The 57,671-nt window shown below is 48.3% G+C and carries 47 protein-coding genes and 1 pseudogene (1 of these 48 running past the window's edge); 17 read left to right on the top strand and 31 right to left on the bottom strand.

All coding sequences use genetic code 11. The features are described from left to right. The 4 genes from B7991_RS12630 to B7991_RS12615 form a co-directional block, all read right to left on the bottom strand. A protein-coding gene (locus B7991_RS12630; protein WP_088631143.1) for an FISUMP domain-containing protein crosses the window boundary here: on the bottom strand, positions 1–304 show its start. 1,487 nt of this gene lie to the left of the window's left edge; 304 of the gene's 1,791 nt are visible here — the first part of the coding sequence; it begins with the start codon at positions 302–304; its stop codon lies beyond the left edge, outside the window. A 9-nt stretch (positions 305–313) separates the two neighbouring features. Then, a complete protein-coding gene (locus B7991_RS12625; RefSeq protein ID WP_088631142.1) occupies positions 314–1,147 on the bottom strand; it encodes a TIGR02147 family protein in 834 nt (277 codons plus the stop codon). A 315-nt stretch (positions 1,148–1,462) separates the two neighbouring features. Then, a complete protein-coding gene (locus tag B7991_RS12620) occupies positions 1,463–3,385 on the bottom strand; it encodes an FISUMP domain-containing protein (protein ID WP_088631141.1) in 1,923 nt (640 codons plus the stop codon). A gap of 9 nt (positions 3,386–3,394) precedes the next feature. Continuing rightward, a complete protein-coding gene (locus B7991_RS12615; RefSeq protein ID WP_088631140.1) occupies positions 3,395–4,225 on the bottom strand; it encodes a TIGR02147 family protein in 831 nt (276 codons plus the stop codon). Positions 4,226–4,428: 203 nt separating this feature from the next. On the opposite strand from B7991_RS12615, the gene B7991_RS12610 reads away from it, so the two are divergent. Further along, positions 4,429–5,478 (top strand): GSCFA domain-containing protein, encoded by a 1,050-nt coding sequence (locus B7991_RS12610; protein WP_088631139.1) that lies wholly within the window; start codon positions 4,429–4,431, stop codon positions 5,476–5,478. A 256-nt stretch (positions 5,479–5,734) separates the two neighbouring features. Here B7991_RS12610 and B7991_RS12605 read toward each other — a convergent pair whose 3' ends face one another. The 11 genes from B7991_RS12605 to B7991_RS12555 form a co-directional block, all read right to left on the bottom strand. Then, positions 5,735–7,657 (bottom strand): FISUMP domain-containing protein, encoded by a 1,923-nt coding sequence (locus B7991_RS12605; RefSeq protein ID WP_088631138.1) that lies wholly within the window; start codon positions 7,655–7,657, stop codon positions 5,735–5,737. Between the two features lie 13 nt (positions 7,658–7,670). Continuing rightward, positions 7,671–8,501 carry a TIGR02147 family protein gene (locus B7991_RS12600; RefSeq protein WP_088631137.1) on the bottom strand — a complete coding sequence of 277 codons (831 nt, stop codon included), beginning with the start codon at positions 8,499–8,501 and terminating at the stop codon, positions 7,671–7,673. 534 nt (positions 8,502–9,035) lie between these two features. Next, positions 9,036–10,571 (bottom strand): DEAD/DEAH box helicase, encoded by a 1,536-nt coding sequence (locus B7991_RS12595; RefSeq protein WP_088631136.1) that lies wholly within the window; start codon positions 10,569–10,571, stop codon positions 9,036–9,038. 44 nt (positions 10,572–10,615) lie between these two features. Further along, on the bottom strand, positions 10,616–11,773 hold the full coding sequence (locus B7991_RS12590; RefSeq protein WP_088631135.1) for a GGDEF domain-containing protein: 1,158 nt from the start codon (positions 11,771–11,773) through the stop codon (positions 10,616–10,618). A gap of 105 nt (positions 11,774–11,878) precedes the next feature. Further along, positions 11,879–12,565, bottom strand: a complete 687-nt coding sequence (locus B7991_RS12585) for a methionine ABC transporter permease (RefSeq protein ID WP_073423734.1) — start codon at positions 12,563–12,565, stop codon at positions 11,879–11,881. Next, entirely contained in the window at positions 12,562–13,371 is an 810-nt protein-coding gene (locus B7991_RS12580; RefSeq protein ID WP_014545774.1) for a methionine ABC transporter ATP-binding protein, read from the bottom strand. The genes B7991_RS12585 and B7991_RS12580 overlap by 4 nt, the downstream gene beginning before the upstream one ends. Positions 13,372–13,380: 9 nt before the next feature. Then, complete coding sequence (locus tag B7991_RS12575) at positions 13,381–14,175, bottom strand: MetQ/NlpA family ABC transporter substrate-binding protein (RefSeq protein WP_088631134.1); 795 nt, start codon at positions 14,173–14,175, stop codon at positions 13,381–13,383. 116 nt (positions 14,176–14,291) lie between these two features. Continuing rightward, a complete protein-coding gene (locus tag B7991_RS12570; RefSeq protein WP_088631133.1) occupies positions 14,292–14,741 on the bottom strand; it encodes a zinc ribbon domain-containing protein in 450 nt (149 codons plus the stop codon). Positions 14,742–14,975: 234 nt separating this feature from the next. Continuing rightward, on the bottom strand, positions 14,976–17,624 hold the full coding sequence (gene alaS / locus B7991_RS12565) for an alanine--tRNA ligase (RefSeq protein WP_088631132.1): 2,649 nt from the start codon (positions 17,622–17,624) through the stop codon (positions 14,976–14,978). Positions 17,625–17,752: 128 nt separating this feature from the next. Next, positions 17,753–18,238 carry a hypothetical protein gene (locus B7991_RS12560; RefSeq protein WP_088631131.1) on the bottom strand — a complete coding sequence of 162 codons (486 nt, stop codon included), beginning with the start codon at positions 18,236–18,238 and terminating at the stop codon, positions 17,753–17,755. Positions 18,239–18,416: 178 nt separating this feature from the next. After that, complete coding sequence (locus B7991_RS12555) at positions 18,417–19,490, bottom strand: family 16 glycosylhydrolase (RefSeq protein ID WP_088631130.1); 1,074 nt, start codon at positions 19,488–19,490, stop codon at positions 18,417–18,419. Between the two features lie 369 nt (positions 19,491–19,859). On the opposite strand from B7991_RS12555, the gene pflB reads away from it, so the two are divergent. Beyond that, positions 19,860–22,115: a formate C-acetyltransferase gene (pflB, locus tag B7991_RS12550; RefSeq protein ID WP_088631129.1), complete on the top strand. Its 2,256-nt coding sequence runs from the start codon at positions 19,860–19,862 to the stop codon at positions 22,113–22,115. 108 nt (positions 22,116–22,223) lie between these two features. Here pflB and B7991_RS12545 read toward each other — a convergent pair whose 3' ends face one another. Together B7991_RS12545 and B7991_RS12540 are read right to left on the bottom strand one after the other, a co-directional pair. Further along, positions 22,224–22,919, bottom strand: a complete 696-nt coding sequence (locus B7991_RS12545; protein WP_217898064.1) for an MBL fold metallo-hydrolase — start codon at positions 22,917–22,919, stop codon at positions 22,224–22,226. Between the two features lie 99 nt (positions 22,920–23,018). Next, positions 23,019–23,894 carry a hypothetical protein gene (locus B7991_RS12540; RefSeq protein ID WP_088631127.1) on the bottom strand — a complete coding sequence of 292 codons (876 nt, stop codon included), beginning with the start codon at positions 23,892–23,894 and terminating at the stop codon, positions 23,019–23,021. A gap of 210 nt (positions 23,895–24,104) precedes the next feature. On the opposite strand from B7991_RS12540, the gene pflA reads away from it, so the two are divergent. Then, on the top strand, positions 24,105–24,884 hold the full coding sequence (gene pflA, locus B7991_RS12535) for a pyruvate formate-lyase-activating protein (protein ID WP_088631126.1): 780 nt from the start codon (positions 24,105–24,107) through the stop codon (positions 24,882–24,884). Between the two features lie 382 nt (positions 24,885–25,266). Here pflA and B7991_RS12530 read toward each other — a convergent pair whose 3' ends face one another. Together B7991_RS12530 and B7991_RS12525 are read right to left on the bottom strand one after the other, a co-directional pair. Further along, complete coding sequence (locus B7991_RS12530) at positions 25,267–26,469, bottom strand: type II secretion system F family protein (RefSeq protein ID WP_088631125.1); 1,203 nt, start codon at positions 26,467–26,469, stop codon at positions 25,267–25,269. A 3-nt stretch (positions 26,470–26,472) separates the two neighbouring features. Next, positions 26,473–27,540, bottom strand: a complete 1,068-nt coding sequence (locus B7991_RS12525; protein ID WP_088631124.1) for a type IV pilus twitching motility protein PilT — start codon at positions 27,538–27,540, stop codon at positions 26,473–26,475. Positions 27,541–27,591: 51 nt separating this feature from the next. Here B7991_RS12525 and B7991_RS12520 point away from each other — a divergent pair, with 51 nt between their 5' ends. Next, positions 27,592–28,110, top strand: coding sequence for a TlpA disulfide reductase family protein (locus B7991_RS12520; protein WP_088631123.1), 519 nt, complete (start codon positions 27,592–27,594; stop codon positions 28,108–28,110). A gap of 111 nt (positions 28,111–28,221) precedes the next feature. On the opposite strand, the gene epmA is transcribed toward B7991_RS12520, so the two are convergent. Together epmA and B7991_RS12510 are read right to left on the bottom strand one after the other, a co-directional pair. Next, the gene (epmA, locus tag B7991_RS12515; RefSeq protein ID WP_085491281.1) at positions 28,222–29,193 is read right to left on the bottom strand and encodes an EF-P lysine aminoacylase EpmA; all 972 of its coding nucleotides are present in this window, start codon (positions 29,191–29,193) and stop codon (positions 28,222–28,224) included. Beyond that, entirely contained in the window at positions 29,193–30,569 is a 1,377-nt protein-coding gene (locus tag B7991_RS12510) for an FISUMP domain-containing protein (RefSeq protein ID WP_088631122.1), read from the bottom strand. Before B7991_RS12510 ends, epmA begins: the two co-directional genes overlap by 1 nt. Positions 30,570–30,808: 239 nt before the next feature. Here B7991_RS12510 and B7991_RS12505 point away from each other — a divergent pair, with 239 nt between their 5' ends. The 3 genes from B7991_RS12505 to B7991_RS12495 are packed head-to-tail and all read left to right on the top strand — an operon-like array spanning position 30,809 to position 34,688. Beyond that, positions 30,809–32,032, top strand: coding sequence for an aminotransferase class V-fold PLP-dependent enzyme (locus B7991_RS12505; protein ID WP_088631121.1), 1,224 nt, complete (start codon positions 30,809–30,811; stop codon positions 32,030–32,032). Positions 32,033–32,057: 25 nt separating this feature from the next. Then, positions 32,058–32,891 (top strand): ThiF family adenylyltransferase, encoded by an 834-nt coding sequence (locus B7991_RS12500; protein ID WP_088631120.1) that lies wholly within the window; start codon positions 32,058–32,060, stop codon positions 32,889–32,891. A 60-nt stretch (positions 32,892–32,951) separates the two neighbouring features. Beyond that, entirely contained in the window at positions 32,952–34,688 is a 1,737-nt protein-coding gene (locus B7991_RS12495; RefSeq protein ID WP_088631119.1) for an AAA family ATPase, read from the top strand. Positions 34,689–34,713: 25 nt separating this feature from the next. Here B7991_RS12495 and B7991_RS12490 read toward each other — a convergent pair whose 3' ends face one another. After that, positions 34,714–35,235: a phospholipase D-like domain-containing protein gene (locus tag B7991_RS12490; RefSeq protein ID WP_088631193.1), complete on the bottom strand. Its 522-nt coding sequence runs from the start codon at positions 35,233–35,235 to the stop codon at positions 34,714–34,716. A 409-nt stretch (positions 35,236–35,644) separates the two neighbouring features. On the opposite strand from B7991_RS12490, the gene B7991_RS12485 reads away from it, so the two are divergent. From B7991_RS12485 to mnmA, 3 genes are all read left to right on the top strand, one after another. Beyond that, entirely contained in the window at positions 35,645–36,931 is a 1,287-nt protein-coding gene (locus B7991_RS12485) for an O-acetylhomoserine aminocarboxypropyltransferase/cysteine synthase family protein (RefSeq protein ID WP_014545806.1), read from the top strand. A gap of 25 nt (positions 36,932–36,956) precedes the next feature. Continuing rightward, positions 36,957–37,889: a cysteine synthase A gene (gene cysK / locus B7991_RS12480; protein ID WP_088631118.1), complete on the top strand. Its 933-nt coding sequence runs from the start codon at positions 36,957–36,959 to the stop codon at positions 37,887–37,889. A gap of 217 nt (positions 37,890–38,106) precedes the next feature. Beyond that, on the top strand, positions 38,107–39,207 hold the full coding sequence (gene mnmA, locus B7991_RS12475; protein WP_073423765.1) for a tRNA 2-thiouridine(34) synthase MnmA: 1,101 nt from the start codon (positions 38,107–38,109) through the stop codon (positions 39,205–39,207). Between the two features lie 19 nt (positions 39,208–39,226). Here the strand turns inward: mnmA and B7991_RS12470 are convergent, their stop codons facing one another. Together B7991_RS12470 and nifH (B7991_RS12465) are read right to left on the bottom strand one after the other, a co-directional pair. Further along, positions 39,227–40,240: an Rpn family recombination-promoting nuclease/putative transposase gene (locus tag B7991_RS12470; RefSeq protein WP_088631117.1), complete on the bottom strand. Its 1,014-nt coding sequence runs from the start codon at positions 40,238–40,240 to the stop codon at positions 39,227–39,229. A 308-nt stretch (positions 40,241–40,548) separates the two neighbouring features. After that, entirely contained in the window at positions 40,549–41,394 is an 846-nt protein-coding gene (nifH, locus tag B7991_RS12465) for a nitrogenase iron protein (RefSeq protein WP_014545810.1), read from the bottom strand. A 411-nt stretch (positions 41,395–41,805) separates the two neighbouring features. Here nifH (B7991_RS12465) and B7991_RS12460 point away from each other — a divergent pair, with 411 nt between their 5' ends. The 7 genes from B7991_RS12460 (at position 41,806) to B7991_RS12430 (ending at position 50,001) form a co-directional block, all read left to right on the top strand. Further along, positions 41,806–42,678, top strand: coding sequence for a radical SAM protein (locus B7991_RS12460; RefSeq protein ID WP_014545811.1), 873 nt, complete (start codon positions 41,806–41,808; stop codon positions 42,676–42,678). Beyond that, positions 42,671–43,981, top strand: a complete 1,311-nt coding sequence (locus B7991_RS12455; RefSeq protein WP_088631116.1) for a nitrogenase component 1 — start codon at positions 42,671–42,673, stop codon at positions 43,979–43,981. The genes B7991_RS12460 and B7991_RS12455 overlap by 8 nt, the downstream gene beginning before the upstream one ends. A 10-nt stretch (positions 43,982–43,991) precedes the next feature. Beyond that, positions 43,992–45,461 carry a nitrogenase component 1 gene (locus B7991_RS12450; protein WP_088631115.1) on the top strand — a complete coding sequence of 490 codons (1,470 nt, stop codon included), beginning with the start codon at positions 43,992–43,994 and terminating at the stop codon, positions 45,459–45,461. Between the two features lie 412 nt (positions 45,462–45,873). Beyond that, entirely contained in the window at positions 45,874–47,031 is a 1,158-nt protein-coding gene (locus tag B7991_RS12445; protein ID WP_085491299.1) for a PLP-dependent aspartate aminotransferase family protein, read from the top strand. Positions 47,032–47,041: 10 nt separating this feature from the next. Further along, complete coding sequence (locus tag B7991_RS12440) at positions 47,042–47,953, top strand: PLP-dependent cysteine synthase family protein (protein WP_088631114.1); 912 nt, start codon at positions 47,042–47,044, stop codon at positions 47,951–47,953. Between the two features lie 36 nt (positions 47,954–47,989). Beyond that, the gene (locus tag B7991_RS12435; RefSeq protein ID WP_088631113.1) at positions 47,990–48,859 is read left to right on the top strand and encodes a class I SAM-dependent methyltransferase; all 870 of its coding nucleotides are present in this window, start codon (positions 47,990–47,992) and stop codon (positions 48,857–48,859) included. 137 nt (positions 48,860–48,996) lie between these two features. Continuing rightward, positions 48,997–50,001, top strand: coding sequence for a DsrE/DsrF/DrsH-like family protein (locus B7991_RS12430; RefSeq protein WP_073423775.1), 1,005 nt, complete (start codon positions 48,997–48,999; stop codon positions 49,999–50,001). A gap of 11 nt (positions 50,002–50,012) precedes the next feature. On the opposite strand, the gene B7991_RS12425 is transcribed toward B7991_RS12430, so the two are convergent. From B7991_RS12425 to nifH (B7991_RS12395), 7 genes and pseudogenes are all read right to left on the bottom strand, one after another. After that, entirely contained in the window at positions 50,013–50,765 is a 753-nt protein-coding gene (locus tag B7991_RS12425) for an ABC transporter permease (RefSeq protein ID WP_244536481.1), read from the bottom strand. Positions 50,766–50,773: 8 nt separating this feature from the next. Further along, entirely contained in the window at positions 50,774–51,589 is an 816-nt protein-coding gene (locus B7991_RS12420) for an ABC transporter ATP-binding protein (RefSeq protein ID WP_088631111.1), read from the bottom strand. Positions 51,590–51,598: 9 nt separating this feature from the next. Then, a complete protein-coding gene (locus B7991_RS12415) occupies positions 51,599–52,627 on the bottom strand; it encodes an ABC transporter substrate-binding protein (RefSeq protein WP_088631110.1) in 1,029 nt (342 codons plus the stop codon). Between the two features lie 17 nt (positions 52,628–52,644). Then, positions 52,645–53,856, bottom strand: a complete 1,212-nt coding sequence (locus B7991_RS12410; RefSeq protein ID WP_088631109.1) for a hypothetical protein — start codon at positions 53,854–53,856, stop codon at positions 52,645–52,647. A 442-nt stretch (positions 53,857–54,298) separates the two neighbouring features. Then, positions 54,299–55,651, bottom strand: a complete 1,353-nt coding sequence (locus tag B7991_RS12405) for a nitrogenase component 1 (protein ID WP_085491306.1) — start codon at positions 55,649–55,651, stop codon at positions 54,299–54,301. 17 nt (positions 55,652–55,668) lie between these two features. After that, positions 55,669–57,273 (bottom strand): nitrogenase component 1, encoded by a 1,605-nt coding sequence (locus B7991_RS12400; RefSeq protein ID WP_073423780.1) that lies wholly within the window; start codon positions 57,271–57,273, stop codon positions 55,669–55,671. 26 nt (positions 57,274–57,299) lie between these two features. After that, a pseudogene (nifH, locus tag B7991_RS12395) lies at positions 57,300–57,671 on the bottom strand (nitrogenase reductase); the annotation flags it as partial.

Here is a 57,671-nt window from a genome sequence, read left to right as displayed (position 1 = left end):
CACTATCATTATCAACGGTATCTACAAAAGAACGGCCCGTTTTTTCAAGCGTCAACGAATCCAATTCATAAACAGAAACAACCGTCCCCTTAGCAGCAAACACAGAACCATCGTTCTTCAAAGAATCCTCCGATCCGTTCTCGTCCGCTGTCGACCTCAGCAACGCAGGATACACATCGCCCACGCGACCAGCCAAGGAGTACACGCACGTTTCTTCTTCAGTACCACCAGCAACATCATTATCAGAGCAAGCCGTCCAAAGGAGCGCCATCAGCGCAGCCGAAGTAATTTTGTTGAAATTCATGATATCCTCCTAACCTTTTTTATTTAAATGTTTATTCGTCATCGGAAAGAACTGCATATTCAAGCGATACACTTCTTCCGTTGCATCATCTTCTCTCGCGATTGCAACGATGCGTTTGCGGCACTCGGCAATTTCCTGAACGATTTTTTCGTAGGCTTTGCGCGTGATGCCAAGTGTAAGGCCCGAAAAATGGCGTTCATCCTGAGATACGCCTTCGATAGCCTCGAGCGCGAATTCGCCCATTTGCCGATGGAGCGAACGAACCGCTACCGGTGTCGCCTGTAGGGGACCCGTCGTCACGGATTTTTCGGTCTGTACATAATTTCCATCCTTGCCCTTTTGCAATAAATTCGCCTTAACCAAAAAGCTTAGCGACTCCGTCACTTCAGCAGCAGTAATTTCTGGACGGCAGGCACGGGCAAGAGCAAGGGGCTTTGCGCCCGGCATCGAAGGTGCCAGTTCACGGAGCACCGGATTTTTCCAGTCTTCGAAAAAGCGGTAAGAATCGGCCTCTATGATTTTCACCTTGTGCGCAGCAGCGATCGCAAGCATCTTGTTGAAGAAAAACTTTTTTTCTTCATCCGTCTTGGCGTGGTCAAAGCGGACCATTTCACAGAAATAATCCCGCTCGTATTCCACAAGGGACATTGCTGAAGCAACGCGGAGCGCAGCTTCTTCGCTCAAGTTGAACCGGCCTTCGCTCACGTACTTCAGGTAAACGGGCGAAGAAAAGCCAGCCTTCTCAGCAAACATCTGCCAGGTAAATGCGGACTTAGCTTTTCTATCGGCGTAATAGTCCACAATATACTGCCGATAGCTAGTGTATTCTAGCACATCTCTCATGTTTCCTCCTAACAAACGGCTTTACGATTCCACACATTGCGAATAAAGCATAAACCGTTTCACAATTCAAATATACATTCAATTTCTAAAAAGTCAATAGTTTTTACAATATAAAATCTAATTTTTTATCAAATTTTAGCGTTTTATAAAAATTTAATTAAAAAATCAATCATTTTTCACAATATAAAACAGTCTAGTAAAAAAACAAGAAGGTGATCCCGGCACAAGGCCGGGATGACACAGCACAAAAAGAAGGCGGGGCGAACCCCGTCTTCCCTTTCCTCCTAACCAATAATTGTATTACGTTTTGACTATTTATTCTTTTATGCAGCGCACAGCACCCATCATATAAGGAGCATAAGGATCGTTCCACAAGAACGGAAGATCCGGGCCTCGCCCTCGATTTTCCGGATGTTCCAGATAATCCTCATAGACATCCAAAGGATATCTCAGATCTCCCATTTCAATGCCCAAGCTTTCGCCCTTCATGAAATACTCGAAGACCTCAAAAACATACATTGGAATATCAGCGACGAGGAAATTGTTATAAAACCCTGAATTCACCCCAACACGGACACGATCTGAGTCATACAATTTAATGGCAACATTATTTTTCAAACCAAAACCAGTCGCCGCCTCGTCATACAGAACAATTGTTCCGACACCATCAAAGCCATACGCTTTACTCATATTTTTCAGCAAAGCTTTCCAATCGTTAAACGTCGGCATTCTCCATCCATCCGGGCAGACTCCTTTATACGCACTTTGATTAATCTGCGTAGCATAATCTGCATAGTTCCATGTCCAATATTTAAAATACGGCAAACTTCCCATATGTTCTTCAGGATAGTACAGCGTATCGCACGCGTTTCTGATACTATCATAAGGATAATTCCAATCATTCAAAAATCCATCGACGCACTTCTTTTCGACATATGTCGTATCTCCCAAAGAATCAACCGTATACGTCCTAGCATCATCATAATTAACATTCATCGCAGCACGCCACTGATACGCAAGCCCGTAAACATCGCAGTTTTCGTTATCACGCGCCGAGCGATAGCACGACACACTTCCTCGCAGATTAGCCTTCAACGCACTATCCGCACTCAACGAAGTCGTATCGGCGTAATTGAGATTTTCCGCCATCCAGGTTTGCGAGCCATCACCCCAATTATACGTTACGGTCTTATAGCTTTTGCCGTCACGATCATCCACCATAGTTCCATTCGTGTGCTCAATCGTTTTAAAACCAATAGTCCAATTACCAGAGCGGCACACCACAGACGCATATTTATGTTCATATGCCCCAGCCTTAACCCTACCTTCAGTATTTTCACGAGATTCATCGCACCTTCCTAAGCCATCTTTTTTAGCCATATAATTCGTCTTATATTGCATCATTTTCATGGAATTCAAATAAAACTGTTCCACGACAGGTTCTCGAATAGAGAAAGCCTTTGGCGATGCAAAATAGAGCATTACATCAGTAAAGAGAAAATCAATACGCAGATCCCAATCATCCAAACGAGCCAATTCATTAACAAAAGGTAATTCGGAACCCTCCTGATCCATAGTTTCAAAAGCCCCAAGATCACTATATATACCGAAGTCCTCAAGAATTTTGCGTTCCGCCATCCGGTTCGCTTCATCAAAAGACTTTCCTTCTGCAATAAATTCACGTAACAACGGAATCTTCACACTTGTCAATGTGCTAACGTTTAATTTTTTCACTTGTCGTAAATCTACAATAGCACTCAACGTGAGCGGATACTTATCCCCTCTTGTACTATCAACGGCCTTTCCTGCACGACGTCCATAGAAAATTCCTCGCTCTCCGCAGTTCTCATAATAACAGGAGTCACGAGTTTCAATCAACACATATGGACTATTCAAAGCAAGATCTTTAAATTCAAAGCGACCATCATCGTTGTCGACAGTATCAACAAAAGAACGACCCGTCGTATCGAAAGTCAAAGAATCCAATTCATAAACAGTGACAACCGTTCCCTTAGCAGCAAATATAGATCCTTCATATTCTAAAGAATCGCTTGATGTTTTTTCCGAATCCGTAACCTTCACCAATTTCGGATAGATGTCGCCAACCATCCCAGCCAAGGCATAGACGCCCTGTTCTTCTTCGGCTCCACCCATCGCGCTAACAGACTTGTTATCATCGGAGCAAGCCACAAAAAGGAGCGCCATCAGCGCAGCCAAAGTAATTTTGTTGAAATTCATAGTTTCCTCCTAGTCCTTTTTAACACTCTTTTTTGTCATCGGGAAGAACTGCACGTTCAGACGGTAGACTTCTTCCGTTGCAGTTTCACTTGTCGCAATCGCAATGATGTCCTTGCGAAATTCGGCAATCCTCTGCACGATTTTTTCGTACGCTTCACGAGTGATACCAAGTGTAAGACCCGAGAAATGGCGTTCATCTTGCGGGACGCCTTCAATTGCGTCGAGTGCAAACTCGCCCATTTGGCGGTGCAATCCGCGAACGGCAAGCGGAGTGAATTCCATCGGACCAGTCGTCACGACTTTGTCGGTTTGGGCGTAGTTCCCGTCTTTGTCTTTTTGAAGCAAATTTGCCTTGACCAAAAAACTCAGCGACTCAGAAATTTCAGCTGCCGAAACTTCAGGGCGGCAAGCATGCGCCATTGCCAAAGGCTTTGCACCCGGCATCGCAGGGGCGAGTTCACGGAGCACCGGATTTTTCCAATCTTCAAAAAAGCGGAAGGATTCTCCATCGACGATTTTCGCCTTGCGGGATTCCGCGATTGAGACCATCTTGCTAAACGCGGCGCGTTTTTCGCTATCGTTCTTCGCATGGTCAAACTTGACCATCTCGACAAAGAACTCGCGTTCGTAATCAGCAAGACACATTGCCTGCGCCGTGCGAGTTGCAGCATCTTCGCTCAAGTTAAAGCGGCCCTCGCTCACATATTTAAGATAGACCGGCGAAGAGAATCCCGCCGTTTTGGCAAACTCCTGCCAAGAAAATGCAGTCTTCGCCTTTCGATCGGCATAGTAATCTGCAATATACTGGCGGTAGTCCGTATATTCAAGTATTTCTTTCATTTTTCCTCCTAACCAACGACCCATTCGCTAACGATCGTTTGTTGTTACTTTAAATATAGCTCATACATTTTCAAAAATCAATAGTTTTACAATATATTTTATTGATTTTTACGATAAATTTAAAGATTTCAATAACAATTATAAAAATTACATAATTTCACAATATAAAGAATATTGTAGTTTTATCCTACTATATTTACTTCATGGACTTTTTTACGAAAATCGATATTCCGGCTGCTGATTGGCAGATTGACTACAATTCTAGGCTCGCATTTTTCGGATCTTGCTTTGCCGACAACATCTCGGCACAGTTTGCATCGCGAAAATTCAACGTTTTAGCAAATCCGTTCGGGACGGTTTACAATCCGCTTTCAGCGGCGATGCAGATTAAAGCGATTGCAAACGGGAAAATTTTTGGAGAGGCGGACGTTTTCCAGGACATGCGATTGGGCGTTTCGGAGAGCCGCAACGAGATTCGCGGCCCTTGGCATTGCTGGAACGCACACGGCTCGCTCTCGGCAGCAACTCGTGAAGAATGTATTGCAAAATTGAACGCAGCCACGCAAGAAGCTCGAGAGTTTTTGCAGAAAGCCGACGTCGTGTTTATCACGCTCGGAACCGCGTTCGTGTACTTTTTGAAGGAGAGCGGCATCGCCGTTTCGAATTGCCACAGGCAAAATCCAAACCTGTTTATTCGCAAGATGATTTCTGTAGACCACGCCACCGAAGCGCTGAAAAGCATCGTGCGGGATTTACTGAAGTTAAAAAATGACCGAATCATTCCGCCTTCGGCTCGCAATGACGAGCAAGGCAAGAATCGCGAATTTCACATTGTCTTTACGGTTTCGCCGTTACGGCATTTAAGCGATGGCGCACACGAGAACACGCTATCGAAAGCGACTTTGCAACTTGCGATAGAGAAGGTCATCAGAGAAATCGTCACAGAGTCTGCGACGACCATCAGTTATTTCCCGAGTTACGAGATCGTGATGGACGAGCTGCGCGACTACCGTTTTTACGATGATGACATGATTCATTTGTCAAAGACGGCGGAAGGCTACATTTTCGAGCGCATGGCAGAAACTTACTGCGACGGGAAAACGCTTGAAGACATCAAGCAGGTCGAAAAGTTCTTGAAAAGCGCGAACCACCGCATACAAGATGTTAATTCGCCCGCCACGGCGGCGTTCTTGCAAAAGATGCACTCCGAAGCCCAAAAACTCGAAAGACAAATCGAAGGGCTGAAATTATAACGCAGAGGAGATTCCGGCTCAAGGCTGGAATGACAAAGGAGCCGAGAGATGCAGGAACACGCTTGCATGTTCCTATATCCGAGGCGAACGAGTCATGCACGAAGTGCAATGACAACGCAAAGCGAGAGTTGACTGGATCCTTCGTCGCTTCGCGACTCTGGATGACGTAAAAAAGAAGGCGGGCCGAAGCCCGCCCTCCTCCTTTCCTCCTAACAAAAAACAGAAAGTGAGAGAGAGAATTTTACAGTGAACTTTATTAGTCCTTGATGCAACGGACAAAATACGGATCAAAGACATAGTAGTAAGAATCCGCAGGCCAATAGCTATAACTCATCCTATCGCCAATTAGGACTCCGCTCGCGCCAGCAAAAGGACCATCCTGAAAATCAGGAGCCACAATATAGGAACGAATCGGAGCCACAATCATCCAATCACCATCTCCATGGTATGGGTGTAAATCGTCCTTCATCCCAAACCCGAAACCGACTTCATCGGCAAGGACCGCGCCCACTCTAGCCGTATCCACTCCATACTGTTCCACTATATACTGACGCAGGGTTTCCCAATCGCTTTTATTCGGAATTCGCCAGCCATCGGGGCAAATTCCCTGATAAGACGAAGAATTAAATTCAGGAATCAGCTCCGCATAGTTCCAGTTCCACGCACCCAAGCCACCATTTTCTTCAAATATGGCAGCGCAGTACCCCGTGCCAGCAGCGTCCCACCACAAATTTCCTAAGCATTCTTCTTCTGGCGAACTACAGGAAATCGCATGCCAAGCGGCTTCGCTGTCGGCCATCACCTTATACGAATACATACACGTATCCGGCATATAGGCCGTATCACTCGAAGAATCGACTGCCAAGAACCGCACCGATTCCTTGTCAAGATTCATCGCGGCTTCCCAACGGTACTCGCGGCTACTAGCTTCGCAGCTCGAATTTCTTTCATATGTCCTGCGTTCCGATTCCTTTTTATCAAAGCAAACCGAGCGTTCAAGCAAATCCGCCTTGAGAGAATCTCCCGATGCAGAAATCGCTCCCGTATAATCCAAATCTTCCGCCATCCACGTTTGCGTTTTTCCATTGATATCGTACGTGACGGTTTTATAAACCTTTCCATCGCGAGCATCGACAAGTTCACCCGTCGTATACTCGATTGACTTATAACCAGGCACCCATTCACCCGAACGGCACACGATCATCGAGGAATTATATTCATATTGGTTCAGTTCAAACATTTCTCCTTCATTTTTCTCTGTACACTGGGCGTGTCCCATTTTCTTCGCCCAATAGCCAAGCTTGTATTTCAGCATCTTTATCGTATTCCAATACATCTGTTCCTTACCTTCAGACGCGTAAACCTTAGGAGGAACATTCCAATATTGTTCAATCAGCATTTCCAGATTATCGTGATTAGGAACCACATTCGTATCTAGCCCTGCATATTCCTGGACCAGTTGTCTTACAAATGCAAGTTCCTCATTTTCTGCACTGTCGAGGCTTTCAAAGCGGCCCAGTTTCTTATATATTCCATAATTTTCAAGAACCAGACGTTCGGCCTCCACATTCGCCTCGTCAAACGAACTTCCCGAAGCGACAAGCCCTCGAACTACAGGACTTTTCATGTGAGTCAAAATATTGATACTGACATTTTCCGATTTACGCAGATCAATAACAGCACTCAACATTCTTGAATACTCAATTTGATCGTAATCATCACTAAAGTAGATATCACTCCGGTAATATTTCAGTTCTTCTCGACCACACTCTATACTACCGCAAGATTCCAGCACGGACACTAACACATACGGACTATGGAAGGCAATGTTTTCAAAAGAGAATTTACCGTCATCGCTCAAAACGGTATCTATAACGTAGTTACCGGTCGTATCAAGCGTTACGGAATCCAGCTCGAACAATGTGACAACAGAGCCCTTCTTTACAGTAACATCGTTTTCGGCACTCCAGGAAATTTCCTGTCCGCTACTAGTCCTCGCCGACAACATACTCGGATAAACATTTCCAATACGGCCCGCCATGGCATAGACGCCAGTCTCTTCGACGGTGCCACCGGCAACATTGTTTCCTGAATCCGTTTCCGAGCACGCTGCAAACATAAAGGCGAGCAGCATCGCCATTTTGCAGACAAACTGTCCGCTAAATTTTGAGTAATTCATGATTCCTCCAACTCTATTTTTTTAATTCTTGTTTTTGCGTCAGCGGGAAAAGCTGCATGTTCAGGCGATAGACTTCGTCTGTAGCGGCGTTTTTCCGAGCAATGGCGATAACTTTTTTACGGCAATCGGCAATTTCTTGCACGATTTCATCGTAGCCTTCTTTAGTGATACCGAATGTAACACCCGAGAAATTTCGCTTGTCCTGAGCGACACCTTCAATCGCCTCAAGCGCGAGTTCGCCCATTTGGCGGTGCATCGTGCGGACAGCCAAAGGCGTTACCCCCATGGGGCCCGTTGTCAAGGACTTTTCCGTTTGTACGTAATTGCCTTCGTCATCTTTTTTCAGGAATCCGCCTTTGACGAGGAAGTTCAGCACATCGCTGACTTCGGCAGCGGTAATTTCTGGGCGGCAGGCATGAGCTAGAGCAAGCGGTTTTGCGCCAGGCATTGATGGAGCGAGTTCACGAATGACCGGATTTTTCCAGCTTTCGAAAAAGCGGAAAGCATCGCCTTCCAAGATTTTAGCCTTGTGGGCGTCCGCAATTGCAAGCATTTTGCTGAAAGCGGCCTTCTTTTCTGTGTCCGTCTTGGCGTGGTCAAACTTGACCATTTCGGTGAAATATTCGCGTTCGTAATCGAACAAGCGCATGGCATCTGCCACGCGAGCGGCCGCCGAATCGCTCAAATTGAAGCGGCCTTCGCTCACGTATTTTAGATAAACACGCGAAGAAAAACCTGCTTCGTTCGCGAACTCCTGCCAAGTAAACGCAGATTTCGCCTTTTTATCGGCATAGTAATCTGCAATATACTGGCGATAGCTCGTATATTCCAGGATTTCTCTCATTTTTCCTCCTTTATTTTGAATTGGAGATTTTACCCGTCCAAATCACTCTCGAAGCCAAATATACAACAAAAATTTAAAAACAGCAATAGTCTACAATACAAAATAGTGATTTTTGTTAAAATTATTGTGATTTTACAGATTATTATAAAATTTTAATCATTTTCCACAACACAAAAGTATTGTAGATTTTTTTTCAATAGGGAATGGCGATCCCGGAACGGAGTCCGGGATGACAACGCAAAAGGAGACGCCCGCTCACTTCGACTGCGCTCAGCACAGGCTCCGACGGGCATGACAATACGATGGAATGGCGATTCCGGCACCCCGGAACACGTCCGGGGCAGGCTCAAGCCGGGATGACAATGTAAAGGGAGATGCCCTCCCCATACGCGGATCACGACTACAAAGCAGCAAAACTGCAAGTAGTCAAAGAGATCAAGTCGGGCATGGCAATACGATGGAATGGCGATCCCGGCACAAGGCCGGGATGACAATGTAAAGGAAATGCGCGGGCGTTGCGCCCGCAGCGATATTTTAATGCTGTTGGGATTGCGATTCGCGCATGCGGCGGCGAGCACGGGAACCCGGGCGGTTACGGCGATGACGGCGACCGCCGTTCTGCGGATTCGGGGTGTTGTCGGCAGGAGCGTTCTGCGCGTTCACATTCTGGGCGGAATTGCGAGATTCATTGCGAGAGTCCTGTTCGTGATTGCGCGGAGCATTGTTACGCTGAAGATTTTCATCATTTGCATTACGGGCATTCTCGCGATTTTCATTGCGGTTGTCCTTGCGACCGCGAGGACCGCGATTATCCTTATGCGAACCTTGTTTATTGCGAGTTTTCGCAGCGCAGGCCTGAGCTTCTTCGCGCGACATGCGACCGCGAGAATTGCGCATCATGCTTTCGGCAGTTTCTTTTTGCGGAGGCGGGAGCTTCTCGTAAATGCTCTGATCGCCTTCCGGGATTTTCACACGAGTAAGCTTTTCAATCCCGCGCAAATCGGATTCTTCGTCCGGAGAACAGAACGAAATAGCAACGCCTTCCTTCCCTGCACGGGCCGTACGGCCAATGCGATGCACGAACGTTTCGTGTTCATTCGGCAAGTCGTAATTGAATACATGGCTCACATCGTCCACGTCAATGCCACGTGCAGCAATGTCTGTAGCCACAAGTACTCGAATTTGTTCGCACTTAAAATTTCCGAGAGCTTCTTGACGACGGTTCTGGCTCTTGTTCCCGTGAATGGCGGCACACTTGATGCCGGCCTTTTCGAGAACGCGCACAATTTTATCGGCACCATGCTTTGTACGACAGAAGACAAGCACCTTTTTCATTTCAGGGTGTTCTGCCAAGAGTTCCTTGAGGAGAGCCCCCTTGCGGCGCTTGTCAATGCGGTAAAGTTCCTGACGGATGCGTTCAATCGGAGTGCTCTGCGGCGCAACTTCAACACGCACCGGATTCGGGCGCAAAATCGTCGCGGCAAGTTTCGAAATTTCTTCCGGCATCGTAGCACTAAAGAACAAATTCTGTCGGTCTTGCGGGAGCATCGCGACGACCTTGCGGATATCATGGATAAAGCCCATGTCCAGCATGCGGTCTGCTTCGTCAAGCACAAAGAATTCAAGCTTCTTGAGCGACACGGCCTTTTGACCAATTAAATCCAACAAACGTCCTGGGGTAGCGACAAGCACATCGACACCACGAATAAGCTTTTGCTTTTGCGGATTGTCGTTCACGCCACCAAAAATGCACGCCGTCGAAATCGCCGTGAACTGCGCATAATCCTTGAAGCAGTCTTCCACCTGGATGGCAAGCTCACGTGTCGGCAACAAAATCAAAGCACGGCAAGTTTTGGGAGAACGGAACTTCCCGGAATCCAAAAGTCGCTGCAAAATCGGGAGAGCAAAAGCAGCCGTCTTACCGGTTCCCGTCTGAGCAATTCCCAAGAGATCCTTGCCTTCGAGAAGGCTCGGGATGGAACGTTCTTGAATCGGGGTCGGGGTTTCGTAACCAACAGCGCGGACAGCCCGCTGCAATGGATTTGCCAAAGGAAGTTCTTCAAATTTCATACTGCGCAAAGATAGAAAAAGAGAGGCTTATACCTCTCGAACAGTCAGCGCTTACGGCGATTCATTTCGGCATGAGCGGCATAGAACGCTTCTTTATCCTCGTACATGCGCTCATCAACAGCGTTAATAAAGGCATCCGCACTTTCGTTCTTCATGTCGAACTTGTGGAAGCCAACAGAAATAAAAAGTTTGTAGGGTTTGTCAGTTTCTTTATTGAATTTATCAAAAGAGTGGCGGATTCGAGCAAGGCAATTTTCTATTGCAACGTCATCTTGAGTATTCAACAAAATAATAAATTCATCGCCCGCATAGCGAACTACGCTACCTGCGTTACCCACCGCCGATTTCAGGATTCGGGCCGTTATCACCAATGCATCGTCACCCACCGCATGGCCTAATTCATCGTTGATACGCTTGAACCCATTCAAGTCAATCATGATACCCGTAATGTTCAACTTCGTCCGGTCCGTAAGTTTGTCCAACAGATAATTCAAATAGGAACGGTTAAAAAGACCTGTCAGCTGGTCATGGTAAATCATTTCGTTCTGGAGACTCGCAAGCACGCCCGCAATCGAGACGGCGATACTCGTCGGAATCACAGAAATTCCATAATAAAGCGACTGCACCACACCACCGATGAGAATCGGCGCGAGATAAACCCAAATCGGGAAAAACTTGAGGATGCCGCCCTTTGAGCGCGCCTTGATATAAACCACAACGCTATAAACGACAAAAAAGTAATCTACCACTAAGAAGAAAGCGTACAGATCAGTTCTCGAATAAAGGTTGTTCTCGTCGATAGAAAATACAATCGGCGTAAAGATATTTATCAAGAGCAAAGTAATGCCAACGGCAACAATTGAGTCGAGCACAATTCTAGAACGGCGCGGGATTCCACCATTCAAATGGAACGAAAGGAATCGCACCCAGAAAAAGCTTGCAAGCATATTCGCCGCAAAAAGCCACGTACTCGTCGCATAAACGGCAATCTTTGGAACAAGGCCGGGCACGCCCTTCATCGAATAAGAAATCGGGTCGGCTATGCAGCTCGTGAGAGCAAGGAACATCATCAATAGCAAATTCCGGTCCGCACGGCTGCGCGTCTGGAAACGCCATAAATTACAAACAATCATGACAGCAATCAGAACTATCCCGATTACGTTTGTAACATAAATGCTTTCTAGATTAAATAACGGCTCCATATTTCCAACCTGCTCCCTAATTATACATTATAATTAGGCAATCTTGGCAATAAGGGTTCCGCAGAAAAACGCTTTTTGCAACAAAAAAAAAGAAGTTTCAAGAAATTATTTAGGACTTTTCTGGCGTCCAAAACTCCCGATAGGGTATTTCACCACCAAAGTTGCCGCCTTGTTGCCGAGGAACTGGATAACCTCCACCATCGCAATGATGATAACGACCGATTCGATCATTACGTCAGTACGGAAACGCTGGTAGCCATAACGGATGGCTAGATCACCAAGACCTCCCCCGCCGATTGCCCCCGCCATCGCCGAATAGCCAATCAGCGTGATTATAGTCAAAGTAACACCAGAAATAATCGATGGAAGCGCTTCGGGAATCAACACTTTTCGCACCACCTGACGTTTGGATGCGCCCATGGCAACAGCCGCCTGGATTACGCCCTTGTCCACCTCGTTCAACGCCGTTTCGGTCAAGCGCGCAATAAAAGGAGCCGCCGCAATGGATAGCGGAATAATCGTAGCCTCAGTTCCAATCGCCGTACCCAACACCACACGGGAAAGCGGGAACAGCACAATCATCAAAATCACGAACGGGAACGAACGTAGCACATTCACGATACGGCTAATTAATTGATACGGAATAATTTTGGGAGCGATACCGCGCGGGGATGTGACAAATAAGAAAATTCCAAGAGGAAATCCGAGAAGAATCGCGAACAACGTCGAAAAGAAAACCATGACGACAGTTTCCCAAGTCGATTGCAAAACCAGTTCTGTTATAGGACTCATCTTTTGTTCACCTCGTAACCTTGAGCCTGCAAATAAGCGATAGCGGAATCCACTGTGATTTCTTCGCGACGGATGTTCGACAAAAATTCACGAGTGATTTCGTGCCTGGGTGAACGGAAAACATCCGACACCGCCCCCGTCTCGATAACGTAACCTTTGTCTACAACAGCGACATATTGGCAAGCATCGCGCACCACTTCCATCTGGTGCGTAATCATCACCACTGTGAGATTCATTCCTGCGTGGATTTTCTTAATCAAGTCCAGAATTTCGTGAGTCGTCTGCGGGTCGAGCGCACTCGTCGCTTCGTCGCAAAAAAGAATGTTCGGCCGCGGCGCCAAGGCACGTGCAATCGCCACGCGCTGTTTTTGACCACCCGAAAGTGTTGTAATCGGCGACTTCTCGCGGTCTTCAAGGCCCACAAGCGCAAGCATCTCTTTGACGCGAGCGTCGATATCGCGGCGGTTCCAGCCTGCAAGTTCCAGCGGGAACGCCACATTCTTGCCTGCCGTGCGAGAACTGAACAAATTAAAATTCTGGAAAATCATTCCGATTTCGAGCCTACGGCGGTTCAGCTCTTTTTTTGGCAAATGGTCCACACGAACGCCATCGTAATAGACCTCACCCCTATCGGGAGTTTCCAACAAACTCGCAAGCCGCAACAGCGAAGATTTGCCAGCCCCGCTCTTGCCGATAATGCCGATGATGGAATTATCAGGAAAATCAAGGGAAACATCCTTGACTGCCGTGACGCTTGCGCGTTTTGTCGTGTATGTTTTATTGAGATGTTCGAGCCTAAGCTGCATTGACGCAATCTAAAAAACGGGAACCACTTCGCCCTTGGTGTACTTGCCCTTAATCCAATTCTTGACCTTTTCGCTCTTGAGGGCGTTCACCAAGGCCTGAATCTTTGCAGACTTCTCGTTACCCGCCTTGACCGCAATAACATTCACGTAAGGCGAACTCGCATTTTCAACAAACAAACCATGAGACGATGCATTAAGACCTGCCGGAATCGCATAGTTGCCGTTGATGGCGGCCGCATCCACATCCTGCAAAATGCGCGGGAGCGAAGCAGCCTCCAGTTCCTTGAACTTCAGCTTTTTCGGATTCTCGGTAATATCAATGGGAGTTGCAGTGATGCCAGACTTTGGATCAAGCTTAATAAGGCCAGCAGCCTGCAACAAAAGCAAGGCGCGCCCTTCGTTGGTCGGGTCGTTCGGAATCGCAATCGTTGCACCTTTCTTCAAATCTGCAAGCGATTTGACCTTTTTCTTGGAATTCTTCGACGGATAAAGTGCGAAAGGTTCCACATGAATGCCGCCCGCATTCACAAGATGCGTTCCCTTTTCTTTATTGAAACTTTCGAGGTAAGGCAAATGCTGGAAGTAATTGGCATCTAATTCGCCAGATTCCAGCGCCTCGTTCGGAGTCACGTAATCTGTGAACTCAACAACCTTGAGTTCATAGCCCGCCTTGGCAAGGTCATCCTTAACCAAGTTCAAGATGGAAGCATGCGGCTCCGGAGTCGCACCAACCTTGATGACTTCGGCAGAAAACGTAGCAATAGCGGCAAAAGCAACAGACAAAATAATCTTACTGATATTCATTTTTACTCTCCTATTTTTTTTCGCACAAAAGATAGGATTAGCAAGAGTTATCAGCAAGATATATTTAACTATAGCGTTTTATAGGATTTTTCTATACGTATTTTGTGCAAAACGCTTTACGCTTGTTTCCAATGCTTTAGTTGCGAGAGGTGTTTGTCGAAAAAGGCGCGGCGTTCTGCATCGGGAGTATTGTCGGGATTGGGCATGTGCGAAAGCAGAAAATCGAGGAGGACCGACTTGTCGTTGTAAACAAACTTACCGTCGGTATAGCACCACTTGCAATAATCTTCGTTGAATTCGCCGTTCAGTTCACGGCTGATCATGGAATCTTCGCTGAGAGGCATTCCGCAGCATTGGCAGAAGAGTTGGCGCGGAGCGCCGAGTAACGTGTTGATGGACACGTCGAATTCACGGGAGATGACTTTGAGCATTTCGGTATTCGGCTGGGTTTCGCCAGTTTCCCAGCGGCTCACAGCTTGGCGCGTTACATGCAAGCGTTCGGCCATCTGGTCCTGGGTCAGGTTTTGATTCGAGCGCAACTTAAGCAAAACTTCTCGTACTTCCATAATATTCTCCTTTTGCAAATAAAATATTTTTTATCGTTTATCATTTCTTTTGACGAGTATAATATAGAACCAAGCTATAACAAAAGCAAGCAACAGGTTGTTGCTTTTTTACGAGAGATGCGCAACCGAGAAACGCGCCCCCCCCCAGGTCCACAAACAAAAAAAAGGCGCCACGCATAAATGCGAGGAACACCTTTTATAGGAGGAGATTCCCGCTCGGAGGCGGGAATGACATTATGCACCGAGCTTTGCTCTAATCCAGTTGTTAGCGTTAGCGATAGCTTCGGCAATCTTTTCCGGTTCGCGGGTACCAGCCTGAGCGCGGTCCGGACGGCCACCGCCCTTACCGTTGCAAGCCTTAGCGAGATCCTTGACGATGTCGCCAGCCTTGATGCCCTTGGCCTGAACGTTCTTGCCAACCATCACGGCGATGCTACCGGAACCATTGTCCTTGTTCGCAATCACAGCAACGCTATCGACGTCAAGCTTGTTCTGAACGCCGTCGAGCAAGTTCTTGTACTTTTCATCCGGCAAGGAGAGTTCGCGAACGTAGAGGTTCACGCCCATCACGTTGATGCCACCGTTCAAGAGTTCGGCAGCGGCGAGCGTTGCGAGTTCAAGCTTCACGGACTGGAGGCTCTTTTCGAGGTTCTGCGTCTTGGCAAACGTCTGCTGAATGCGGTCGAGAACTTCGGCATCCTTGCAGCGGAGCTGTTCACGGAGAGCCGTGAGGATCTGCGTACCAGCACGGAGGAGGCTCAAGGCGCCACGGCCAGAAACGGCTTCGATACGGCGCACGCCTGCGGACACGCTAGATTCAGAAACGATCTTCACCATGCCGATGTTACCGGTGTTCTGCACATGCAAGCCACCGCAAAGTTCGCGGGAGAATTCGACGCCAGCGTCACCCATTTTCACGACGCGGACCTTGTCGCCATACTTTTCGCCGAACAGAGCCATAGCACCGCTAGCCTTAGCTTCATCGACGTCCATCACGTCGGTGTGAACCGGCAAGCATTCCATGATCTTGGCGTTCACGATGTCTTCGACCTTCTGGATTTCTTCAGTGGTCATGGCGTTGAAGTGGCTGAAGTCGAAGCGGAGGAGTTCGTTCGAAACGAAGCTACCCTGCTGCTGCACGTGAGTACCAAGCACTTCACGGAGAGCGGCTTGGAGCAAGTGCGTTGCGGAGTGGTTCTTGCGGATGTCAGCGCGACGATCGTTATCGACAGTAGCCATGAACACGGCGCCCATCGTTTTTTCGTTAGCATCGCCCTTCACAACCTTACCACGGCAGAGAGCAGTATCGTTCACCTTCACGGTGTCGAACACCTGGATTTCGAGGTCGGCAGAAACGAGCGTTCCCTTGTCACCAACCTGGCCACCCATTTCGGCGTAGAACGGAGAGGTTTCGAGGACGATGGAGAGCACGCCCTTGTCTTCGCGCCAGCGGACAACCTTCGTTTCGCAAGCGGAGAGTTCATAACCGACAAAGTTTGTGCTAGCTTCGCTGTACTGCGTCCAGCCTTCGGTACCCATCGTGTTGATGCCCTGCTTCATGTTAGCGCGGGCGCGTTCCTTCTGTTCATTCATGCACTTTTCATAGCCTTCTTCATCAATGAGGAGGCCCTTTTCTTCGGCGAGAATGCCAGTGAGGTCCGGCGGGAATCCATAAGTATCATAGAGCAAGAACACCTTGTCGCCCGGAATCTTGTCGCCCTTCTTGAGTTCGGCAGAGATAGCGGCGAAGCGTTCGAGACCAGCGTCGAGCGTACGGATAAAGCTTTCTTCTTCGCTCTTAATCACGCTAGCAACAAATTCCTTGCGTTCACGGATTTCCGGGAAGGCATCGCCCATCGTGTCGGCGAGCACCTGAACGAGCTGGCAAATGAACGGCTTCTTCTGACCGAGGAGGCGGGCAAAGCGGCTAGCACGGCGGAGGATGCGGCGGAGCACGTAGCCACGGCCTTCGTTAGACGGGAGAGCGCCATCAGCAATTGCAAACGAAATAGCGCGGATGTGGTCGGCAATCACGCGGTGCGGGGTGCCGGCTTCGCCATCGTTGTACGGAACGCCAGAGAGTTCAGCGATCTTTGCGATAATCGGGGTGAACACGTCGGTATCGTAGTTGCTGGTCTTGCCCTGAAGAATAGCGCAGATACGTTCGAAACCCATACCGGTATCGACGTTCTTGGCCTTGAGCGGAATGAGGGAGCCGTCGCTCACGCGTTCATACTGCATGAACACGTTATTCCAAATTTCAATGTAGCGGTCGTTTTCGCCGTTCACGCCCTTGATCGGGTCCTTGAACGTTTCGGCCTGCGTAGCGAGGTCGCCGCGATCGTAATGGATTTCGGAGCAAGGACCGCACGGACCGGTGTCGCCCATTTCCCAGAAGTTGGAGTGTGCATCAAAACGCATGATGCGGTCATCCGGAAGACCGGACACGTCCTTCCAAATCTGCCAGGCTTCGTCATCATCCTGATAGACAGTTGCGAACAGGCGTTCCTTCGGGAGTTTCCACACTTCGGTCAAGAGTTCCCAGGCCCAAGAAATAGCTTCCTTCTTATAATAGTCACCGAAGCTCCAGTTGCCGAGCATTTCGAAGAAGGTGTGGTGGTAGTTGTCGCGGCCCACGACGTCGAGGTCGTTGTGCTTGCCGGACACGCGGAGACACTTCTGGCTGTTGCATACGCGCTTCCAACCCTTCGGATTGTCGCCAAGGAAAATTGCCTTGAACTGGTTCATGCCCGCGTTCGTGAACATGAGCGTCGGGTCGTCATGCGGAACCACCGGCGAAGAACGCACAAAGAGGTGGCCCTTGGATTCGAAGAACTTGATAAAGGATTCGCGCACTTGCGCAGAAGTCATTTTTTCGGACATAGCTATTCCTTTGATTTTTTACGGCGACAAATTTAGAAAAAAAAGGAGATGCCCGCACGGAGGCGGGCATGACAATGTACCAATAACTAATAGCTAATGACCAATGACTAACGACTATCGACCAACTACTAGTACAGTTTTTTCATGTCGGTGAGGTGGCCTTCTTTTTCGTGGAAGAGCGTGAGCGAGCCTCCCTGAATCTTCTGGAAAATCTTGGTGAGCTTTTCAACGGCGATAGCCTCTTCAAAGCCGACTTCGTTATAAGCGGTTTCGCCAATCACGATGCCCACGTTCATCATATCCGGGGCCTTGCGGCGCAAGTAATTCAAGAATTCCTCATCGCTATTGAGCACGTCTGTCGGCGTGAGCTTTTCAAATTCCGACGGATCACGCGTACTTGCGTGCAGTGGGAACATGTCGTCGCCCACGATCTGTTTCGAATTCAAATAGAAAACATTTCCGACATACAAACTAATAGAATCATTCAGAACCTGACGCACTTCAATCAGCACATCGCTTGTAATCGAAGCCTCCTGAATGTCAAGCTTAGAAGGGGCGCAAGCCATAAAAGCAAGCGAAATTGCGGCAAGAGCCGTAAGGAAAAATTTTTTCATGATTACCTCTTTTTAAACCAATATACAATCATTTACATTTCAAGAAAAGCAAAAAATGTTTTATAAAAAAAGGGATATTCCCTCCCGGAACGGGGTCCGGGATGACAAGTGGCGGGAATGACATACAAAAAAGCCCCCCAGATTTCTCCGGGAGGCTTGTTTCTATACACCAAACTTTTTATTCGGCTTCGTAGTCCATGATGAGGCGGCAAACACCGTTTTCAACGATGACGTTGTCTTCACGGAGCATCACGCGTTCCATTTCCCAGTTACCGCGGCTCCAATGGTCGTAGTTAAGATCTTCGCCATCGAAATCGTCCTGCCAGAGCATCGTAAAGCCCTTGGTAGCTTCATCGTAAGAGTAAACGCGGACATAGTCAATCTGCTGTTCGACCGGGAGGCCAACACCGCCATCCCACTTACCCGTCCAGGCAGAGCTCTTGGAGGCCCAGAGGTTAAAGCGGAGAGACTGTTCCTTAGTCAAGAACTTCACTTGGTCTGCGTCAGCATGGGTACCACGGCTCATGCCAAGCGTATCGCGGCGAACTTCGACGCTGTCGATTTCCCAGGAAACGTATTCCGGAGTCCAAACGATTGCGTAAAGGTGGAAGTCCTGCGTAGCATCGAAGCCAAATTCATGAAGCGGCTTGCTTTCAGAAGCGGTCGTAGCCTTGATCGTGGGATCGGCTTCACGAGTGATGATATTGGACTGCCACTTGTCAGCAGCCTTGCCCAAAACTTCAATATCAATTTCGTTCCACGGTTCATCTTCCTTGAGCCAGGAGTTATCATAATAGACGAACATGGAGCTCACGGTGCCAGAAAGGGCAGCCATCTTCATGCGAGCTTCGAAACGGCCATACTTGAACTGGTCAAGGCCAGTAAGTTCAGCGCCGTAGAAGGAGTACTTCTTAGTCGGATCGAGAGCGGTCAGCTTCGGCACTACATAAGTGAACTGAGAAGCGCCATTCGAGCTGGAAGAAACACCCGGGAGGGCATCCACAGAGCTTGAGGACACGCCCGGAAGAGCTTCGACAGAGCTAGAAGAAAGTTCCGGAAGGACGACCGAACTCGAGGACAAGTCACCAACCGGCAACACAGAGCTCGAAGACAAATCAGTCGGAGGGAGCTGGGCTTCGGAACTAGAAGACACCGTTGCATTTGTGCTCGGCGGAGCAGCGAAATTTGTATCTTCATCAGAGCATGCAGCAAGGAAAGCCACAGCAACCATCGGAATAAGAATCTTTTTCATTGTTGACCTCTTAATTTCTTTAACTATAAGATAGTTTTTGATTTTCCCTAGCGTACACCTAGCGACAGCATTTTTAAAGTCAACTGTATCGATTGTATTTTACACATTTTTGAAACACTTTTACATAAAAAACCGACTTTTTCAAAAATTAGCCATGTAACATTCTCGTAAGCATTTTGCAAAGTCACTTCAGATTGAAAAGCCTCATTTTATACCTTGCCTGCCCCTTTTTTAATATGTATATTGCGTTTTACAAAAAAAATCGATAGAAAAAAGCACAATTTCGGGCCCACCTTTTTCTACAAGGCTTAAAAGTTAAACAACTTTTTAATTGTATTGACAGCCGGGTTCGAGACAAAAGAGGTTACTATGCAGGAAGCATGGACAGGCTTTAAAGGCGGTCGCTGGCAGGAAGAAATTAACGTCCGCGACTTTATCCAGAAAAACTATACTCCCTACGATGGCGACAAGTCGTTTTTGCAGGGACCGACTGAAGCTACGAACAAGCTCTGGGCAGAACTCCAGGAACTACAGAAGAGAGAAATTGCAAAGGGTGGCGTCCTCGACATGGACACAGACGTTGTCTCCACTCTCACAAGCCATCAGGCAGGCTACATTTCCGAAGAAACCAAGGATCTCGAAAAGATCGTAGGTCTCCAGACCGACAAGCCGCTCAAGCGCGCATTCATGCCGTTCGGCGGCATCAAGATGGCTGAAGAATCTTGCAAGAACTACGGTTACACGCCGAGCGAAGAACTTCACCGCATCTTTACGGAATTCCACAAGACCCACAACCAGGGCGTTTTCGACGCTTACACGCCGGCAATGCGTATGGCCCGCAAGGCCCACATCATTACGGGTCTTCCGGATACTTACGGCCGTGGCCGTATCGTCGGTGACTACCGCCGCGTCGCCCTTTACGGTATCGACTACCTCATCGCCCAGAAGAAGGCCGACAAGGCTCTGACCGACGAAACGGATATGCGCGAACACGTGATCCGCCAGCGCGAAGAACTCGCCGAACAGATCAAGGCCCTCGAAGGCATGAAGGTCATGGCCAAGATTTACGGCTACGACATTTCCAAGCCGGCAACGAACGCCCGCGAAGCCGTGCAGTGGCTCTATTTCGGTTACCTCGCTGCCATCAAGACGCAGAACGGTGCCGCCATGAGCGTCGGCCGCGTTTCGACCTTCCTCGACATTTACATGACCCGTGACTTGCAGAACGGCGTCATCAACGAAACCGAAGCTCAGGAAATCATCGACCATTTCGTGATGAAGCTTCGTATGGTCAAGTTCGCCCGTATCACCAGCTACAACGAACTCTTCAGTGGTGACCCGGTGTGGGCTACGCTCGAAGTTGCTGGCCTCGGCCAGGATGGTCGCCATCAGGTGACCAAGAACGACTACCGCTTCTTGCACACGCTCGTGAACATGGGTCCGTCTCCGGAACCGAACCTCACGATTCTCTACAGCCCGCGCCTCCCGGCAAGCTTCAAGAAGTTCGCTGCAGAAATCTCCGTGAAGACCAGCGCCATCCAGTACGAAAACGATGACACGATGCGTCCGATCTGGGGCGACGACTACAGCATCTGCTGCTGCGTTTCTGCAACTCAGACCGGTAAGGAAATGCAGTTCTTCGGCGCTCGTGCAAACCTCGCCAAGACACTCCTCTACGCCATCAACGGTGGTAAGGATGAATGCCTCGTGAAGGGTACGCAGGTTGGCCCGGAATATCCGCCGATCACCAGCGAATACCTCAACTACGACGAAGTCGTCCACAAGTTTGGACTCTACATGGACTGGATTGCTCACTTGTACGTGAACACGCTCAACTTGATCCACTACATGCACGACAAGTACTACTACGAAGCTGCCGAAATGGCCCTCATCGACACCAACGTCCGTCGTACGTTTGCTACGGGTATCGCAGGCTTCAGCCACGTTGTCGACTCCCTTTCTGCAATCAAGTACGCTAAGGTCAAGGTCATCCGTGACCCGGCTACGGGCCTTGCCGAAGACTTCCAGATCGAAGGCGACTTCCCGCGTTATGGAAACGACGACGATCGCGCAGACAGCATCGCTGTTTGGCTCCTCAAGACGTTCATGGCTAAGATCAAGCAGACTCCGACTTACCGTGACTCAGAACCGACCACTTCCATCCTTACCATCACGAGTAACGTTGTTTACGGTAAGGCTACGGGTGCACTCCCGGATGGCCGTAAGCAGGGCGAACCGTTCTCTCCGGGTGCAAGCCCGAGCTACGGTGCCGAAAAGAACGGTCTCTTGGCATCTCTCAACTCTGTTGCCAAGATTCCGTACGAATACGCTCTCGACGGTATCAGCAACACGCAGACCATCAACCCGGATGCACTCGGCCATGACGACGAAGAACGTGCCAACAAGCTCGTGCAGGTTCTCGACGGTTACTTCGGCCAGAGCAGCCACCACTTGAACGTGAACGTGTTCGGTGTCGAAAAGCTCAAGGACGCTATGGAACATCCGGAGAAGGAAGAATACCAGAACTTCACGATCCGCGTTTCTGGCTACGCCGTGCGCTTCATCAAGCTCACTCGCGAACAGCAGCTCGACGTGATTGCCCGCCAGGCACACGGCGTGCTTTAATCGGCTTACAAATTAAGCGAAAAGGTTCCCGAAAGGGGACCTTTTTTGTTTTTGTAAAATTGCTACGGAAAATTGTTGCGAGAAAATGTTGCGGGAAAGTCCGCAAAATCATGCCACGATGTAATTCTCGTTCTTTTGGCGGCGGGCAAGCACTGATTCCAAGAACTGGATGACAGAGCTTTTATCGCGCACAAGGCCGCGCTTGTGGCTTAAGCAAAAGCGCGATGCAGTAAGCGACTTGAGCATCTTGATTTGTTGTTCGAGAATCTGCACATTGTACACGTCAGGTTCTCCATGCCCTACCATCGGATATGTCGCATCGCCCAAGAAAACGAAGTCATCTACAATAAGCGCAAGCGAGCCTTTCGCATGGCTATTCGGAATGGGCAAAATTTCGATATGCACGACATCGTCAAACGAAAGTGGTGAAGACACTGTAATCTTTTCGTGACCAGCAATTTCGCCAACGACTTTTGAGGCATGCGAACCAACATAAAGCGTATCAAAATCTAGTGAAACCTCGCCATTGCAATGCCGAACGACATTCAGCAAATGGTCCCGATGAAAATGCGAAATTACGATGTTCTTTTTGAGCGGAACAGTGGCATTTTTGATGCACTCGCTAGTATCAAGATGCGTCGAGCTCTCGGAACTGCGCGGCAACGCGTTTATAAAATCAACAGCCTCGTCGCAGGCACCCACATCAAAAATCCACCACGCAGAATCGCCACGCACAGCAACAACATCCGCGCTCAGCGGCTCATACGACATTTGCAAATACCGGATTCTATCTGTCAGTTTCACGATTTTCGTCATCGAAAGCCAAAGATAGAATTTTCCTCCGATTCTCTGTTCTCATAAACAATAGCGTAAACACAATTCTCAAAAAAAATAATTACGACCTTATTCCGCACTGACCGCACGCGAATACGGAGCATCAACAACACGAGCTATTGTATCGCCATCGGCCAAACTTTCTTTGGTCGTATAAGAAATACACGGCCACAACTTTAAATCCGAATTTTGTGAACTTTTGCAATACGCATCGGCTACACCCGTGATGATTACTTTATTTATTTGAACTTTCTTCTCCCCTCTTTTGCACATACTGCAAACGACAACCGTATATGAATTCTCTCTATAAATCGAATCCAGCACGGCCACATTTTCTTTAACATCATCATTTACCGCAACCATTTCTGTTGTCGTTTTCAGGTCTTGTACAGTGATTAGGCCATCTTTAAAGAGCCCATTTCCGTCAGTTGAAATATATAAGTTGTTTCTATTATTTCGTACAACACGGCCTTCAAAAAGACGCTTGAAATTAAATGTGTATCCAGATATTTTTGAGTCTTCGTGCTCAGAAAACTGCCATTCTTCATCAACAGAAACAAGCATATACTTATCCGCATACTTGCTAGGCATAATGGTTTTCAATATCCCATTGGCGCACTGTTTTCGATTTGATTCCAATTCAGAAAGATCAACTTGCACACCTTCCTTTTCAAACAAAATTTCATTTTCATCGGTACTTAGAACGCGTACATCATACTTTTCACTCAAGAGTGTTTTCATTTCATTAAAAGTTTCATTACCAGATTCAATGACCGCAATGTTCGATGAAGCAACCCGCGCTGAATTCAAATAATTTTGAGCATCATCACTAAGCACAATCGAAGACTTATCAGCAGCACCTGCCGAAGACGCAAGTGCGTCAGGACCGCTTGAACACGCAGCAAACAAGCCTGCTGCAACCAAAATTTGCAAATAATGTTTCATTATGTTTTCTTCCAAAATATTTTATACACCATAAAATCTAAAAAGAATCGCAAAATAAAAAAGATATTTTCTCCGGAAAAATTACGGATTTACCAACCATACGCAACGCATTTTCCATCGTTTTGTATTATATAGAACATCTTTCGCTTTTTACAGAACACCGCAAAAAATTCCACGCAAAACGAAAACGCAATTTTTTATTTTTGCATCATGACTCTCGGAAGAATCAATAAGCTTGAAACGTTCGGATCGGTCGATGGACCGGGAATTCGATTTGTCGTCTTTACGCAGGGCTGCCCCATGCGCTGCAAGTTCTGCCACAACCCGGAAACATGGGATTTCGGGACGAAAAGTGCAAACGGAACACCGAATGGATCGTTTGAAATAAGCGCCGAAGACTTGCTGAAAAAAGCCGTACGCTACAAGCCCTACTGGGGAACCGATGGCGGCATCACCGTAAGCGGCGGCGAACCTCTTGCACAAATCGACTTCATGATTGAATTCTTCGAAGCGGCAAAAGCGTCGGGAGTCCACACGTGCGTCGACACAAGCGGCATCACGTTCAGGCCCACTGGCGAACCTTTCGCGAAATTTGAACGTTTGATGAAATCCACTGACCTCTTGCTCGTGGACATCAAGCACATCGATGCAGACGAGCACAAGGAACTCACAGGCCACGGCAACGAAAACATCATCGAATTTTTCCGTTACCTCGACCGCATCCAAAAGCCCATCTGGATCCGCCACGTGCTCGTGCCTGGCATTAGCGATAACGACGAAGCCCTCACGCGCACCCGCGACTTCATCCGCACATTAAGCAACGTCAAGCGCGTCGAAGTCCTCCCCTACCACGCATTCGCCCTCAGCAAGTACCAAGAACTTGAAATCGACTACGCGCTCAAGGACACGCAAACGCCCACCGCCGAACGCGTCAAAAACGCCAACGAAATCCTCGAAACCGCAAAATACACAGGCTGGATGAAAAAGTAGGCAGTAGGCGATAGGAAGTAGGAAGGGATTGTTATACGAGAAGGTGATCCCGGCACAAGGCCGGGATGACAGCGCAAAAAAGGAGATGCCCGCTCGGAGGCGGGCATGACAAAGTAAAAAGACGAGGCGCGCAGCCTCGTCTTTATATTTAATTCGAGATTTCGTCTAAAGCCTAGCGAGAGCAGGAATCAACTTCGCGTAGCGTACCCACACATTCCAGCAAGGGATAAGAAACAAGTAAGACGAGGTATCAAACCTCGTCTTTTAAATTTATTTGAGATTTTGCCTAAAGCCTAGCGAGAGCAGGAATCAGCTTCGCGTAGCGTATTGTTATACGTGAGCGAAGCTGTGACGAACTATCGCGACGGCTTTCGGCGAAAGATCAGCCTTTAATGGCGTCGCCCATGCTAAACATCGGCATATACATTGCAATTAGGAGGCCACCGACGGCGCCGCCCAAGAACACGATGATCAACGGTTCAATCATACTCACAACGGCATCGACTGCGGCGTCCACTTCTTCGTCGTAGAAGTCCGCGAGTTTCAAAAGCATACCGCCCAAGTTACCGGTCTTTTCACCGACGCCTGTCATCTGGATCACCATGGGCGGGAAAATACCCACTTCTTCCATCGGCTCGGCAATTGACTTACCGCCTGCAATACCAATCGATATCTTATAAATTGCCTTTTCAACGACTTTATTACCAGCGGTTGTCGCAACGACCTTCAAGGCATCCATCACAGACACACCAGCATTCAAAAGCGTTCCGAGCGTTCGAGCAAAGCCAGCCGTCGCAGACTTAATCTGCAAATCGCCTAGCTTTGGCACCTTTAGCGTAAACTTGTCCATTGCAAATTGCGCTTGCGGTATTCGCATTATCATCTTGTAGGCAAAAATGACAATGATAAGCCCGATGAACATGAACGCACCATTATTGCGTATAAAGTCAGAAATATTCATCACGACTTGCGTCGGGGCCGGGAGTTCAGCGTCAAGAGCGGCGAACTGTTCAGCGAACGTCGGCACCACGAACGTCATAAGAGCAATCACAACGACAATACCCACGATAATAACCATGATCGGGTACGTCAAAGCTTTTTTCACCTTACGTTTGAGGCGCTGGTTGTTTTCGAGCGTTTCTGCCAGACGAGCCAAAATGCCTTCGAGAATACCACCCGCTTCACCGGCGGCCACCATGTTGCAATACAAGGAGTCAAAGACCTTCGGATGCTGAGCCAAAGCATCGGCAAGCGAAGAACCGCCGTTAATTGACTGCGTGAGTTTATGCACAACGCTCTTGAGTTCCGGGTTTTCGCACTGCGCTTCGAGAATGTTCAAGCACTGAAGCATCGGAAGACCTGCCGAGCACATAGACGAGAACATACGCGTAAAACGAGTGATGTCTTCGGTCTTGATGCCGGAACCAATCTTAATCTTGATTTCGGTCGGCTTCTTTTTGAGGCTCGTGATAACCAAGCGACGACGGAGCAAGAGAGCTTCGGCTTCGGCCTTGTCCTTTGCTTCGAGCGTTCCTTCAAAGCTGTTGCCCTGCGAGTTTTGGGCCTTGTACAAAAATTCTGCCATCGATTACACCCCTTCCTTTACGAACAACTGTTCCAACTGATCCGGGCTCGACGAACGGGCAAGTGCATCAAAGCGGTCGACCTTGTGGTTCTTGACAAGATCGCACAAGCACATGTTCATCGTATTCATGCCGAACTTCTGACCGATTTCAATCATGGATTCAATCTGGTGCACCTTGTCATCGCGGATCAAAGCACGGATACCCGGCGTCACGTTCATGACTTCGTACGCCATCACGCGGCCACCGCCAATCTTTGGCAAAAGGGTCTGGCAGATGACGCCTTGGAGCACAAACGAGAGCTGCGTACGCACGGTCTGCTGTTCACCCTTCGGGAAGGCGTCGACCACACGGTTAATCGTCTGTACGCAAGAGTTTGTATGAAGCGTAGCAAAAGTCAAGTGACCCGTTTCGGCAATCGTAAGTGCCGAGCGGATTGTTTCCAAGTCACGCATTTCGCCGATAAGCACCACGTCCGGGTCCTGACGGAGAGCCATCTTGAGGGCCTGGGCAAAGCTGTGCGTATCGCTACCAACTTCGCGCTGGTTGATCATGCAACCCTGATGCTTATGCAAAAATTCGATCGGGTCTTCGACCGTCAAAATGTGGTCGTGACGTTCCTTGTTAATCTTGTCGATCATGGCAGCCAAGGTCGTGGACTTACCAGAACCGGTAGCACCCGTCACCAGCACAAGGCCAGAGGGGCGGGTCGTAAATTCGGCCATAATCTTCGGAAGGCCAAGATCCTTGAACGTCTTGATATCAAGAGGAATAATACGGAGGGCAAGCGCCACGCAGCCACGCTGCAGGTAGGCGTTCGCACGGAAACGCGCAAGATTTGCAATACCGAATGAAAAGTCGCATTCCTTTTGCTGTTCAAAAGTCTTTTTCTGGGCTTCATTCATCAAGCTGTAAGTCATACGCATGGTTTCGTCGGGCTTAAGCTTGTTTTCCCCGATGGGGGTAAGCTTGCCGGAAAGACGAATAAGAGGGGGGGCGCCGGCCGTAATATGCAAGTCGGACGCCCCACGTTTGACCATTTCTGCTAAAAGATCTTGAATGTTATATGCCATGCTCTAGAATATAATTTAAAAAGCCCAAAAATTTCATAAATTCTTTATGCAATGCGTTCATCCACTTATAAAATACTCGCATGGGTAGGGGCAATTATTTTCCTCGGTTTCGCGTTTTATGCGATCGAGGCGAAGTCCCGCTACAAACTGAACTTCCCAGAGACTGTCGTAAACTTCGCGGCAGACGATGTAACGGGAGGTAAATCGGACTACGCAAGCGAGAAGGGGACGGCAACACTTATTGTTTTGACCGCCTCCTGGTGCCCATCGTGCCGAGCGGAGCTCCCCATTCTCAAGCAGTTCAACGAAGAATTCGGCCCGAAGGGCCTTAAGATTTTGATGATTGACGAGGACGATTCCAAGAAGGTCGCCCGCAAGTACAAGAAGAGTATGGATATTCCGTGGACGATGCTCCACTGGAACTACGACGCGCTCAAGGCGCTGGGGAACCCAGGTGTGATTCCCGTAAGTTTTGTAGTCGACAAGGACGACAAGATCCAGCACGTCGATGTCGGAGTGCTCAACGAACTGAGAGTCCGACACGAGCTAAAGCGACTGCTGGGACAGTAATACGAGATGGCGACCCCGTCCCCATTCGCGGATCATGACCACATAAGAACTAAAGTTCTAAGTGGTCAAAGAGAATAAATCCGGGGTGACAAGCCAGGTGGCAACCAAGCGTTAAGCAATGGGGCTTGGGAAGAGGATCACGTCAGCGATTTTTTCTTTGCCGAGGGCGAGCATGAACAGGCGGTCGAGCCCAAGAGCCACACCAGAGCAAGCAGGCATTCCCGATTCAAGAGCAGCAAGGAATCGTTCGTCGATAGGCGGTAAGGGCTTGTTCATCCCCTTGCGGATTTCCAAATCAGCATAGAAACGGCGACGCTGCTCCACAGGATCCGTAAGCTCCGTGTAACCATTGCAAAGTTCCACTTGGTTCACAAAAAGCTCAAAGCGGCGAGCCCACGTATAGCCCTCAGCATCCACGTAAGTCTGCGCCAAAGCAGCCTGCGACGGCGGGTAATCCAAGATGAACTCGGGACCGTTACTAGCGAGTGCAGGTTCCACGAGGAAGACCATGAGATAGTCCCACCAGTCTTCGCGCGTGAGCGTTTCGCTCTTTTCGGGCACAGGAATCTCGCGAGCGCGGCAAGCATCCGCAAAGTCTGTAAGCTTTTCGCAAAACGGATTTACGCCAGCGTAATTTTTGAACGCATCAATCCAGCGGGTGCGGCGGGCATTTAGTTTGGTCCCAATAATTTCACTCACGAGGTCTTCGACTTCGTCCATGAGTTTGTCCTGAATCATACCCACGCGGTACCATTCCACCATCGAGAACTCGTTGTTGTGGTGGCCGCCAAATTCATCCTTGCGGAACGACTTTGTAATCTGGAAGATATCACCGAACTTTGCAGCAAGCAAACGCTTCATGTGAAATTCCGGGCTCGTCATCATGAACCGCTTCGGGTCTTCGATTTCAAAGTAATCGAGCTGCGGGTCCGTTCCGCCGTATGCAGAAAGCACAGGCGTCTCGACTTCGAGCGCATTACGACGAACAAAGAAATCACGGACACGGGCCATCAGCGCCTGGCGCTTGACCCAAGTTTCACGCGTGCAAGTGGGCGCAAACGCGCCCGAGTTCAAATTTTCCATTACTCAGCTCCGGCTACACAACGGACCGCAAGATAGAAACTCGGGTCCACGGAGATGGAGCCGACATCCTTATCGGAGCTGAACATTGTGCGAGCCTTGCCACGAGAATCCTCTTCGGAATCGGCTGTCCAGAAGTAGGCGCCCTCGCCCATCGTCGTGCAGACGCCGGTCTTGTTGGCGTAGCCACCGAACATGGCCGTGAATGCATAATCGTCACTGCCATTGCTCTTGAGTTTGAGTGCAGCTTCGCGAGAACCGCCCGCATATTCTTCAAGCTTTTTCCAATCCGCATCCGTGGCGAGATGGTAGCCTGCCGGGCAAGCCTTCTTGGCGGCTTCTTGCGTGTAAAGGCGGCCAAACGTTTTGCAGTTCGCATCATCACGGTCGTAGCAAATCGAGCCATCCGGATCGTTGTAGTTCAAGTTCTCGACAAACCAGTCCACACCGCCAATTTCCTTGACCTTGTAAACTTGTTTGTCACGCTTGTCCACAAAATTCTTGAACACCGGGCAACGAGTACTAAAACCTGCTTCAGAGAGAATCGGATCGACCTTGCCCTTCCAAGCCGTGCAGAAGCGGAACAACTGACCGCCCGGGAGCGAAGAGCCCTTATGCTTGGCGGCCCAGGTCTTCACGTAATGGAGACCCGTCACAGCGGTATCGGGAATCGAGAGCACCTTGGCATACTTGCCAGCGAGTGCGGCATACGTACCGGCAACAGACATCGGAGCCTTCCAGAAGCCATCAGAAAGACCTTCGCGCAAGCTTGCAAAAACCGGAGACGGCTTGTAGACCTTAATCGTCTTGTCCACCATCTGTTCAGGTTTCGTCTTGCAGTTCACATCGTGGTCAATGGCCATCAATGAATTTGCATCCACCTTGCACTGGGCAATGCACTTTGTTCGTGCAGCACCTTTCTTGGGGCACGGTTTCCAGACCGTGGTATCGACACTCACGAGCGACTGTTTTCCAAAAGCCTTCGTCTTCGTTGCCGCCTTAGCCACCTCGTCAAGCGTCTTGAGAGCCTTTGCACTCCCCTTTTCGCCATCGGCGAGCAAATACTTGATGACACCCGAGCAGGCATTCGCGGCATTCGCCATCGAGCACACCTTCGGACCAAAGCCATACGCAAACTGGGACGGGCAAGCGGCAAACGCTTCATCCGGCATCTGCTTAAAATGCTTGCCATAAATGTTCGTTGCATTCTTTGCCGACATCTTGCCGCAATAGATTTCTTCGAGCTCGCCGGAATTGACAATCTTTTTCACCTTTTTCCAGTTGTTGGAATCAACGGCCTTGCGGAGCGCTTCCTGGGCAAAACTACCCTGTGCCAAAATTGCAGAACAAACCAAACTTGCTATAAAAAGATTCTTCATCTAAACCTCTTTTAAAACTTAACTGGATCCTTCGCTTTCGCTCAGGATGACAGTTCCAATATCAAAATGACAATTCCTAAGTCAGGATGACATTCCTGAGTCGGGATAACGACATGAATAGTTTTAATATATAACGAATTATAAACAATCCCTAACGAATAATCAAAAAAAATCTTGAACCCTAATAATATTTTACTTGAATTTGACTCCACCTATAGAGGATTTCTATCTTTGGGGCCATGAACGCAGAAGTCTTACGCAATGAATTCCCGATGTTGGTCGCTGGCGACAAAGAATCAAAGCCGCTCGCCTTTTTGGACAGCACCGCCACGACCCAGAAGCCCGCAAGCGTCATCGACGCGATGGACGATTTTTACCGCGAGCACTACAGCTCCGTGAAGCGCGGGGTTTACCGCCTCAGCGCACGCACCACAGAAGCCTTTGAAAAGACCCGCAAAGACGTTGCGAAGTTCATCAACGCAAAATCCGAAGACGAAATCGTCTTTACTCGCGGCACCACCGAAAGCATCAATCTCGTTGCCTGGAGCTATGGACGCAAGTTCTTCGAAGCAGGCGATGAAATTATCATCAGCGGATTGGAACACCACGCCAACATTGTGAGCTGGCAGCTCGTCGCCGAAATGAAGGGCGCAAAGATCAAGGTCATTCCCGTCCGCGATGACGGCGATTTGGACTTGAGCAAGCTCCCCGAGCTCCTCACGCCGCGCACCAAAATGGTCGCCGTTACCCACGTGAGTAATTCCGTTGGCACCGTGAACCCAATTGCAGAAATCATTGCGACCGTTCGCAAGCTCGCCCCGCAAGCAAAAGTTTTGATAGACGCCGCCCAGAGCTCTAGCCACATCAAGATTGACGTGCAGAAGCTCGACTGCGATTTTCTCGCATTCAGCGGCCACAAGATGTACGGCCCGACTGGCATCGGCGTTCTTTACGGCAAGTACGACGTGCTCGACAGCATGCCACCTTGGCATGGCGGTGGCGAAATGATCAAGAACGTCACGTTTGAAAAGACGACTTACGCCAACGTTCCAGCACGCTTTGAAGCAGGCACGCCCGCCATTGCCGAAGTCATCGGCCTCGGGAAAGCCATTGAATGGCTGAACAACGTCGGCCTTGACAACATCCGCAAGCACGAAGAACAAATTACGCAGTACGCTCTGAAGCAGCTCGCCGAAATCCCGCAAGTGAAAGTCCTCGGCAACCCGAAGGAACGTGGCGCGCTCATCAGCATTACGTTAGACGGAATTGCCGTCGGTGATGCAGCCATGATTCTCGACGAAGAAAACGTCGCCGTGCGTAGCGGGCACCATTGCGCACAACCGGTGATGGACCGCTTTGGCGTAGATGCCACGCTCCGCCTGAGCTTTGGCGTTTACACGCTCGAACGCGACATCGACCGCTTTGTTGCCGGCATCAAGCGCGTCGTCCGTCTGTTCGCCTAAATTCCGCCAGTTTTGCAGGATTCTCATGGGAATTGAAAAAGGCATTTTCAACCGCACATCGCTCCTTCTCGGAGACGATGTTATGGACTGTATCTACCAAAAACGCGTCATCATTTTTGGACTCGGCGGAGTCGGCAGCTGGTGTGCCGAAAGCCTTGTCCGTTCCGGCATCAAGGAACTCGTGCTCGTCGATTCTGACCGCGTGTGCGTCACCAACGTAAACCGCCAGCTGATGGCCACCACCAAAACCGTGGGCCAAGTCAAAGTCGAAGTGCTTAAAAACCGCTTGTTAGAAATCAATCCGCACGCAAACGTCATCGCACTGCAGGACATCTACGAAGAAGCGAATACGGACAAGTTCCAGCTAGACACATTCGATTACATCATCGACGCTATCGACAGCCTCGAAAACAAGATGCAGTTGCTTTGGCACGCCACGCACACCAAGGCAACCGTATTCTCGTCGATGGGAGCCGCCCTCAAGATGGACCCCACAAAAATCAAGGTCGCCGAATTCTGGAAGGTTACAGGTTGTCCGCTCGCACGCGCACTTCGCGACAAGTTCAAGCGAAAAAAATTGTGGCTCAAGAAAAAAGTACTTTGCGTTTATAGCGACGAACTCTTGAAAAATCGCGGTCAAAATTCTTCTTGCGGAACCGCCGCCTGCATGTGTCCTAAAATCCGCCAAGAACGCAGCGAAGCGGAACTCAAGAACGCCGAACTTGTCGATCACGAATGGTGTAGCAGCAAGGCTCAAATCAACGGCACCATGGCACATGCCACGGCCATTTTCGGCTTTATGATTGCAGGTCTTGTGATGAACGACATTTATCAGAAGGCGTTAACGCAAGCTGAGTAATTTAACTTGCTCTTGACTTTTTTAACTTAATAAGTTAAATTAAAGTTAAAAGGAGAGAGCATGAGCATCGGCGGAATTACATTTAAGACCATCAACGGCAAGCGTTACGCTTACTATCAATGGACCGAAAACGGCAAGCAGCACAGTCGCCGTGTCAAGGATGATGAATTTGCGGAACTCGCTGCAAAAATTGCAACAGAAAAAACGAAAAAGAACTCGTCAAAAAACATTCAGCAACTGATGGTCGCTGAAAATATAGCACCATATTCAGCAAAACCCGATTTCAAAACCGACATAAAAATCGGAGCACAACTCATCCGTTTTTTTGAACCCGTCATGAAATGGAAAAAGCGCGAATGTTTCGGCGCGCTCCACGATTACATTTACGGAGAAAACAACGACCGAGTTCTCATCCTATACGGGCTACGTCGCACAGGCAAAACGACGCTCATCCGCCAACTAATTGGCGAAATGTCTGCCGACATGCAACAGAAAACGGCGTTTATCCAGCTGAGCTCTAGACATTCGCTCGCCGACGTCAACCACGACCTGAAACAATTAGAATTGCTTGGTTTTCGTTACGTATTCATTGACGAAGTGACATTGCTAAACGATTTCATCGAAGGTGCCGCATTATTCTCCGATATTTTCGCCGCCGGCGGCATGAAAGTGGTTTTATCCGGGACTGATTCTTTGGGATTTGTTTTTTCTGAAGACGAGCAACTTTACGACCGTTGCATTTTATTGCACACAACATTCATCCCCTATCGTGAATTTGAAAACGTTCTTGGAATTGAAGGTATTGATAAATTTATCGAGTTCGGCGGAACGATGAGCATGGGCGGGAGCAACTACAACACAGACAAGTTTACTTTCGCTACACAAAAAAGTGCAAACGATTACGTGGATTCGGCCATCGCACGAAACATTCAACATTCCCTCAAATGCTACCAGCACGAAGGGCATTTCCGCGCATTGCAAGATCTATACAATGCGGGCGAATTGACGAGCGCCATCAACCGCATCGTAGAAGATGTCAACCACAGATTTACCATAGATGTACTGACTAAAAAATTCAAGTCAAACGATTTAAGAATATCGGCATCGAATCTGCGTCGCGACAGAAACAAGCCTACCGACATTCTCGACCACATCGATATCAACGCTTTTACAAAACAACTAAAACATCTTTTGCTCATCAAGGACAAAGCAGAACAATCTGTAGAAATCAGCGAACCACACCGCATAGAAATCAAGGAATATCTTGACTTACTCGATTTGACTTGCGACATCGATATTGTCAACATGTCCAACCTGAACGAGCACCGTACACGTACAGTTCTTTCGCAACCAGGACTCCGTTACGCCCAAGCATCAGCACTCATCAAGAGCCTTTTGCTAGACGAGACATTCAAACAAGTTCCGATTACTGAGCGTATGGCAATCGAGAAACGAATTCTCGATGAAATCCGTGGACGCATGATGGAAGAAATCGTACTCCTGGAAACCAAAATTGCAAAACCCACAAAGCAAGTTTTCCAATTGCAGTTTGCCATCGGCGAATTCGACATGGTGGTATTCGACCCACAAAATGCCTGTTCCGAAATCTACGAAATCAAGCATAGTGACAAAATTGCTAAAGAGCAATGCCGCCACTTGCTTGATCCCAAGAAATGTGCCGAAACAGAATTCCGCTACGGGAAAATCTTAAGCAAGAACGTCATCTACCGCGGAGCAAAAGACCGCTTTGGCGATATTAATTATTTGAATGTAGAAGAGTATTTGAAAGGGCTTTAGCGAAGCGATATTAATGTCGCCTGAGCTATTTTATCCTATCGCTGCAGAATTCTTGACGACCACATTTTTCGCAGTGGGCGCCCATCCAAAGCGTGTCAAATTGTTCGATGGCAGGTTCGACGATTTCCGGGTCGTTCGTGAGGATTCCCGCTTCGAAGTTGCGACGGAGGGAACTTTTCATGCCGATGCCAGCGCCTGTCAAGTTTGCGGAGCCGATGTAGGCGGTTTCTAGATCGAAAATCATCATCTTGAAATGGACTCGCGGACACATGACGCGTTCAAGGTCGGTTGCAAGAATTTTATAGCGGTCAAAATCTTCGCGGAAGTTCGGGCCGGGTTCCTTGGCGTGAATGAGCCGCACGCCCACACCGCGTTTGAGGAGTCCTGCGAGTTGTCCGAGCAACGGTATTGATTCGCCGTTCTGTTTCACATAAACATCCTTGATGTCGGCGGTGCCAATCCAGAGCGTTTCGCGGACTGTCGCGATACGGGAAATGACTTCGGAATAGTGTTCTTCGTTTTGGATGTACTTGGTAAACGTAGGCATAACGGAAATATACAATGAAAAAAGCGCACGTTTTCGGCCTAAAATCCCCTATTTGCCACTCGTTATTACCAAAATTACGGTCTTGTTATAGCTTTTATTTATAGACAAGCAACTTTTCTAGAAAATTTTTATAATTTACCCTACTTTCCTATTGGGCTAGTAGGGTTTTGTTTTTAAATTATGCACATCAAACGAACGAGGCACCCCGAAAGGGAAAAGCCTGGAGGATTTCGCTATGCGATGTCGAATGTGTAACCAAGCTGAAGGCAGGCGGGCCTAATACCGCCAAAATTTAACGCTCAGGATTGAGCAAAACTATTAACTATCGCGTCGCCCGACGCCAACAGTAACAAAACGTTCGGGCGAACGCGAAAATTTCGCGCCAAGCGCACAAAAGGATTTAAATAATATGACGACTCAGAATAAGCTCCATTTCGAAACTCTTCAGCTCCACGTTGGTCAGGAACAGGCAGACCCGGCAACCGATTCCCGCGCAGTTCCTATATACCAGACCACCTCTTACGTATTCCACAGCGCTCAGCACGCTTCTGACCGTTTCCATCTGAAGGATGCAGGCAACATTTACGGCCGCCTCACCAATACCACGCAGGACGTTTTTGAAAAGCGCATCGCTGCTCTCGAAGGCGGTATCGCAGGTCTCGCAGTCGCTTCCGGTGCAGCAGCTCTTACTTATGCCATCACGGCTCTCGCTCGCAAGGGTGACCACGTGGTCGCACAGCGCTCCATTTACGGTGGCACCTACAACCTCTTGGAACATACGCTTTCCAAGTTCGGCATTGAAACGACTTTCGTCGACATCCACAACCTCAAGGAAGTCGAAAACTCTATCAAGTCCAACACCAAGCTCATCTTCATTGAAACGCTCGGCAACCCGAATTCCGACATCCCGGATATCGAAGCCATCTCCGAACTCGCTCACAAGAACAAGATTCCGGTTGTTATCGACAACACCTTCGGTACTCCGTACTTGATTCGTCCGCTCGAACACGGTGCTGATATCGTCGTGCATTCAGCAACGAAGTTCATCGGCGGTCACGGTACGACTCTCGGCGGCGTGATTGTTGACGGTGGCAAGTTTGATTGGGCTGCATCTGGCAAGTTCCCGCAGTTCACCGAAACGAACCCGAGCTACGGTGTGCCTTTCACCGCAGCAGCTGGCGCTGCAGCTTACATCGTTTACATCCGCGCCATTCTTCTCCGCGACGAAGGTGCAGCAATTTCCCCGTTCAATGCATTCCTTCTCTTGCAGGGCACTGAAACGCTTTCGCTCCGCCTTGACCGTCACGTGGAAAACACCAAGAAGGTTCTCGAATTCCTCTCGAAGCACCCGAAGGTTGCAAAGGTCAACCACCCGAGCTTTGCAGATCATCCGCAGCACGCTCTCTACCAGAAGTACTTCCCGAACGGTGCAGGTTCCATCTTCACATTCGATGTGAAGGGCGGCCAGGCAGAAGCCTTCAAGTTCATCGACGGGCTCAAGATTTTCAGCTTGCTCGCTAACGTTGCCGACGTGAAGAGCCTCGTTGTTCACCCGTATACAACGACCCACTCGGAACTCACTCCGGCTGAACTTGCCGAAGCTGGTATCTCTCCTGCAACGATCCGTCTCTCTATCGGTACGGAACACTACGAAGACATCATCAACGACCTCGCACAGGCTCTTGACCAGATTTAATTACAAATAACAAAAGGATTCTACCATGTCAAAAATTTACGCATCTGCTGACCAACTTATCGGTCATACCCCGCTCCTCGAACTTTCCCACATCGAAAAGGAAAACAATCTCCAGGCTAAGATCGTGGCAAAGCTTGAATATTTCAACCCGGCTGGATCTGTCAAGGATCGTATTGCTAAGGCAATGATTGACGATGCCGAAGCTTCAGGCAAGCTTAAGCCGGGTTCCGTGATTATCGAACCGACTTCTGGTAACACTGGTATCGGTCTCGCTTCCGTCGCAGCAGCTCGCGGCTACCGCATCATCATCGTGATGCCGGAAACCATGAGTGTTGAACGTCGCCAGCTCATCAAGGCCTACGGTGCAGAAATCGTTCTCACCGAAGGTGCTAAGGGCATGAAGGGTGCAATCGCTCGCGCAACAGAACTCTCTCAGGAAATTCCGAACAGCTTTATCCCGGGTCAGTTCGTGAACCCGGCAAACCCGGCCGCCCACAAGGCAACGACGGGTCCGGAAATTTGGGAAGACACGGATGGCAAGGTTGACATTTTCGTCGCAGGCGTAGGTACTGGTGGAACGGTCACGGGTGTCGGTGAATACCTCAAGTCCCAAAATCCGAATGTGAAGGTTGTCGCAGTTGAACCGGAATCTTCTCCGGTGCTTTCCAAGGGCACGGCTGGTCCGCACAAGATCCAGGGTATTGGCGCAGGCTTTGTTCCGGATACTTTGAACACCTCCGTCTATGACGAAGTGCTCCCGGTCAAGAACGAAGACGCATTCGCCGCAGGGAAGGCAATTGCCAAGGCTGAAGGTATCCTCGTCGGTATCTCTTCTGGAGCAGCCCTCCACGCCGCAGTCGAACTTGCAAAGCGTCCGGAAAACAAGGGCAAAACGATTGTCGCACTCCTCCCGGATAGCGGAGACCGTTACCTCTCCACTCCGCTCTTCGCTGACTAAGTGTTAGATAAAATTTGTTCGGTAAGTGCTTCGCGGTTCCATTCGCCTCGCAGTAGAAACCGAAAAAAAATTAAGATGATTCATTATTGAGTGAAAAACGCTAGAAGGTTCCATTCGCCTCCCTAGCGTTTATTTGTGTTTTATACCTCATCTGTAGTCGTGCTATTCTAAAAGTTTTTTCGAGATGCGCGCCGGGTGAATTACAAAAGGCAACAAGATGTCTGAAAAAAAGCGTGTCGCTGTTGGATTGTCGGGCGGTGTAGATTCCGCCCTTTCGGCGTATTTACTGAAAAAGCAAGGTTACGAAGTTGTCGGCATGACGATGGCGACGTGGGACGGCTCCGTGAAAATGCCCGCAGTCGAAGGTCGCGAAGGCTGTTACGGTCCGAGCGAAGACAAGAATATCGAAGAGGCAAAGCTCGTTGCCGAACGTCTCGGGATTCCGCATTACGTTGTTCCGGTTGCCGAAGATTACAAGCGAGAAGTTCTTGACTATTTCCGTGCGGAATACCGCGCAGGGAGAACACCAAATCCGTGCGTCCGTTGCAATCAGAGCATCAAGTTCGGAGCGCTACAGCATGCCGCGCGCAAGCTCGGGATTGATTTTGATTACTTTGCGACGGGGCATTACGCACGGCTCGATTTCAAGAATCCTGATGTTCCGTTCTTGTACGAAGCATTGGACGAGCATAAAGACCAGACGTACTTTTTATCAAGACTCTCAGCAGAGCAACTTTCCACTGTGATTTTTCCGCTCGGCGGAATGCAGAAAGCAGACGTGAAAGCGCTCGCCAAGGAAATCGGCTGGGACGATTTTGCAACAAAGCGCGAAAGTCAGGATTTTATCGAGTGCGGCGATTACTCGGTGCTATTTGACGAGAGCGATAACGTTCCCGGAGATTTTATCGATGTGAACGGAAAAGTTCTCGGGAAGCATAAGGGCATTGTGCATTACACGATCGGGCAACGCAAGGGGCTTAACATCGGCGGGCAAGCGGAACCGCTTTACGTTGTGGCGATTGATGCACACCACAATCAGGTGATTTTAGGTCCGCGAAGCGCATTGAGCTGTACCGAAGTTTCTGCCGTTGACTTAAACCTGATGGTTTCGGAGACATCGCCGCTTTTGAAGCAACCGCTCACGGCACATATTCGCCTCGGGCATAAAGGAGCAACGGCAAGAATTACGGCTTTGGACACTGCGGCCGGCACAATCAGCGTGAAATTTGACGAGCCGCAATTTGCATCGGCACCGGGTCAAGTACTCGTGCTCTACGCAGACAAAGGCGTGGTCGCGAGTGCAATCATCGGGAAGTAAAGGGCGGGAAACGCCCTTTTTATTTCCCTCGAATTTGTTCTTCTGTAAGATTGAAGCGTCGAACAAGAATCTCCATAGGAACATTGTCTTTGTACAGCTCTTGAGCTGTACGGAGCTTTTCTTCTTCGGCTTTTTTCAACTTATCTCGTTCATCGGCAAGTTTTTCTTCGAGTTTTTCTTCGAATTTTTCTTCAAGCTGTTGACGTTCCTTGTCAAACTTTTCCGCCATTTGCTGACGCTCTTCTGCCAATTGCTGGCGGAAATAGTCACCTATGCTTACGAAACCGTATTTCTGTCCGATACTTACGAACGCCATGTTCAGCTCCTTTAGGAAGTCTTTACCTAAATACTCCATTAAATATATACTTGTTTTTTCAAGCAGACAAGAGGCCTCGTTTCGTGGCATTTTATCCAGGAATTTACAGAACTGAGGCAACAGTTCCAGCAGCTTGTCTTTGTTGAACGCATGCTTTAGCGCGATTATCCCCATGCCGGTTGCAGTATTTTCGCAGGCGAGGCAATCACTGTCGGGAATATCTGCCATATTCACGAACGTACACTGGAACGGGAGCACTTTCCCGCGAAAATAATCGGGATAGGACTTTTCGAGAATCTTGAGCGGGTTCCAGTTGTCTCGTCCGTTGTAGAATATTATCGCCATTGTAGGGATTCCGCTGAATATCCGGTTCTTGTCCTGGATTTTCATAACGGAGTGTATGTATTTGGAAATTTGGTCGAAGATTATGGGATCGCGTCCGGACTTGTGTTCCAGCAGGATTCCGACGAGAATCGGGGCGCCCGTCGAGACGTTCACACGAAACGCGAGGTCCGCTTCTCCAGTGTCATCAACTTCCGAATACGAATCGGGAATACGCATAAGCGTATCAAGATTGACCTGAGTCAGGAAAGTGTCAATCTCGTGGTTTATTTTCCCAGCAAGTTCAAGCAAGAAGCGCGTGTGCGTTGTATCGGCAAAAAGCCAGCGAAAGTATGCGTCGTGTTTTCGTTTGGTTACCTTGTTTTCGTTTTCCATCTATTTTGTGAAGCCAGTTATTTAAAGCGGACTGGTACGCAATTTCATATAGCAAAGGATATAGAAAACGATCTAGCAAAAAAGTTCTTGAAAACAATTTGCGTTATCAAAAACGGATGTGCTTAATTTAACAAACTCATTCCGGGAAAACAAGGGAAATTTTATTTTGCGTTCATTTTGCAACCAATCGTTAGCAATCGTTTATTTTATGAAAACTAAAGGCGACAGACAGAAAAACAATTCCAATAACGCAAAAATCCTACCCGATTGGGCAGGATTTTTTTAGAGATAGTTGGCAATAAAAGTTTTTAAATGGAGTAGTCTTTTTCCATCATGCCGTAGTCGATGAGAATTTGTTCCAAGCGGTCCTGCGTCATCGGAGTCGGGATGGTAAAGAGCTCGTTTTCATCGATGTTCTTTGCAAGTTCGCGGTAGACGTTGGCCTGGTTGCAGTTCGGTTCGAAATCAATCACAGTCTTCTTGCGGATTTCGGCCTGCTGCACGATGTTGTTGCGCGGCACGTACTGGATGAGCTGCGTGTTGAGTTCCTTGGTGAATGCACGGAGCAAGTCAAGTTCGTTATCGACGTTACGGCTGTTGCAGATGATACCGCCGAGTCGCACTTCACCGCGTTCAGCGTACTTGGCAATACCCTTACAGATGTTGTTTGCAGCGTAGAGGGCCATCATTTCGCCGGAAGCAACGATGTAGATTTCCTTTGCCTTGCCTTCACGAATCGGCATGGCGAAGCCACCGCACACAACGTCACCGAGCACGTCGTAGAAAACGTAGTCGAGATCTTCGGTGTAAGCGCCGAGCTGCTCGAGCATGCTGATGGAAGTGATGATGCCGCGGCCTGCGCAACCCACGCCCGGTTCCGGGCCACCGGATTCTACGCAGCGAACGCCCTTGAAGCCAACCTTTTCAAGGTCAGAAAGCTGGATTTCGGTCTTGTTATCGCGAATGGTATCAAGCACAGTCTTCTGATGGAGACCACCGAGCAAAAGACGAGTAGAGTCAGCCTTCGGGTCGCAACCGACAACGAGCACGTGCTTGCCCTGTTCCACAAGGCCTGCGGTCAAGTTCTGAGTTGTAGTGGACTTGCCGATGCCGCCCTTACCATAGATAGCGATTTGACGTAATTTCTTTGACATATTATAAGTGTCTCCTTAGGATTTTCCTATAGAAACGCTAGGCAAGAACAAGTTTAGAATTTGCGTCTACCCTTTTCAATACTTTTTTAGCCCATTTCGTCACAATTATTCTTTTTTGCGCGTTGCTATAAAAACTTTTTATAACCCCATTCAGCGGGAATCTATTGCACGCCCAGAAAAAACATTTTTTTTAATTTTCACCCCTTGTTTCATATTGTCTTTCGCTATACCGCTTTTTAAATTTTTGCCCGAACTTCTTCGACAGGGAAGTAAAAGAATTAATCACACAACAGAACGCTAGGCAAACCGTTCATCATCTTCCACATAAACTAAATCGGTATTTACCGCTAGTTTAGCGCAAGGCTTTTATGCCTTGTGTTTACCACGAATCTTTTGCCTTTGTGAGGTTTTATGGCAATCGATCAAGAAACAGTTTTTAGAGAGCACCCCTGCTTTGGCGCATGCAAGAATCGTAAAGGGCGTATCCATTTGCCCGTCGCTCCGGGTTGTAACATCGAATGCCGTTTTTGCGACCGTCGCATCAACGAAGACGCACAAGTTCCTGGAAATACAAGTAAAGTTATCAAACCGGAAGAAGCATGTGGCTATATTCGCAAAGCTCTTGAATTCGTACCGGATCTTACTACGGTGGGTATTGCTGGCCCTGGCGACACGCTCGCGACACCTTTTGCACTGGACACTTTCCGCCTCGTCAAAAAGGAATTTCCAAACCTGATTCGTTGCATGAGCACAAACGGACTTTTGCTGAACGACAAGGCAGACGAAGTCATTGACGTGGGCATCGATACGCTTACTGTCACGGTGAACGCAGTTGACCCAGAAATCGAAGCAATGATCAATGCGAGAATTTTCTACCACGGCAAGACCTACACGGGTGTCGAAGCCGCTGAAATCTTGATCCACAACCAGCTAGAAGGCATTCGCAAGGTTGCAAAAAGCGGGACACTCGTGAAAGTGAATACGGTTCTTTGCCCAGGCATCAACGACAACCATATCGAAGATGTGGCCGCTACAGTCCGCGAAGCGGGAGCGATTATATACAACATCATTCCGCTGATTCCGCAAAACGGATTCAAGGATCTTCCGGCCCCGACTCCGAAGGGACTCGCAATTGCACAGGAACAGGCCGGCGTATTTATCAATGTTTTCAAGCACTGCGCTCACTGCAGAGCAGATGCTGTTGGCGTTCCCGGCGTCTATGACGTTGGTTCACAAATCTACATGGATCGCATCCGTGTAAAGGAGACTTTCTCTCATGGCTAAAATATTGGATCAGGCGCGCTACAAATGCGCTTTGGCAGCAATGCAGACCGTGCAATCCATTCCTGGAGCAATTCCCGTTTTGCATTCCGGTCCGGGATGCGCATCCAAGCTAAACGATAACAACGGCACGAGCGGCAGATTCAGCCCCAACATTTACCCTTGCACAAGTATCAGCGAAAAAGAAGTCGTGTTTGGCGGTGCAGACAAGTTGCGTTCAACCATCAGCAACGCTCTCAAAATCATCGATGCCGACCTGTTCGTGGTTCTTTCCGGTTGCACGGGTGAAATCATTGGTGACGACATTCAAGAAGTCGCAGAAGAATTCGAAGATGCCGAAAAGCCTGTCATCTGGGCAAAGACGCCGGGATTCAAGGGCAACAACTACATCGGTCACGACTGGATTTTAAAGAGCATCTTTGAACAGTATGTGAGAAAGTTCAAGGGCGAAGCCCCGAAGGAAAAGGGACTCGTCAACTTATTCGCAGGCGTGCCACAGCAGGATCCGTATTGGCTTGGCAACTTGCGTGAACTCGAACGTCTTTTGCAGTCCATCGGTCTCAAGACGAATACGATTTTCGGTTTTGACCGCGGGCTTGAAAACTTGCAAAAGATTCCGACGGCAGAATACACGATTCTAGTTTCGCCGTGGGCAGGCCTCGAAAGCGCCCAGTATCTCGAAAAGGAATTCAACATTCCGCTGTTGCACTACCCGATTTTGCCAATTGGTGCGGCCGAAACGACAAAGTTCCTCCGTACGGTCGCTGAGTTCACGGGCGCTGACAAAGAACTCACGGAATCCGTTATCCAGCAGAACGAAGCGCAGTTCTTCTATTATCTGGAACGTTACGCCGACACGATTCTCGAAAGCCGTATCGTGAGCAAGCGCTTTACCGTCGTGAGCGAAGCCCAGTACGTAATTGCCGTGACCAAGTTTCTCGTGAACGACATGGGTCTTTTCCCGCAAAAGCTGTTCGTTACGGACGACACGCCGGAAGCATTTCGCGAAGAAGTCTCGCAAGAAACAAACACGCTGAATTACGACATCAAAACAAAAGTCGAGTTCACCACGGACGGTTTCGACCTCCAGAATCAAATCCGCAAAATGGACTTTGGCGGCTCCCCGCTCATCATCGGTTCGAACTGGGAAAAGAAACTCGCCCACGAACTCAAGGGCCACTTCGTGAACATCAGCTATCCGATGATCGAAAAAATCGTCATCAACTCGCATGTGGCAGGTTATTCCGGCGGCCTTTACTTGTTGGAAGACATCTACTCTGCAGCACTTTCCATGCTGAAAATTTAAGGAGGATCTAATGCCATTTAATTTTAAAAATGCAAACGTCGGTGTTCGCGAAAACCGTCTTGGATCCATCACTGGATTTTCGGGCGACTTGGAAACGCTCGCACACCGCTCACAGTGCGGTTCTGTCAAGAATCGCGAACGCTGCTTTAGCCAATCCAGTTCTTGCCTTTCGGGTTGCGCTTTGGACCAGCTCATCAGTATCCGCAATGTGGCTGTCGTCTATCACGCTCCAGCCGGTTGCGTTGCACTTGCACAAGGTGAAGATGTCAAATTCCGCCAACTCGCCGAACGCATTAACGAAAAGACAAATTCCGTTTACGTCTGCACGGACTTGAACGAAAACGATACAGTCTTTGGCGCTATCGAAGCACTCCGCAAGGCAACGCAGTACACGTACGAAAAGTTCCACCCGGAAGCGATTTTCCTTTCGTCTTCTTGCGTATCGGGCGTGATTGGCGAAGACGTCGACGGTCTCGCCGACGAACTCGCAGATGAATACGATATTCCAATTATTCCAATCCATTGCGAAGGTTTCAAGAGCCGCATTTGGGCTAGCGGTTTCGATATTGCAGACCACGCCGTTTTACAGGGCATCGTGAAACCGCCTGAGAAGAAGAATAACAAGATTATCTTCAAGAACTTCTTTGAAAGCGCACGTCCGCAAATTACGGAACTTTTCAAGGAAATCGATGCAGAACCGCAATTCGTTTATTGTAACTCCACTGTCGAAGAACTTTCGCACTTGAGCGAAGCCCAAGCAATGGTTTGCATTTGCGGAACGCTCGGCACCTATCTCGGCAACGCCCTCGAAGAAACTTACGGTGTACCGTATGTGCGTACGATTAACCCGAACGGCATTACCGGTTTTGAAACTTGGTTCCGCGCCATCGGCAAAACGATTGGCAAGGAAGCCGAAGTAGAACGTTACATCGAGCGCCAGCGCGCCATTTACTTGCCGCAAATCGAAGAAGTCAAGAGGGAACTCAAGGGTCTCCGCGCCGTGATCGGTATGGGCCCGGGCTACACCTACGAAGTTTCGCGCGTATTGCAGGAACTCGGCATGGAAGTGGTTCACGGTCTTGCTTGGCATTATGACTACAAGTACGATAACGGCCAGATTCCGCCAGCACTCGAACATTTGTTGAAGACATCGCCAAAGGGGCTCAAGCTCACTGTGGCTGACCAACAAAACTACGAAGTGATGAGCGTATTGAACTATCACAAGCCGGACATTTACTTTAGTCGTCATCCGGGTTCAACCGTATGGGCCATCAAGCAGGGTTACGCAGCGCTCTTCGTCGCCGATGAATACATGATTTTCGGATACGAAGGAACACTCAACTTTGCCAAGAGCATCCTCGATACCATCAAGAACCGTAGCTTTGAAAAGAGTCTTGCCGCTCGAATCAAGTTACCCTATACCAAGTGGTGGTACGAACAAGATACAGACAAGTTCTTGAAGCCGGAAGGCGCAAGGTAAACAAATTTTTCTTGACATGGTTTCTCCTGCGGGAATTTTTTCCGCAGGAGATTTTTTATGCAACCAATTTCAGCTGAGTTTCAAATTCAAAAAAACACAGAAACAAAATGGCTATAGAAAATCGTTATCGCCGGTTCTAGAAAAATAGTATAAAGAAATCTCTTGCCAAAACGAAAGGCTTTATCTAAATTAACCTACAAAAGAAATAGGATATAAAAAAATGAATTTCCCGTTCAATAGCTTAAATTTCGCTTGTTGTTGTCGATGTCGGACGGGCATCTAGTTTTTAGGCTATTCTTTTAAACAGATTCCCGCTCGGTTTTATGTTCCGTAGCGGGATTTTTTTTATTCAAAAAAAATTTAAACCACAAAGGCGCTAGCATTTAATAGCGTCATAGGAGATTATTATCTTATGTCAAACTTCAACAATATCGAAACAAAACTCATTCACGGCGGCATTGATGGCGACAAAACTACAGGAGCTGTAAACGTCCCTATCTACCAGACTTCCACCTACAAGCAGACAGGCCTTGGTGAAAACACGGGTTGGGAATATTCCCGCACAGGGAACCCGACGCGCGCAGCATTGGAAGCGCTGATTGCAGAACTCGAAGGAGGAGTCGCAGGCTTTGCATTTGCAAGCGGCATGGCTGCAACAACAACCGTCCTTTCGCTTTTTAAGCAAGGAGACCGCATCATCATTTCGAGCAATGTCTATGGCGGCACTTTCCGCGTTTTGGACAAAGTTTTCAAGAATCTCGGCATCAGTTATTCCATCGAAGACACGACCGATTTGAAATTGCTTGAATCCAAAATAACACCCGATGTGAAAGCATTCTTTGTCGAAAGCCCAGCAAATCCGCTCTTGACGGTAACAGACTTGGCAGGCGTTGCCGCAATTGCCAAGAAGCACAACATTTTGACCATTGTCGATAACACATTTATGACGCCGTATCTGCAGCGTCCGATTGAATTGGGCGCCGACATCGTCGTGCATTCTGCGACAAAGTATTTAGGCGGTCACAGCGACTTGGTGGCAGGGCTTGCTGTTGTCAATTCCAAGGAACTCGCTGAAAGGCTGGCATTTACGCAGAACGCAACCGGGGCCGTTCTCGGACCTTTTGATTCATTCCTCTTAATTCGCGGCATCAAGACGCTTGGCGTCCGCTTGGATCGCCATACTGAAAATGCCGAAACCATCGCAAAGTATCTCGAAAAGCACGAAGCCGTAAAGCACGTGTATTATCCGGGACTCCCGACAGCACAAGGCTACGAAATCAACAAGAAACAGGCCAAGAACGGTGGCGCTATGATTTCGTTCGAACTTCGTGAAAATTACGATATCAAAAAATTCTTCAAAGCTCTAAAACTCGTTTCCCTCGCAGAAAGCCTGGGCGGCGTCGAAAGCCTCGTATGCCATCCAGCCACAATGACGCACGCATCCATCCCAAAGGAAATTCGCGAAAAAGTCGGCATCACTGACGGGCTCATTCGCTTATCCGTGGGCATTGAAAAAGTTGATGACATCATCGCAGATGTTAACGCAGCCATTGAAGCCGCAAAAGCATAAGGAACAAGATATGCATTACTACGAATCCATGAAATCCCTGATTGGAAAAACACCGCTCGTAAAGCTCACGCATGTTGGAGTTCCTGAAGGCGTAAATTTATTCGTAAAACTTGAATTGTGGAATCCTTCGGGCAGCGTAAAAGACCGCGCCGGCCTTTATATGGTCGAAGACGCGTTCGCCAAAGGGACGCTCAAACCTGGCGGAACGATTATCGAAGCGACCGCAGGCAATACCGGGCTTGGAATTGCATTTGCAGCATTGAACCGCGGTGTGCGTGTCATTTTTGTAGTACCGACAAAATTTTCACAAGAAAAGCAGACGCTTTTGCGTGCGCTTGGCGCAGAACTCATCAACACCCCGCGTGAAGAAGGCATGCTCGGCGCCGAAAAGAAAGCAGAAGAACTGCTGAAGCAAATTCCGGATTCCATTTCTCTCAGACAATTCCACAACATGGCAAATCCGCGGGCCCATTATGAAACGACAGGACCTGAAATTTACGATGATCTCGATGGCAACGTCGATTATGTTGTTGCAGGCGCAGGAAGCGGCGGAACGTTCTCGGGCATTCTCAAGGCGCTCAAGGAACGCAACCCCAAAATTCAAGGCGTACTCGCTGACCCTGTAGGCTCTACAATGGGCGGTGGCGAACATGGAGACTACAACATCGAAGGAATCGGAAACGATTTTATTGCAGACACTATGGACATGTCGCTTGTGGACCGCGTCATCAAAATTAACGATGACGACGCTTTCGGTGGTTCCCGTGAACTCGCGCAAAAAGAGGGAATTTTTGCGGGATCTTCTTCGGGCGGCGCTTTCGCAGCAGCCAAGAAACTGATTGCATCGGGCGCTCGCGGGAACATTGTCTTTGTAGCCCCAGACCGTGGCGATCGTTACTTCAGCAAAGGTTTATACAAATAACATAAAAATTCATCTTTAATTAGAGTGCACAAGTTTATGATTAGCAAAACTGCGCTTTTATGCGCTCTTGCCCGAGCTGTCCACACTCACGCTAAAAGTGAAAAAATTTTTGAAGACGAATTTGCACAGGATTTTGTGGGTTTGAAGGAATATCGCCACGCACGCAATCTTGCAAGGCAGTTCCTTCCTGCAAAAAAGTCGAAGCCCAAAGATTACCCGGCTAAGGATTTTATCGACCAATACCTTCTCCCAATCATTCTTCCACGAAATCGATTTGCAGAAGACATTGTCGATGCCAAGCAAAAAACAGGAGACGTGCAATACGTTCTCTTGGGTGCGGGCCTAGATTCCTTTGCGCTTAGGAACAAAAGTCAAAACGTCGATGTCTTTGAACTGGATCTGTACGAAACACAAGTTTTCAAAATCGAGCGGACGCGAGAACTTTTCACAAAGAGGCGTCCCAAAGTTCACTTTGTAGAAATCGATTTCAACAAGGATAGCATCATTAGCAGATTGGCAAACGCCGGTTTTAATCCGAAAAAACGCTCCGTCTTTTCGATTCTCGGCGTGTCCTACTACATTCCTATTGAAATCTTTTTCAAGACGATTGCGGAAATTTCTAAGATAGCAGCACCCAATAGTGCAATAATATTCGATTACTACGAAAAAGAGCGGGACAGTGCGGACAGCACAACCAAAATCAGCCGCTTAAAACAAATAACAGCATCGTGCGGCGAGTGTATGGTTGACGGATACGATCCCGTTCAAGTTGACAATTTGGCCAGGAAATCGGGTATCCAATATTGTCACGACCTTTCTCCCAAAGATATCAACGATGCCTTTTTCAGCACATCAACTGGATTGTCCGCATTCGAGGGCGTTCATCTGATGTATTGCGGTTTGTAAAGCAAATCGTTAACAAGATAACTGACTGTTTTGTTATCGAGAAAGCCGATATTTCGCTATTAAAAAAAAGTATTAGAAATAGACTTCACATGATTCTATTTTTACCTGGTCAAAATAAAATCGGGAAAGGTAAAGTCATGTCTGAAGTCAAAATACTTGCTGCTAGAGATTTTTACAAGATTGATTTACAAAATTCAACTTTGCTTGATGTTCGCGAACCAAGCGAAGTTATTGTTCGACCTATAAATGGCGCAGTTCAAGTTCCATTCTTTGAACTTTCAAAAAAAGTAGATTCCATTCCCAAAGACAAACCCGTTTATGTGTTCTGTTCGACAGGTGACCGCTCCGAACAAGTTGCAGAAATTCTTGCCGACAGAGATTACGAAGTCTACAATCTCGAAGGCGGGCTAGAAGCCTTTTCTAAAGTTCACTTCGTTGATGCCAAAGGGGCAAAATGCCCCGGCCCCATCGTTCAAGTAGACGAGGCCATCAAAAGCGTTTCGCCTGGCGAAGAAGTGCAAATAGAAGCAACCGAAAAGGCTTTTTATTCGGACATACAAGTTTGGTGCCAACGCACCGGCAACGAGCTAAAATCGCTCACAGAAAGAGACAATATAATTTATGCGACCGTCGTAAAGCGCAACGCCCCCGTCGCCGAAAAGCGAGAATTTGAACACGGCAAAACATTTGTCGTATTCAGCGGGGATTTAGACAAAGCAATCGCTTCGTTCATTATGGCAAATGGCGCAGCCGCGATGGGCCGCCCAGTTACAATGTTCTTTACCTTTTGGGGTGTAAGCCTTTTACGCAGACCAGAAAAAGTACGCGTCAAAAAATCGCTTATCGGAAAAATGTTCAGCTTTATGCTGCCGCGAGGTTCCAAAAAGCTCGGACTTTCACGCATGAACTTTGGCGGTATCGGTGCAAAAATGATTCGCGCCGTGATGAAACAAAACGGAGTTTCTTCGCTCGAAGAACTGATTGAAAGCGCAAAGCAAAAAGGCGTAAAGTTCGTTGCATGCCAAATGTCGATGGAACTCATGGGAATTACCGCCGAAGAATTGATTGACGGCGTGGAACTTGGTGGCGTCGCGACCATGCTCGGCTCTACTGAAAAATCCGACCTAACATACTTTATATAACACTCGTTGACTTAATTCGCCTTCGTCCAGAATAGCACCTTGCGTTTTACAAATTCAAAAAATTCCATGATCGCAAGGACCACAATGCCAGTCCACAAAATTCCGGCAACCATGTTGGGGTAATCGGAATAGTCAGCGTAGAATTGCACAAAGTGTCCAAGGCCTGTATTTTCGCCGAAGAGTTCAGCAACGGTGAGCATGATGAACGAAAGTCCCATGCCTACGGAAAGCCCGGAAAATATGGACGGAAGGCTTGCGACAAACGCAATTCGCCACAAGTATTCAAACTTGCCAATTCCAATAATGGCGGCATTTCGCCTGTACTTTTCAGGAATGTCCGCAGCACCCGCGGCGGTATTCAAGTAGATAGGCCAAAAGGCCGCAATGAAAATAATGAAAGTAGAGGACAAGTAAAATGTCGGCAAAATCGCAATGGCGTAAGGGATGTAAACGTTAGGCGGAATCGGAGCCGCGAATCGTGAAATGGGCTTTAGCATAGTACCCACCCAAGGGACAGACCCCGAAACAATTCCGAGAGAGATTCCGACGACGGCAGCCGCGAAATAAGCAGGGACAAGTTTCAAAAGCGACGACCACGCACTGCGCAAAAGCTCCTCGCGAGAATTGAAAAGCGCCGTCAAAACCGCTTTTGGCGATGGGAACAAGTATTGGCTGCTCCATTCCGGGCCACTACTGATGAACGTCCAGATTCCAATCAAGAACAGAAGGAATAAAAATCCTGAAAATTTAGATAGATATTTCACAAAAATTCTCATATACTTGCGCCCTCCTGTACGGTATGCCCGAGTTTTTCAAGGATGTCCTTGTGGTAAGCTTCTTCAATTTCAACGATTGTCTTTTGGACTTTTTCGTTGCGGAACCATTCGCTACGGCTCTTTTTCACTGGAAAATCCAAAGGAATATCTGCGATGATACGGCCTGGCGTCGATCCCAAAACGATAATTCGACTTCCGAGATAAACGGCCTCGCGAATGTCGTGCGTCACAAACAAAGTCGTAATTGCACGGTCTTTAGAGCCTCGGCAAAGCTCCAAAACCAAATCTTGAAGGCTTGCACGATTTACAGGATCAAGCGCACCAAAAGGTTCGTCCAAAAGAAGGGCATCTGCGCCAACGCTCAACGCTCTTGCAATGGCCCCGCGCTGACGCATACCGCCCGAAAGTTCAAAGGGATATTTATGAAGGCTCCCCGAAAGCCCTACCAAATTCAAGTATTCTTCTGCCAAATGTTTTGCAAAACTCCCCTTGACCTTTTTCGTCTTTTTAATGGCAAGAGAAACGTTCTGTAGAAGCGTAAGCCAAGGAAAAAGAGTGTAGTCCTGAAAAACTACGCTCCTTTCTGCGGAAGGCTTTTCAATTTCCTTCCCGTTCCAATAAACATGGCCTTCGCTTGGCTTTGTAAGGCCGGCGAGAAGATTCAGCAAAGTGGTCTTGCCACTTCCGCTTTCGCCTAATAGACATACAAACTCGCCTGGTTTGATTTTCAAGTTGATGTCTTTCAGGATGGGTTTGCCATCATAGGAAAAAACGAGATTAGTCGCTTCGAAACCACTTTGTATTTGAGTCATTTTAGTTCCTTAATTTCTAGATAGGAAAATCTTTTCGGCCTGCGCGTAGAATTCAGATTTGGGCTTTTGCTTGCGAAGTTCTGCAAGAGCGTCACGATAGTAGTTCGTGAGAACGTATTGAGAGACCTTCTTGTCGGACTTGATGAATTCGGCATCCTTCAAGAAATCCCAAAAGAATTCAACGCCTTTCACGTTCGGGTCGGTATCCTGCGTCACGTAACCGCTGTAGAAAGCCTTGTTGACGAGAGCCGTATCAAGCTTAATCCACTTTGCGATAATTTCAACGCTCTTCTTGTGATCGTTTGCGACAAGTTCTTCGGCTTCAATCAGCGACTTGACCAAGCGCTTGTAAATGTCGTCACGGCCTTCAAGTTTGCGGAGCGATGCAATGAGGCGGCAGCAAATATGACCGGGATTGATGTCCTTGCTGCGAAGCACCACGGAGAGACCCGCTTCTTCGGCACGGAGGTCGTGCGGTCCCCATGTAACGCCGGCATACACACTGCCGTTCTTTACCGCTTCGATAACTGCAGGCGGATTCTTGAGTTCTACAATAGTAACATCCTTACGCCAGTCAATACCTTCTTTTTTGAGGCCTCCGCGAACAATGGCATCCGCTGTTCCCAAACGGATTGTAGCGATTTTCTTTCCCTTGAGATCGCTCAGTTTTTTGACGGAGCCTGCATTTTCCTTGCGGGTAATCACAGCCTGGTCGCCACCCATGAGGCCGCCAATAACGCGAATATCAGCACCCTGCGAAACATGGATAAGCGGAGCGAGTGAGCCAAAAGCACCTGCATCGAGCTTTCCGGCACGAACGGCAGCAATGCCATCGCCAGAATTCGAGAATTCCACCAATTCTACGTCAAGGCCGTTCTTCTTGAAAATGCCCGCATCTTTTGCGATGAAGAATTTCCCCTGGCCCGTAGAAGAAAGGTAGCCGATGGAAAGCTTGTCAGCTGCGATTGTGGAAGTCACGCAGGCGAGAACGAACAGGAACGCCGATGCAATTCGAGTGTGTAATTTATTCTGAGTCATTGTAGAATTCTCCATTGTTAGAAGGCGTAAGTTGCAGAAAGGTGATAACGATTCAGATCCGCTTCTTTTACCGTATTGGCGGTCAAGTAATCCGTTTGAACGTGAAGGTATTCGAATCCCAACGAGAATGCGTCTGTCAAATTGTAGGTCGTGTTGGCAAAGAACGAGAAGTTTTGTTCACGGCCACCGGCTTTTCTAATATCTTCACGTTTTAGCTTGTCAAGCCCGGCACCCACATTAAAGGCCAACTTTTGGATAAATTTGGCTTGCAAGGCAATCCATCCACCGTAAGCACCAATGCTTCTTACGCTTTCGGGGTCTTCAGTATTCGAAACCAGTCCGCGTCCAATACCGGCTGCGTATGTATCGAGATTGGCACCGACAAAATACTCACCAAGGAAGGTAAAGTTGCTTGTGATGGGGAGAGTCAAATCAACGTTAAAAGACCATGAGGGAATATCCTTAGTATCACCAGTGGCGTCCAAGTCAACTTCTTCTTGGCCATAATGACCAGAAATACCTAAACCGAACTTTTTGTTTTCAACCCAAAGCGGAATGGCAATACCGATGCGTCCCTGAATGGTAGGAACGTCAGCATCGACACCGGTCTCTGAAGCAGAAGAAGTGTTGTACGGCTGCGTTTCGCCGATAGTGCGAACAAGAGCAACGGCAAAGTCTAAAGAGCCATTACCAACAGGAACTTTTTCGGTCAGTCGGAGTTGTGCTCTGCGAAGGCCCGGATCACCAGAGTTGTTAAGAACGCCAGCATTGAGCGTTGGAGTCACGAGGGGAGAAATCAAATCCCATGTCTGACCGCCCAAAATGGAGAAACCGGACTTGCCAAAAGAAATTTCGCCGTAACCATGACGGAGGCGTGGGACAGGCGCATTACCGGAACCGCCGCCGTAGAAATCAACTTCGATTTTACCGTTCGCCTTGAAGAACGAAGTATCGCTACCGCTCGAAAGATTCAAACCGATTCGAGTGAGGTTCGGCGTGAAATGCCAGCCACCATCGTTTTTGTTGGCAATATCTGATTGAGCAGCAAAGTTTGCAAAGTTGCCATTATTGCTTTTAGAATCTTCGTAGGCGGCGTTCAAAGACGCAAAACCATAGAGTGTAGCACTTACGCCAGATTTCGTGGTAACAGCAATAGGTTCAGCAGCAATTGCAGTAATTGAAGACAAAAGAACAATTTGAGCTATAGATTTTTTAATATTGAAATTCATGGAGAAACTCCTATTTTTTATGAGTTTAGTAACCACGCAGAGCAACATTCTGCGCACTTTTAAAATTGCCGATTAGCCTTTAAAAAGGCTTTGGCTTAGTTATTGGAGAATTTACAGCTACAACACATATAGGTATCCTCGTGTTGATTTGTGGAAGTTTCGGAACACAATGTTCTCGAATGCAACGCTTAAATTAGAAAAGAAAAAATGATTTGTAAAATACTTTATTTTTATCACACGATATAAGAAATTTATTTACATATAAGATATAGTTATACAAAATAAATTCAAATAGCAGTAGCCTATACATATACAATAAATTCCCGTCAGAGTTTATCATACGAGCATTATAAAAAAGGAAATGCCCGATCAAGTCGGGCATGACGTTCTCTTCTGTCACCCCGGCCACAGTGCCGGGGTCAACTTTTTACGGCATTTTTTATTATTTTCCGCCAACGGATGCGCTATAAATTTTTTCAAGCAAATTAAGCGCACCCTTATAACCAACGAAACTACGATTGATAATCAAAGTTTCGCTGGACGGAGGCGTAATTTCAAAGAACAAAGCGCCCTTATCATTGGCAAGATTGATTTCCCAAGAAGAAGCAAGAATCAACGGCTTTCCAGAAGAGAAATCAACTTCCTTGATAGCTTTTTCAATCAAGTAGCCATCTTCTTCGAATTCCACTTCAACATCGACACCTTCGCTGATGTTATGGAAAGCATCTTCGATGGTCTTGCGGAATTTCTGCGGAGGATCGTCCGTGATAATCGCCTTGCGCGGAATAAGGCCGATTTGGTCGGCAAGGAACTTGGTGTAGGCAAGCGTGTAAGCGGAATCAGCGGTAATCGCAAATTCACTCGGCATACCGTACCAGTATTCAGCAAAGAATTCAGAGAAGTGTTCCAAATAGTAGTAATAAATACCATTTTCTTGTTCAATGAACTTTTCGCTCTGTTCCTTATCGATTCCGGCAAAATCAACAACTTTGCGGATAAATGCAGCAGTTGCTTCGGCACCGATTGGAATTTCAGGAATATGGAGGAACGGCTGACCATATTTTTTCTCAAGGTGTTCAGCATTTCTCACGCCGACCCACGGAGAGACCACCAAGTTAAACTGAGCTTCCGGAATGCGCAACCAATCCTTGACACCGTTATTTTCAGGTCCAAAGAGCACATTCACTTCAAAACCAGCGCCACGGAGAATACGGGCAAGTTCTTGGTAATCACCGCGCCAGTTCTGGTTGTAATACGGAACTTCGAACCAAAGATTGATAAGACCCTTCTTGCGTTCGCCCTTGTAATCGCCCACAAACTGATCGACAATGGCGTTTACCACTTCTTCGTGACCGAAAAGGTTATTGCCCTTGAAGCCTGCGGTATCCACAGCCACAATCGGGTAACCCAAATCGCGATATTCATTCACCAAGCTGGGGACGTCATCACCAATGAGGCCGCCCACGCAACCCGTGAGAACAACATAGAGGTCGCCATCGAAAACCTTGAGCGTTGACTTAATCAACTGATCCAAAGTCTTGATGCCGCCGAACACGATGTCGTTTTCGGTAGAGTTTGCACTCGGCATGTTACCAGCACCAGCGAAAATGCTGCCCTGGAAGCCGTTTTCAAAAGTGAGGAATGCGGTTTGCTTAAGCTGGCAACCCGGAGAGCAGTTGGCTATAGGAACTGCACCCTTAATGCCGACAACCGTATTGGACGCACCGACTGCACAAGAATAGCGGGGGTCCGAAATAGAATTGCTTTTTTTCTTTGTTTTAAGTGCTTCTGACATTTTCGAAATCTCCCTTATTATGCGTTTTCTGAATTAGATTCTTTGCCTTTGCTGAACTTGAGATTTCTCGGTTCAGGAAGGTCGTTAAGTGCTTCTGGGTGATGCGTCAAATAGAACGGATCGTCCTGAGCAAGCCACCAATCAGAATACGGGAGTTTCACATTACGCTTGAGAACTTGGTTAAACTTTGTACGTGAAAGAACGCCCTTGAGCATTTCACCAATGCGGAGGATACCTTCGTAGCCCACCGGAATATGTTCGTCGCCCATGGTGAGGGTCGGGAATCCGAGGTGGCCCGCGACAGATGCAAGGCCCGGATGGCGAATGAGCAAGAAGTCCGTCTTGGCACGCTTCAAAAGTTGCGGAAGCTGGAAGGCGCGAGTCTTACTTACAGTATAGTGCGGAATGTCGCCGTAAGTTTCCACAAGTTCCTTCAAGGTGTCTTGATGCTTTCCTGCACCATCGTAAATGGGGTCATGATGGAACACGAGAGCTGCATCGTGGCCTATTCCGAGTTCCGAAAGAACACTGATAAGGCCGTGAGCATAAGCAGAACCCGTCATTACGATGCCGTTCTTGCCCTTGAAAAATTCGCGAAGTTCAGCGAGCTTCGGAGCAATACGCTTATGTTCACTTTCGATATATTCTTCAGCTTCTTTTTCTTTACCGACAACTTTTGCAATAGCTCGGAGCCATTCGTCAGTGCCCTTGATACCGTACGGTTGCGGAGCATCGATTTGCGGAACGCCGAAGGATTCTTCAAGTGCGGTAGCCATGTAACCACCCAAAGTATCGCAGAAGGTAGCGGTCGCGACAGCTTCAGAAGCCTGGCGGATTTCATCGAAAGATGCGGTATCCAAGAGGTAATTCACGCGGAGGCCAAGCGGAGCAAGCATTTCAGAGAAATAGTCCGTTCCCCAAAGAGCAACAATATTGAGCAAGTCATTTTGCTTTTTGGTCGGATGGCGATTCACAATTTGACGGAGAACGCCATGGAATGCAATGTCGAAGCCCGTGGACCAATGCTTGGAACGGAAGCCTTCGCAGTGCAGCGGAATTATAGGCACGCCAACTTCAGGTTCCATTTCTTCGGCGATGGAGTCAATGTCTTCACCGATAATAGCGGTAGCGCAAGCCATGCCAATGAAAATAGCCTTGGGATTGAAACGTTCCTTTGCATCACGAATCGTTTGACGAAGCTTTTCAGAAGCACCGAACACCATGTCCTGTTCTTTCAGGTTGGTGCTGATGTTCAAAGTATTCTGCAAAGGCTTGCCACGACGCTTAAGGCCCACATGCATAGAAAGGTTGAATTTGGAGTTTTCGCCGCTGCAGCCGATCGGAGAATGGTCAATCAAAGCGCAGTCCGTGAGGTTGCCCACCTGGCACTGGACAATAGCGTTGGAGCACATGGTTTCTTGGTTGAGCGGAGAGTGCAATTCGCAAAGCTTACAGCCGGCCCCCTTGCTTGCGCAGCCACCGTGCTTTTTCGCGCTGCGTTCGTCGTAGGCAGATTCCTTGATCAAGTCGCTGGCTTTGCCGTCCCAACCGATAATGGTACCCAGTCGATATTCGCGGTTTTCGACCGAGGTCATATTTAAATTAATGTTAGTTGATGCCATAGATTTTTACCTCCTGCCGGTTCTCGCTAAATGGAGTAGTCCTTTTCCATCATGCCGTAGTCGATGAGAATTTGTTCCAAGCGGTCCTGCGTCATCGGAGTCGGGATGGTAAAGAGCTCGTTTTCATCGATGTTCTTTGCAAGTTCGCGGTAGACGTTGGCCTGGTTGCAGTTCGGTTCGAAATCAATCACAGTCTTCTTGCGGATTTCGGCCTGCTGCACGATGTTGTTGCGCGGCACGTACTGGATGAGCTGCGTGTTGAGTTCCTTGGTGAATGCACGGAGCAAGTCAAGTTCGTTATCGACGTTACGGCTGTTGCAGATGATACCGCCGAGTCGCACTTCACCGCGTTCAGCGTACTTGGCAATACCCTTACAGATGTTGTTTGCAGCGTAGAG

The sequence above is a fragment of the Fibrobacter sp. UWB3 genome (assembly GCF_002210405.1).
Taxonomy (GTDB): Bacteria; Fibrobacterota; Fibrobacteria; order Fibrobacterales; family Fibrobacteraceae; genus Fibrobacter.
Note: the sequence above shows the minus strand (reverse complement) of the source record. Positions and strands in the feature narration are given on the sequence as shown.

Bases quoted from the DNA above. Each gene is read 5' to 3' on its own strand.
- B7991_RS12625 (WP_088631142.1), bottom strand. From the start codon at position 1,147: ATGAGAGATGTGCTAGAATACACTAGCTATCGGCAGTATATTGTGGAC.
- B7991_RS12620 (WP_088631141.1), bottom strand. From the start codon at position 3,385: ATGAATTTCAACAAAATTACTTTGGCTGCGCTGATGGCGCTCCTTTTT.
- B7991_RS12615 (WP_088631140.1), bottom strand. From the start codon at position 4,225: ATGAAAGAAATACTTGAATATACGGACTACCGCCAGTATATTGCAGAT.
- B7991_RS12610 (WP_088631139.1), top strand. From the start codon at position 4,429: ATGGACTTTTTTACGAAAATCGATATTCCGGCTGCTGATTGGCAGATT.
- B7991_RS12605 (WP_088631138.1), bottom strand. From the start codon at position 7,657: ATGAATTACTCAAAATTTAGCGGACAGTTTGTCTGCAAAATGGCGATG.
- B7991_RS12600 (WP_088631137.1), bottom strand. From the start codon at position 8,501: ATGAGAGAAATCCTGGAATATACGAGCTATCGCCAGTATATTGCAGAT.
- B7991_RS12595 (WP_088631136.1), bottom strand. From the start codon at position 10,571: ATGAAATTTGAAGAACTTCCTTTGGCAAATCCATTGCAGCGGGCTGTC.
- B7991_RS12590 (WP_088631135.1), bottom strand. From the start codon at position 11,773: ATGGAGCCGTTATTTAATCTAGAAAGCATTTATGTTACAAACGTAATC.
- B7991_RS12585 (WP_073423734.1), bottom strand. From the start codon at position 12,565: ATGAGTCCTATAACAGAACTGGTTTTGCAATCGACTTGGGAAACTGTC.
- B7991_RS12580 (WP_014545774.1), bottom strand. From the start codon at position 13,371: ATGCAGCTTAGGCTCGAACATCTCAATAAAACATACACGACAAAACGC.
- B7991_RS12575 (WP_088631134.1), bottom strand. From the start codon at position 14,175: ATGAATATCAGTAAGATTATTTTGTCTGTTGCTTTTGCCGCTATTGCT.
- B7991_RS12570 (WP_088631133.1), bottom strand. From the start codon at position 14,741: ATGGAAGTACGAGAAGTTTTGCTTAAGTTGCGCTCGAATCAAAACCTG.
- alaS (WP_088631132.1), bottom strand. From the start codon at position 17,624: ATGTCCGAAAAAATGACTTCTGCGCAAGTGCGCGAATCCTTTATCAAG.
- B7991_RS12560 (WP_088631131.1), bottom strand. From the start codon at position 18,238: ATGAAAAAATTTTTCCTTACGGCTCTTGCCGCAATTTCGCTTGCTTTT.
- B7991_RS12555 (WP_088631130.1), bottom strand. From the start codon at position 19,490: ATGAAAAAGATTCTTATTCCGATGGTTGCTGTGGCTTTCCTTGCTGCA.
- pflB (WP_088631129.1), top strand. From the start codon at position 19,860: ATGCAGGAAGCATGGACAGGCTTTAAAGGCGGTCGCTGGCAGGAAGAA.
- B7991_RS12540 (WP_088631127.1), bottom strand. From the start codon at position 23,894: ATGAAACATTATTTGCAAATTTTGGTTGCAGCAGGCTTGTTTGCTGCG.
- pflA (WP_088631126.1), top strand. From the start codon at position 24,105: ATGACTCTCGGAAGAATCAATAAGCTTGAAACGTTCGGATCGGTCGAT.
- B7991_RS12530 (WP_088631125.1), bottom strand. From the start codon at position 26,469: ATGGCAGAATTTTTGTACAAGGCCCAAAACTCGCAGGGCAACAGCTTT.
- B7991_RS12525 (WP_088631124.1), bottom strand. From the start codon at position 27,540: ATGGCATATAACATTCAAGATCTTTTAGCAGAAATGGTCAAACGTGGG.
- B7991_RS12520 (WP_088631123.1), top strand. From the start codon at position 27,592: ATGCGTTCATCCACTTATAAAATACTCGCATGGGTAGGGGCAATTATT.
- epmA (WP_085491281.1), bottom strand. From the start codon at position 29,193: ATGGAAAATTTGAACTCGGGCGCGTTTGCGCCCACTTGCACGCGTGAA.
- B7991_RS12510 (WP_088631122.1), bottom strand. From the start codon at position 30,569: ATGAAGAATCTTTTTATAGCAAGTTTGGTTTGTTCTGCAATTTTGGCA.
- B7991_RS12505 (WP_088631121.1), top strand. From the start codon at position 30,809: ATGAACGCAGAAGTCTTACGCAATGAATTCCCGATGTTGGTCGCTGGC.
- B7991_RS12500 (WP_088631120.1), top strand. From the start codon at position 32,058: ATGGGAATTGAAAAAGGCATTTTCAACCGCACATCGCTCCTTCTCGGA.
- B7991_RS12495 (WP_088631119.1), top strand. From the start codon at position 32,952: ATGAGCATCGGCGGAATTACATTTAAGACCATCAACGGCAAGCGTTAC.
- B7991_RS12490 (WP_088631193.1), bottom strand. From the start codon at position 35,235: ATGCCTACGTTTACCAAGTACATCCAAAACGAAGAACACTATTCCGAA.
- B7991_RS12485 (WP_014545806.1), top strand. From the start codon at position 35,645: ATGACGACTCAGAATAAGCTCCATTTCGAAACTCTTCAGCTCCACGTT.
- cysK (WP_088631118.1), top strand. From the start codon at position 36,957: ATGTCAAAAATTTACGCATCTGCTGACCAACTTATCGGTCATACCCCG.
- mnmA (WP_073423765.1), top strand. From the start codon at position 38,107: ATGTCTGAAAAAAAGCGTGTCGCTGTTGGATTGTCGGGCGGTGTAGAT.
- B7991_RS12470 (WP_088631117.1), bottom strand. From the start codon at position 40,240: ATGGAAAACGAAAACAAGGTAACCAAACGAAAACACGACGCATACTTT.
- nifH (WP_014545810.1), bottom strand. From the start codon at position 41,394: ATGTCAAAGAAATTACGTCAAATCGCTATCTATGGTAAGGGCGGCATC.
- B7991_RS12460 (WP_014545811.1), top strand. From the start codon at position 41,806: ATGGCAATCGATCAAGAAACAGTTTTTAGAGAGCACCCCTGCTTTGGC.
- B7991_RS12455 (WP_088631116.1), top strand. From the start codon at position 42,671: ATGGCTAAAATATTGGATCAGGCGCGCTACAAATGCGCTTTGGCAGCA.
- B7991_RS12450 (WP_088631115.1), top strand. From the start codon at position 43,992: ATGCCATTTAATTTTAAAAATGCAAACGTCGGTGTTCGCGAAAACCGT.
- B7991_RS12445 (WP_085491299.1), top strand. From the start codon at position 45,874: ATGTCAAACTTCAACAATATCGAAACAAAACTCATTCACGGCGGCATT.
- B7991_RS12440 (WP_088631114.1), top strand. From the start codon at position 47,042: ATGCATTACTACGAATCCATGAAATCCCTGATTGGAAAAACACCGCTC.
- B7991_RS12435 (WP_088631113.1), top strand. From the start codon at position 47,990: ATGATTAGCAAAACTGCGCTTTTATGCGCTCTTGCCCGAGCTGTCCAC.
- B7991_RS12430 (WP_073423775.1), top strand. From the start codon at position 48,997: ATGTCTGAAGTCAAAATACTTGCTGCTAGAGATTTTTACAAGATTGAT.
- B7991_RS12420 (WP_088631111.1), bottom strand. From the start codon at position 51,589: ATGACTCAAATACAAAGTGGTTTCGAAGCGACTAATCTCGTTTTTTCC.
- B7991_RS12415 (WP_088631110.1), bottom strand. From the start codon at position 52,627: ATGACTCAGAATAAATTACACACTCGAATTGCATCGGCGTTCCTGTTC.
- B7991_RS12410 (WP_088631109.1), bottom strand. From the start codon at position 53,856: ATGAATTTCAATATTAAAAAATCTATAGCTCAAATTGTTCTTTTGTCT.
- B7991_RS12405 (WP_085491306.1), bottom strand. From the start codon at position 55,651: ATGTCAGAAGCACTTAAAACAAAGAAAAAAAGCAATTCTATTTCGGAC.
- B7991_RS12400 (WP_073423780.1), bottom strand. From the start codon at position 57,273: ATGGCATCAACTAACATTAATTTAAATATGACCTCGGTCGAAAACCGC.